Annotated in this window: 52 protein-coding genes and 2 pseudogenes (2 of these 54 cut by a window edge); 24 read left to right on the top strand and 30 right to left on the bottom strand. The window is 74.8% G+C overall.

Annotated elements, in window-relative coordinates; translation table 11 throughout:
• Positions 1-1,750, top strand: the 3' portion of a protein-coding gene (locus tag H1D33_RS10415; protein ID WP_181568262.1) for a beta-propeller domain-containing protein. 200 nt of this gene lie to the left of the window's left edge; only the last 1,750 of its 1,950 coding nucleotides appear in the window; its start codon lies beyond the left edge, outside the window; it ends in the stop codon at positions 1,748-1,750.
• Between the two features lie 78 nt (positions 1,751-1,828).
• Here H1D33_RS10415 and H1D33_RS10410 read toward each other — a convergent pair whose 3' ends face one another.
• The gene (locus H1D33_RS10410; RefSeq protein ID WP_181568263.1) at positions 1,829-2,863 is read right to left on the bottom strand and encodes a LacI family DNA-binding transcriptional regulator; all 1,035 of its coding nucleotides are present in this window, start codon (positions 2,861-2,863) and stop codon (positions 1,829-1,831) included.
• A gap of 154 nt (positions 2,864-3,017) precedes the next feature.
• Between H1D33_RS10410 and H1D33_RS10405 the strand changes: the two genes are divergently transcribed.
• Positions 3,018-3,968 carry a LamG-like jellyroll fold domain-containing protein gene (locus tag H1D33_RS10405; RefSeq protein WP_181568264.1) on the top strand — a complete coding sequence of 317 codons (951 nt, stop codon included), beginning with the start codon at positions 3,018-3,020 and terminating at the stop codon, positions 3,966-3,968.
• Between the two features lie 26 nt (positions 3,969-3,994).
• Positions 3,995-6,097, top strand: coding sequence for a PQQ-dependent sugar dehydrogenase (locus H1D33_RS10400; RefSeq protein ID WP_246411455.1), 2,103 nt, complete (start codon positions 3,995-3,997; stop codon positions 6,095-6,097).
• Between the two features lie 49 nt (positions 6,098-6,146).
• Here H1D33_RS10400 and H1D33_RS10395 read toward each other — a convergent pair whose 3' ends face one another.
• Positions 6,147-6,821 (bottom strand): response regulator, encoded by a 675-nt coding sequence (locus tag H1D33_RS10395; protein ID WP_181568266.1) that lies wholly within the window; start codon positions 6,819-6,821, stop codon positions 6,147-6,149.
• Positions 6,818-8,449, bottom strand: a complete 1,632-nt coding sequence (locus H1D33_RS10390; RefSeq protein ID WP_181568267.1) for a sensor histidine kinase — start codon at positions 8,447-8,449, stop codon at positions 6,818-6,820. Before H1D33_RS10390 ends, H1D33_RS10395 begins: the two co-directional genes overlap by 4 nt.
• Positions 8,450-8,548: 99 nt before the next feature.
• Here H1D33_RS10390 and H1D33_RS10385 point away from each other — a divergent pair, with 99 nt between their 5' ends.
• The 5 genes from H1D33_RS10385 to H1D33_RS10365 are packed head-to-tail and all read left to right on the top strand — an operon-like array spanning position 8,549 to position 13,250.
• Positions 8,549-9,550, top strand: a complete 1,002-nt coding sequence (locus H1D33_RS10385; RefSeq protein WP_246411457.1) for a Bug family tripartite tricarboxylate transporter substrate binding protein — start codon at positions 8,549-8,551, stop codon at positions 9,548-9,550.
• Complete coding sequence (locus H1D33_RS10380) at positions 9,547-10,170, top strand: tripartite tricarboxylate transporter TctB family protein (RefSeq protein ID WP_181568269.1); 624 nt, start codon at positions 9,547-9,549, stop codon at positions 10,168-10,170. The genes H1D33_RS10385 and H1D33_RS10380 overlap by 4 nt, the downstream gene beginning before the upstream one ends.
• The gene (locus H1D33_RS10375; RefSeq protein WP_181568270.1) at positions 10,171-11,673 is read left to right on the top strand and encodes a tripartite tricarboxylate transporter permease; all 1,503 of its coding nucleotides are present in this window, start codon (positions 10,171-10,173) and stop codon (positions 11,671-11,673) included.
• Positions 11,670-12,062 carry a universal stress protein gene (locus tag H1D33_RS10370; protein ID WP_181568271.1) on the top strand — a complete coding sequence of 131 codons (393 nt, stop codon included), beginning with the start codon at positions 11,670-11,672 and terminating at the stop codon, positions 12,060-12,062. The genes H1D33_RS10375 and H1D33_RS10370 overlap by 4 nt, the downstream gene beginning before the upstream one ends.
• Positions 12,063-13,250, top strand: coding sequence for an MFS transporter (locus tag H1D33_RS10365; protein ID WP_220138677.1), 1,188 nt, complete (start codon positions 12,063-12,065; stop codon positions 13,248-13,250).
• Between the two features lie 57 nt (positions 13,251-13,307).
• Here the strand turns inward: H1D33_RS10365 and H1D33_RS10360 are convergent.
• Positions 13,308-14,398: pseudogene (locus tag H1D33_RS10360) on the bottom strand (cellulose binding domain-containing protein).
• A 296-nt stretch (positions 14,399-14,694) separates the two neighbouring features.
• Here H1D33_RS10360 and H1D33_RS10355 point away from each other — a divergent pair.
• Complete coding sequence (locus H1D33_RS10355) at positions 14,695-15,027, top strand: YciI family protein (RefSeq protein ID WP_181568272.1); 333 nt, start codon at positions 14,695-14,697, stop codon at positions 15,025-15,027.
• On the opposite strand, the gene H1D33_RS10350 is transcribed toward H1D33_RS10355, so the two are convergent.
• Positions 15,024-15,383, bottom strand: coding sequence for a hypothetical protein (locus H1D33_RS10350; RefSeq protein WP_181568273.1), 360 nt, complete (start codon positions 15,381-15,383; stop codon positions 15,024-15,026). The two genes, H1D33_RS10355 and H1D33_RS10350, sit on opposite strands and share 4 nt — an antisense overlap.
• Before the next feature lie 147 nt (positions 15,384-15,530).
• Between H1D33_RS10350 and H1D33_RS10345 the strand changes: the two genes are divergently transcribed.
• Positions 15,531-15,800 carry a GlsB/YeaQ/YmgE family stress response membrane protein gene (locus H1D33_RS10345; protein ID WP_181568274.1) on the top strand — a complete coding sequence of 90 codons (270 nt, stop codon included), beginning with the start codon at positions 15,531-15,533 and terminating at the stop codon, positions 15,798-15,800.
• Positions 15,801-15,828: 28 nt separating this feature from the next.
• On the opposite strand, the gene H1D33_RS10340 is transcribed toward H1D33_RS10345, so the two are convergent.
• Both H1D33_RS10340 and H1D33_RS10335 read right to left on the bottom strand, forming a co-directional pair.
• Positions 15,829-16,401 (bottom strand): GNAT family N-acetyltransferase, encoded by a 573-nt coding sequence (locus tag H1D33_RS10340; RefSeq protein WP_181568275.1) that lies wholly within the window; start codon positions 16,399-16,401, stop codon positions 15,829-15,831.
• 52 nt (positions 16,402-16,453) lie between these two features.
• Positions 16,454-17,620 (bottom strand): SGNH/GDSL hydrolase family protein, encoded by a 1,167-nt coding sequence (locus tag H1D33_RS10335; RefSeq protein ID WP_181568276.1) that lies wholly within the window; start codon positions 17,618-17,620, stop codon positions 16,454-16,456.
• 91 nt (positions 17,621-17,711) lie between these two features.
• On the opposite strand from H1D33_RS10335, the gene H1D33_RS10330 reads away from it, so the two are divergent.
• Positions 17,712-18,518, top strand: coding sequence for a protein phosphatase 2C domain-containing protein (locus H1D33_RS10330; protein WP_246411459.1), 807 nt, complete (start codon positions 17,712-17,714; stop codon positions 18,516-18,518).
• A gap of 8 nt (positions 18,519-18,526) precedes the next feature.
• Here the strand turns inward: H1D33_RS10330 and H1D33_RS10325 are convergent, their stop codons facing one another.
• The 7 genes from H1D33_RS10325 to H1D33_RS10295 are packed head-to-tail and all read right to left on the bottom strand — an operon-like array spanning position 18,527 to position 25,531.
• A complete protein-coding gene (locus H1D33_RS10325) occupies positions 18,527-19,621 on the bottom strand; it encodes a glycerate kinase family protein (RefSeq protein ID WP_181568277.1) in 1,095 nt (364 codons plus the stop codon).
• Entirely contained in the window at positions 19,621-20,460 is an 840-nt protein-coding gene (locus tag H1D33_RS10320; RefSeq protein ID WP_181568278.1) for a sugar phosphate isomerase/epimerase family protein, read from the bottom strand. Before H1D33_RS10320 ends, H1D33_RS10325 begins: the two co-directional genes overlap by 1 nt.
• On the bottom strand, positions 20,457-21,620 hold the full coding sequence (locus tag H1D33_RS10315; RefSeq protein ID WP_181568279.1) for a dihydrodipicolinate synthase family protein: 1,164 nt from the start codon (positions 21,618-21,620) through the stop codon (positions 20,457-20,459). Before H1D33_RS10315 ends, H1D33_RS10320 begins: the two co-directional genes overlap by 4 nt.
• Positions 21,617-22,768, bottom strand: coding sequence for a Gfo/Idh/MocA family protein (locus H1D33_RS10310; RefSeq protein ID WP_181568280.1), 1,152 nt, complete (start codon positions 22,766-22,768; stop codon positions 21,617-21,619). The genes H1D33_RS10315 and H1D33_RS10310 overlap by 4 nt, the downstream gene beginning before the upstream one ends.
• Positions 22,769-22,788: 20 nt before the next feature.
• Positions 22,789-23,610: an ABC transporter ATP-binding protein gene (locus tag H1D33_RS10305; protein WP_181568281.1), complete on the bottom strand. Its 822-nt coding sequence runs from the start codon at positions 23,608-23,610 to the stop codon at positions 22,789-22,791.
• Positions 23,611-23,615: 5 nt separating this feature from the next.
• Positions 23,616-24,635: an ABC transporter substrate-binding protein gene (locus H1D33_RS10300; protein ID WP_181568282.1), complete on the bottom strand. Its 1,020-nt coding sequence runs from the start codon at positions 24,633-24,635 to the stop codon at positions 23,616-23,618.
• 17 nt (positions 24,636-24,652) lie between these two features.
• A complete protein-coding gene (locus tag H1D33_RS10295) occupies positions 24,653-25,531 on the bottom strand; it encodes an ABC transporter permease (RefSeq protein WP_181568283.1) in 879 nt (292 codons plus the stop codon).
• A gap of 172 nt (positions 25,532-25,703) precedes the next feature.
• On the opposite strand from H1D33_RS10295, the gene H1D33_RS10290 reads away from it, so the two are divergent.
• Genes H1D33_RS10290 through H1D33_RS10275 form a run of 4 tightly spaced genes read left to right on the top strand, consistent with a single transcriptional unit; the run spans position 25,704 to position 29,046 of the window.
• Positions 25,704-26,702: a LacI family DNA-binding transcriptional regulator gene (locus tag H1D33_RS10290; RefSeq protein ID WP_246411461.1), complete on the top strand. Its 999-nt coding sequence runs from the start codon at positions 25,704-25,706 to the stop codon at positions 26,700-26,702.
• Positions 26,699-27,856 (top strand): mandelate racemase/muconate lactonizing enzyme family protein, encoded by a 1,158-nt coding sequence (locus tag H1D33_RS10285; protein ID WP_181568285.1) that lies wholly within the window; start codon positions 26,699-26,701, stop codon positions 27,854-27,856. The genes H1D33_RS10290 and H1D33_RS10285 overlap by 4 nt, the downstream gene beginning before the upstream one ends.
• A gap of 21 nt (positions 27,857-27,877) precedes the next feature.
• Positions 27,878-28,492, top strand: a complete 615-nt coding sequence (locus H1D33_RS10280; protein ID WP_181568286.1) for a tyrosine-protein phosphatase — start codon at positions 27,878-27,880, stop codon at positions 28,490-28,492.
• A 44-nt stretch (positions 28,493-28,536) separates the two neighbouring features.
• Positions 28,537-29,046, top strand: coding sequence for a pyridoxamine 5'-phosphate oxidase family protein (locus tag H1D33_RS10275; RefSeq protein ID WP_181568287.1), 510 nt, complete (start codon positions 28,537-28,539; stop codon positions 29,044-29,046).
• Positions 29,047-29,197: 151 nt separating this feature from the next.
• Here the strand turns inward: H1D33_RS10275 and H1D33_RS10270 are convergent, their stop codons facing one another.
• Both H1D33_RS10270 and H1D33_RS10265 read right to left on the bottom strand, forming a co-directional pair.
• Positions 29,198-29,812 carry a class I SAM-dependent methyltransferase gene (locus tag H1D33_RS10270; protein ID WP_181568288.1) on the bottom strand — a complete coding sequence of 205 codons (615 nt, stop codon included), beginning with the start codon at positions 29,810-29,812 and terminating at the stop codon, positions 29,198-29,200.
• A gap of 125 nt (positions 29,813-29,937) precedes the next feature.
• Positions 29,938-30,882, bottom strand: coding sequence for a sugar phosphate isomerase/epimerase family protein (locus H1D33_RS10265; RefSeq protein WP_181568289.1), 945 nt, complete (start codon positions 30,880-30,882; stop codon positions 29,938-29,940).
• 130 nt (positions 30,883-31,012) lie between these two features.
• Between H1D33_RS10265 and H1D33_RS10260 the strand changes: the two genes are divergently transcribed.
• On the top strand, positions 31,013-31,444 hold the full coding sequence (locus H1D33_RS10260) for an NUDIX hydrolase (protein WP_246411463.1): 432 nt from the start codon (positions 31,013-31,015) through the stop codon (positions 31,442-31,444).
• A 181-nt stretch (positions 31,445-31,625) separates the two neighbouring features.
• Here the strand turns inward: H1D33_RS10260 and H1D33_RS10255 are convergent, their stop codons facing one another.
• Together H1D33_RS10255 and H1D33_RS10250 are read right to left on the bottom strand one after the other, a co-directional pair.
• Positions 31,626-32,357: a class I SAM-dependent methyltransferase gene (locus H1D33_RS10255; RefSeq protein ID WP_181568290.1), complete on the bottom strand. Its 732-nt coding sequence runs from the start codon at positions 32,355-32,357 to the stop codon at positions 31,626-31,628.
• Between the two features lie 116 nt (positions 32,358-32,473).
• Complete coding sequence (locus tag H1D33_RS10250) at positions 32,474-34,036, bottom strand: nucleotidyl transferase AbiEii/AbiGii toxin family protein (protein ID WP_181572805.1); 1,563 nt, start codon at positions 34,034-34,036, stop codon at positions 32,474-32,476.
• A 94-nt stretch (positions 34,037-34,130) separates the two neighbouring features.
• Here H1D33_RS10250 and H1D33_RS10245 point away from each other — a divergent pair, with 94 nt between their 5' ends.
• Together H1D33_RS10245 and H1D33_RS10240 are read left to right on the top strand one after the other, a co-directional pair.
• Positions 34,131-34,676, top strand: coding sequence for a YciI family protein (locus tag H1D33_RS10245; protein WP_181568291.1), 546 nt, complete (start codon positions 34,131-34,133; stop codon positions 34,674-34,676).
• Positions 34,677-34,816: 140 nt separating this feature from the next.
• Positions 34,817-35,071 carry a hypothetical protein gene (locus H1D33_RS10240; protein ID WP_181568292.1) on the top strand — a complete coding sequence of 85 codons (255 nt, stop codon included), beginning with the start codon at positions 34,817-34,819 and terminating at the stop codon, positions 35,069-35,071.
• On the opposite strand, the gene H1D33_RS10235 is transcribed toward H1D33_RS10240, so the two are convergent.
• The 7 genes from H1D33_RS10235 to H1D33_RS10205 form a co-directional block, all read right to left on the bottom strand.
• Complete coding sequence (locus tag H1D33_RS10235; RefSeq protein ID WP_181568293.1) at positions 35,053-35,337, bottom strand: hypothetical protein; 285 nt, start codon at positions 35,335-35,337, stop codon at positions 35,053-35,055. The two genes, H1D33_RS10240 and H1D33_RS10235, sit on opposite strands and share 19 nt — an antisense overlap.
• Positions 35,337-36,485, bottom strand: coding sequence for a WXG100 family type VII secretion target (locus tag H1D33_RS10230; RefSeq protein WP_246411465.1), 1,149 nt, complete (start codon positions 36,483-36,485; stop codon positions 35,337-35,339). Before H1D33_RS10230 ends, H1D33_RS10235 begins: the two co-directional genes overlap by 1 nt.
• Positions 36,482-36,802 carry a type VII secretion target gene (locus tag H1D33_RS10225; RefSeq protein WP_181568294.1) on the bottom strand — a complete coding sequence of 107 codons (321 nt, stop codon included), beginning with the start codon at positions 36,800-36,802 and terminating at the stop codon, positions 36,482-36,484. Before H1D33_RS10225 ends, H1D33_RS10230 begins: the two co-directional genes overlap by 4 nt.
• Positions 36,789-37,190: a YbaB/EbfC family nucleoid-associated protein gene (locus H1D33_RS10220; RefSeq protein WP_181568295.1), complete on the bottom strand. Its 402-nt coding sequence runs from the start codon at positions 37,188-37,190 to the stop codon at positions 36,789-36,791. Before H1D33_RS10220 ends, H1D33_RS10225 begins: the two co-directional genes overlap by 14 nt.
• Before the next feature lie 136 nt (positions 37,191-37,326).
• Positions 37,327-37,953, bottom strand: a complete 627-nt coding sequence (locus H1D33_RS10215) for a hypothetical protein (RefSeq protein ID WP_246411467.1) — start codon at positions 37,951-37,953, stop codon at positions 37,327-37,329.
• The gene (locus H1D33_RS10210) at positions 37,950-39,341 is read right to left on the bottom strand and encodes a pyridoxal phosphate-dependent decarboxylase family protein (protein WP_181568296.1); all 1,392 of its coding nucleotides are present in this window, start codon (positions 39,339-39,341) and stop codon (positions 37,950-37,952) included. Before H1D33_RS10210 ends, H1D33_RS10215 begins: the two co-directional genes overlap by 4 nt.
• A 194-nt stretch (positions 39,342-39,535) precedes the next feature.
• A complete protein-coding gene (locus H1D33_RS10205; RefSeq protein ID WP_181568297.1) occupies positions 39,536-41,491 on the bottom strand; it encodes an AfsR/SARP family transcriptional regulator in 1,956 nt (651 codons plus the stop codon).
• Positions 41,492-41,588: 97 nt separating this feature from the next.
• Between H1D33_RS10205 and H1D33_RS10200 the strand changes: the two genes are divergently transcribed.
• Positions 41,589-42,467, top strand: coding sequence for an alpha/beta fold hydrolase (locus tag H1D33_RS10200; protein WP_181568298.1), 879 nt, complete (start codon positions 41,589-41,591; stop codon positions 42,465-42,467).
• Positions 42,468-42,501: 34 nt separating this feature from the next.
• Here H1D33_RS10200 and helR read toward each other — a convergent pair whose 3' ends face one another.
• Together helR and H1D33_RS10190 are read right to left on the bottom strand one after the other, a co-directional pair.
• Positions 42,502-44,703: an RNA polymerase recycling motor ATPase HelR gene (gene helR / locus H1D33_RS10195; RefSeq protein WP_181568299.1), complete on the bottom strand. Its 2,202-nt coding sequence runs from the start codon at positions 44,701-44,703 to the stop codon at positions 42,502-42,504.
• Between the two features lie 890 nt (positions 44,704-45,593).
• Positions 45,594-46,580: pseudogene (locus H1D33_RS10190) on the bottom strand (helix-turn-helix transcriptional regulator); the annotation flags it as partial.
• Between the two features lie 95 nt (positions 46,581-46,675).
• Between H1D33_RS10190 and H1D33_RS10185 the strand changes: the two are divergent.
• Entirely contained in the window at positions 46,676-47,254 is a 579-nt protein-coding gene (locus H1D33_RS10185) for a mycothiol transferase (RefSeq protein ID WP_181568300.1), read from the top strand.
• A gap of 31 nt (positions 47,255-47,285) precedes the next feature.
• Positions 47,286-48,383, top strand: a complete 1,098-nt coding sequence (locus tag H1D33_RS10180) for a winged helix DNA-binding domain-containing protein (protein ID WP_181568301.1) — start codon at positions 47,286-47,288, stop codon at positions 48,381-48,383.
• On the opposite strand, the gene H1D33_RS10175 is transcribed toward H1D33_RS10180, so the two are convergent.
• Entirely contained in the window at positions 48,372-49,595 is a 1,224-nt protein-coding gene (locus H1D33_RS10175; RefSeq protein ID WP_181568302.1) for a MalY/PatB family protein, read from the bottom strand. The genes H1D33_RS10180 and H1D33_RS10175 overlap by 12 nt on opposite strands.
• A 33-nt stretch (positions 49,596-49,628) precedes the next feature.
• On the opposite strand from H1D33_RS10175, the gene H1D33_RS10170 reads away from it, so the two are divergent.
• Both H1D33_RS10170 and H1D33_RS10165 read left to right on the top strand, forming a co-directional pair.
• Positions 49,629-50,213 carry a GNAT family N-acetyltransferase gene (locus H1D33_RS10170; RefSeq protein ID WP_181568303.1) on the top strand — a complete coding sequence of 195 codons (585 nt, stop codon included), beginning with the start codon at positions 49,629-49,631 and terminating at the stop codon, positions 50,211-50,213.
• Between the two features lie 12 nt (positions 50,214-50,225).
• A complete protein-coding gene (locus H1D33_RS10165) occupies positions 50,226-53,171 on the top strand; it encodes an AfsR/SARP family transcriptional regulator (protein ID WP_181568304.1) in 2,946 nt (981 codons plus the stop codon).
• Positions 53,172-53,293: 122 nt separating this feature from the next.
• Here H1D33_RS10165 and H1D33_RS10160 read toward each other — a convergent pair whose 3' ends face one another.
• Both H1D33_RS10160 and H1D33_RS10155 read right to left on the bottom strand, forming a co-directional pair.
• On the bottom strand, positions 53,294-54,115 hold the full coding sequence (locus H1D33_RS10160; RefSeq protein ID WP_181568305.1) for an MOSC domain-containing protein: 822 nt from the start codon (positions 54,113-54,115) through the stop codon (positions 53,294-53,296).
• Positions 54,116-54,117: 2 nt separating this feature from the next.
• Positions 54,118-55,746, bottom strand: coding sequence for an acyl-CoA dehydrogenase family protein (locus tag H1D33_RS10155; RefSeq protein WP_181568306.1), 1,629 nt, complete (start codon positions 55,744-55,746; stop codon positions 54,118-54,120).
• A gap of 165 nt (positions 55,747-55,911) precedes the next feature.
• Between H1D33_RS10155 and H1D33_RS10150 the strand changes: the two genes are divergently transcribed.
• Positions 55,912-55,928, top strand: the 5' portion of a protein-coding gene (locus tag H1D33_RS10150) for an ABC transporter substrate-binding protein (RefSeq protein WP_181568307.1). 1,522 nt of this gene lie beyond the right edge of the window; the window shows 17 of its 1,539 coding nt (coding positions 1-17); the start codon lies at positions 55,912-55,914; its stop codon lies beyond the right edge, outside the window.

Raw genomic sequence — 55,928 nt, 5'->3', positions numbered from 1 at the left:
GTGGGGCCTCGGCGTGGACGGCGACGTGATGCCGTACGCGGCGGCCGAGCGGGCCGGTGGGGCCGCGAAGGACGCGGCGAGCGGCTCGGCGACGGGCTTCTCCGGCACCACCGTGCACGAGGCCGGAGTGGACGAACCGGACCTGGTGAAGACCGACGGCCGGCGGATCGTCACGGTCTCCCGGGGCGTGCTGTCCGTGGTGGACCCGGCGAGCCGCCGGCTGACCGGGCGGCTGGCGCTCGACCCGTCCACCGGACCACGGGGATACGCCGGGGGCGAGTCCACCCTGCTGCTGCACGGCGACCGGGCGCTGGTGCTGCTCCCCGACCGCTGGGTCGCCGGACCGGCGGCGACGAAGCGGCGGGTTGCCCCGGGCGCTCCGCAGGCCCGGCTGGTCCTGGTCGACCTCGCCGGCGCACCGAGGATCGTCGGCGACTACCGGATCGACGGGCGCCTCGTCGACGCCCGGCAGGTCGGTGCGACCACCCGGGTGGTGGTCCGGTCCACGCCCCGGCTGGCCTTCCCGCAACCGGCGAAGGCCACGGACGCGCAGCGGACCGCCGCCAACCGCGCCGTCATCGACAAGGCCACGCTCGACGACTGGCTGCCCCGCTACCAGGTCACCGCGGACGGGCGCACCGTCTCCGGGCGGGTCGGCTGCGACCGGCTCAGCCGACCGGCCGGGTTCTCCGGCGCCTCCCTGGTGACCGTGCTCAGCTTCGACCTCGGCGTGAGCGCCCTCGGTGCCGGCGACCCGGTGACCGTGGCGGCGGACGGGGACACCGTCTACAGCAGCGGCCCGCGCCTCTACCTCACCAACGACCAGCGCTGGCGGTTCCCGGCCCGGACGGCGGGCCGCCTGGACGACACCACCGAGATCTACCAGTTCGACGTCGCGGCGGGCACGCCGCGCTACGTGGCCGCCGGCACCGTGCCGGGCCGGCTGATCAACCAGTACGCGCTGTCCGAGTGGGACGGTCACCTGCGGGTGGCCACCACCACGGGCGACCGGTGGGGTCGCGGCGGCGACTCCGTCTCCGGCGTCCACGTGCTGCGCACCGACGGCGCGCGACTCACCGAGGTCGGTGCGGTCACCGGCCTGGGCAGGGGGGAGCGGATCTACGCGGTGCGGTTCCTCGGACCCACCGGCTACGTGGTGACGTTCCGGCAGACCGACCCGCTCTACCCGGTGGACCTGCGGGACCCGACGCGGCCCCGGGTCACCGGCGAGCTGAAGGTCAACGGCTACTCGTCGTACCTGCACCCGGCCGGGGACGGTCGGCTGCTCGGCGTCGGGCAGGAGGCGACCGACCGGGGGCGGATCCAGGGCCTCCAGCTGTCGCTGTTCGACGTCGCCGACCCGGCCCGGCCGAACCGGATCGCCCGGCACCACGTCGCGCAGGGCTGGTCCGACGCGGAGTTCGACCCGCACGCGTTCCTCTGGTGGGCGCCGGAGCGCCTGGTGGTGCTCCCGGTGATGCGGCCGGGTGTGGTGGCCGACCGGGCCGGCGGCGAGGTCGGCCGGGGCGCGCCGGGCGGCGAGGTGCTGGCGTTGCGCGTGGGCGCCGACGGGTTCACCGTGGCCGGCACGGTCACGCATCCGCCGTCGGTGGCCGACGGCGCGGAGTGGGGCATGCGGATCCGGCGGTCGCTGGTGGTCGACGGGGTGCTCTGGACGGTTTCCGACGCCGGCCTGAAGGCCACCGCCCTGGCCGGGCTGACGACCCTGGCCTGGTTGCCGACGACCTGACCCGCCCGGCCGTGCCGCCGGCCGTGCCGAACCCCCGGCCTGCCGGGGCCCCGGCCGTGCCGAGTCGCCGGCGGCGGGTCAGGGCGCCGGCGCGGGGCCGGTCGAGTCGCGGACGACAAGCGTGTGGCCGGTCGAGCGACGGCGAGGCCGGGTCGCCCGGGGCTTCAGCGCGAGTTGCAGGGCCATCCGCCCCATCTCGGTCATCGGCAGCCGTACGGTGGTCAGGCTCGGCGCCAGGTCGGCGGCGACCGACACGTCGTCGAAGCCGACCACGGAGATCCGCTCCGGCACCGGGATGCGCCGGGAGCGCAGCACGGAGAGCACCCCGATCGCCATCGCGTCGTTGAGCGCCACGATCGCGGTGCTCTCCGGGTACGTGCCGAGGATCCGTTCGGCCGCCACCCGGCCGCCGTCGCGGGTGAAGTCGGAGTGCACCACCGACAGGGCGTCGGGGGAGTGCCCGGCGGCGGCCAGCGCGGCAACCACGCCGGCGAGCCGGTCAGCCACGGTGGTCAGGCCGGGCGTGCCGGCGGCGACCGCGATCCGCCGGTGCCCGAGGCTGAGCAGGTGCGCGCCGAGGGCGCGACCGCCGGCCTCGTTGTCGGGCACCACGGCGTCCACGCCGAGCGCGTGCCGACCGACCACGGCCACCCGGCCGCCGCCGCGCTGGAAGCCGGCCAGCTCGTCGCGGGCCTGCGCCTCGACGGTCGGGTCGTCGTAGCCGGAGCCGGCGATCAGGATGATGCCGACCCGCTGGGCGATCAGGTGCCGCAACTGGCGCAGCTCGTTCTCCGGGTCGCGGCCGGAGTGCGCGATCTGGACGAGCAGGCCCTGCTCGGCGGCGACCTCGATGACGCCGCTGGCGATCTCGGAGAAGTAGGGGTCGTCGATCTGGTGCACGATCAGCCCGACCGTGGAGGTGGCGCCGCCGGCCAGGGTGCGGGCGTACGGGTTGGCGACGTACCCCAGCTCGCGGGAGACCTCCCGGACGTGCCGGGCCAGTTCCTCGCTGACGCCGTCGCGGCCGGCGAGCGCGCGGGAGGCGGTGGCGAGGGAGACGCCGGCGCGCGCGGCGACGTCGGCGAGGCGTAGCCGTGGACCGGGTCGGGGCATCGACGAACTCCTGCTGGGGGCATTGATCCGCGCCGCGCTCTTGCCTGGGGCGTGGGGACAAGCATAGGGTACGAAAGCGCTTACGTAAGCGCTTTCGCAGCTTGGTGATCCACCTTCGACACCACCTCACACCGACGAAGGGAGCACCACCACCATGAGAAGACCCCGACGCGTCGCCGCCGTGGCCGTCGCCGCGCTGGCGACGACGCTGCTCGCCGCGACGAGCCCGGCCGCCGCCGGCCGGCCCGCCTCCGGCGACGTCCACCCCGCCCTGCGGCCACACCTGGTCGCCTCCTACGACTTCGACCACCCGGTGGCGGGTGACCCGGCGCTGGAACGCGACCAGGGTCGATCCGGCACCGAGATCGAGCTGGTCAACGGCGGCGCGGCCATGCGGGTGCCGGACCGCGCCTACCCGGGCAGCGGCCGGGCGTTGCAGACCCGGCAGGTCGCGCCGGACGCCACCGGCAACGACGACTGGAAGGCCGGCACCTGGTCCGCGAGCGGCGTACGCACGCTGCGCCCGTTCGCCGCCACCGGCGGCGCCACCGTGATGGGTTGGTTCAAGCGCGAGATGGACGGCCCCGCGCCCAACTCCACCACCGCCGACCCGACCGACCGCTACAACGCCATCGGGCTGGCCGGCCTGCTCACCGGCGACTCCGACGGGCACGGCGTCCGGGCGCTGCTCGAACTCATCGACGTGAACGGTGAGCTGCGCCTGGTCGCGCTCGGCCGGCGCGTCGACGGCGGCGCCTCGCAGACCTTCGCCGCGAGCGAGGACTGGCGCACGCTGCTGCCCAAGGGGACGTGGGTGCACCTGGCCGCCACGTTCGACTTCACCCGCGGCACGATGGCGCTCTACCGCGACGGCCGGCCGGTCGACGGCTTCTACACCACCGCCGGCGACCCCTGGCAACTGAGCGGCCCCGGCCCGCACGTCACCAGCGCCACCGACCCGCGCGGCATCAAGATCGGCGGCAGCTTCCCGCAGGACACCCTGGAACGCAACCCGTGCGACTGCCGGATGGACGGCCTGATGTTCCTCGACACCGTCGTGCCGGCCCGCGACGTCGCCGCGCAGTACCGGCTGATGAGCCGATGACCCGCCCCACCGACAAGGAGAACCGCGTGTCCCACCACCGTGGCAGCGCCGGCCGGCTCCGCAGAGCCGTGCTCACCGCCGGCGTCACCGCCGCCACCCTCGTCCTGTCCACCCTGGTCGGCGCGCCCGCGCGGGCGGCCGGCGCGGTCTACGACCCGATCCCGGAGACCCCCACCCAGTCCCGCACCGGGCTGGTGCTCCAGGAGTACGCCGACTTCCCGCAGTCCACCCCGAACCCGGTCCCGGTCGACAACCGGCTGGTCCGCAAGGCGCGGATCAACACGATCAGCGAGCTGCCGGACCGCTCCGGCCGCCGCGCGGTGCCCGACCTCAACGGCAACCTCTACCTGGTCCGCGACGGCGTGCCGCACGTCTACCTGGACGTGGCCGCCACCTTCGCGCCGCAGTTCTTCTCCGGCCGCGGTCTCGGCCAGGGCTTCGGCTACGTCGCGTTCCACCCGGAGTTCGGGCGCAACGGTCGCTTCTACACCATCCACACCGAGCAGGCGACACTCGCCACCCGGACGCCCGACTACGCCCAGCCGAACACCATCTACCAGGCCGTCATCACCGAGTGGACGGCCACCGACCCGGCCGCCGACACGTTCGCCGGTACCCACCGTGAGCTGCTGCGCATCGGCTTCGCCGGCCAGATCCACGGCGTCCAGGAGATCAACTTCAACCCGACCGCGACGCCGCGCGACCGCGACTACGGGATGCTCTATCTTGCCGTCGGCGACGGCGGCCAGGGCTACCGCAACGGCGACCCGCAGAACATGGGCCTGCCGCACGGCAAGCTGCTGCGCATCGACCCGCGGGGGACGAACGCCCCCAACGGCCGCTACGGCATCCCCGCCGACAATCCGTTCGTCTCGCGGGCCGGGGCGCTCGGCGAGATCTACGCGGTCGGCTTCCGCGACCCGCACCGGTTCTCCTGGGACCGGGCCACCGGCCGGATGTACCTCGGTCACATCGGCGAGCACGCGGTCGAGTCGATCTACGAGGTGCGCGCCGGCGACAACTTCGGCTGGAGCGAGCGCGAGGGCAACTGGGTCTTCGACAAGACCGCCACCAACCCGTGCGACAAGCTCTACCCGCTGCCCGCCGACGACGCGAGGTACGGCTACACCTATCCGGTCGCCGCGTACGACCACGACCCGGCCGCGGACTGGAACTGCACGTCGGACGTCGGGGTCGCGGTGGCCGGCGGTTTCGTCTACCGCGGTCGCGCGCTGCCGGCACTGACCGGCAAGTACCTCTTCGGCGACCTGGTCGACGGCAGCGTCCTCTACACCGAGGCCGACGAGATGCGGCGTGGTCGCGGGCTCGCCGAGATCCACCGCCTCGCGCTCTACACCCCCGCCGGTGACCTGGTCCGCATGCGGGACCTCTCCGCGCCCGGCGCGCCGGGCGACCCGAACCGCGTCGACCTGCGTTTCGGCACCGACGCGGCCGGGGAGATCTACCTGGTGGCCAAGGCCAACGGCAAGATCTGGAAGGTGGTCGGCACCAGGACGGTGGCGGACGGCGACGTCGGCCGTACCCGGGTGACCAACACCGGGGGCGCGCGGAACTGGGCGCCGGTGACGCCGTCGAAGTGGCGCTTCGAGGGCAACCAGGTCGTCCTCGCCGAGGCCGGCGAGGCCCGTCCGGGCCCGCGGCGTCCCTTCGAGTACGCGGTGCTGACCAAGGGCCCGGCCTGGACGTCGGTCCGGATCGACGCGAAGGTACGCCTGGACACCCCGGTCGAGGTGACCAACCGCGACGTGATCGTCGTGTTCGGCTGGCAGTCGGACACGCAGTACTACTACGCGCACCTGTCCACCGACAACACGATCTATCCGCACAACGGCATCTTCAAGGTCGACAACGCCGACCGGGAGCGCATCGACCACCAGTGGAACGGTCGCTCCCGGGGCGCCAACCCGGCGGTCACGGACGCGAAGTGGCACGACGTGCGGGTGGTGCACCTGCCCGCCACCGGCGAGATCGCCGTCTACGTCGACGGGCACAAGGATCCGCTGATGACCGCGAAGGACACCACGTTCACCTCGGGGCGGGTGGGCTTCGGCTCGTTCGACAACGTCGGTCGTACCCGGAACTTCACGGTGACCGGCACGCCGTCCTGATCGACGCCCACGGTGGGGGCGGTGGCCGGACGGCCACCGCCCCCACCGGTCAGGGCAACCAGGCGTAGCGGCGCTCCGGGCGGCCGGCGGCGCCGTAGCGCAGCGTCACCTCGGCCCGGCCGCTGCCGGAGAAGTGCTCCAGGTAGCGGCGGGCGCTGACCCGCGAGATACCGACCCGGTCGGCGCACTCGCTCGCCGACAGCGTCCCGTCGTGCCCGCGCAGCGCGCGTTCCACCAGCTCGGCGGTCTCCGCGCTCAGGCCGCGCGGCAGCGTGGGGACGGCGGCGACGGCGCCGCCGCGGGAGAGCACCCGGTCGACGTCGGCCTGGTCGGTGACGACCGCCGCGCGCAGCGCGGTCCGGCGGGCGGCGTACTGCTCCAGCCGGATCCGCAGCTCGTCGAAGCCGAACGGTTTGAGCAGGTAGTTGACCGCGCCGTAGCGGACCGCCCGGCGCACCGCCTCGGCCTCCCGGGCGGCGCTGATCACCAGCACGTCGCAGTCGTGCCGGGCGGCGCGGATCCGGGTGACCACGTCGAGGCCGAACATGTCGGGCAGGTAGAGGTCGAGCAGGACCAGGCCGGGGCGGAGCCGGTCGATCTCGGCCACCGCCTCCTCGCCGGTGCTGGCGGTGCCGACCACCCGGAAGCCGGGGATCCGCTCGACGAAGCCGCGGTGGATCCGGGCCACCATGAAGTCGTCGTCGACCACGAGCACGTCGATCATCGGGCCCCCTGCGGCGCGGTCGGGAACGTCGACATCCGGGCGGTGAACATGGCGCCCTCGTCGGTGTTGGTCACCGCCACCTCGCCGGCCCGCCGGTGACACACCAGCCGGGTCAGCGCCAGGCCGATGCCGCGTTCCCCGCCCTCGGCGGCCTTCGTGGTGAAGCCGTGGGTGAACACCTCGGTGGCCAGTTCGGGCGCGACGCCGGGACCGCTGTCACGGACCACGATCTCCACCGAGGCGGTGTCCTGGCGCAGTTCCACCTCGACCCAGGCCGGGCCGGTGGCGGCGTCCCCGGCCACCGCCTCGACCGCGTTGTCCACCAGGTTGCCCAGCACGGTGCCCACGTCGGCGGCGACCTCCGGCGGCAGCCGGTCCAGCCCGGTGCGCTCGGAGACGCGCAGCTCCACCCGCCGTTCGGCGGCGGCCGCCGACTTGGCCATCAGCAGCGCCGCGACCGCGGTGTCGTGGATGCGGCTGGTGACGGTCAGGTCCAGCGAGGCGCGGTGCCGGCTGAGCGTGTCCACGTAGCGGACCACCTCGTCGTGCTCGCCGATCTGGATCAGCCCGGAGATGGTGTGCAACTGGTTGGCGAACTCGTGGGTCTGCGCGCGCAGCAGCTCGGTGGTGCTGCGGAACGAGCCCAGCTCCTGCTCCAGCCGGGCCAGCTCGGTGCGGTCGCGCAGGGTGGTGACCGAACCGAGCCGACGCCCGTCCTTGGTGACCGGGGTCCGGTTCATCACCAGCACCCGGCCGCCCCGGACCACCACCTGGTCCGGCGCGACGCCGCCGCCGGCCCCGGCCAGCACGTCCCGGAGCCGGCCGTTGATCCGCAGCTCGGCGAGGCTGTGGCCGAGGCAGTGCTCGGGCAGGTCGAGCAGGCGTCGGCCGACCGCGTTGACCAGGGTGATCCGGTGTTGCGGGTCCAGCGCGATCACCCCCTCGGCGATGCCGTGCAGCAGCGCCTCCCGGTGCTCGGCCAGGCCGGCGATCTCACGCGGCTCCAACCCCAGGGTCTGCCGTTTGATCCGACGCGCCAGCAGCCAGGACCCGAGCACGCCGAGCGCACTGGCGATGCCCAGGTAGGTGAACAGGTACGACGAGGCCCCGACCAGCCGCTGCCACCAGCTCGGCGACGCCTCGCCGATGACCACGACGCCGAGGTGCCGGCCCAGGTTCTCCTCCCGGGCGCCGAGCACCGGCACCTGGGCGACCAGCTCCCGCGAGCTGCCCAGCTCCAGCTCGCCGAACCAGCTCCGGCCCCGCGTCACCCGCGGGTCGCCGAGCACCAGCGGGCCGCCCACCAGCGTCGGGTCGGTCGAGCTGACCACCCGGCCCCGGGCGTCGGCGACGGTCACCGAGGTGACGCCGGACTGGGTGAGCGTGTTCTGCACCAGCGGGGCGATCGCCTCGCCCGGCGCGGGCCGGTTGAGCCGGTCGCGCAGCAGCGCGTTGCCGGCGAGCTGCTCGCCGAGGGCGGCGACCCGGCGGCCCTCGACCCGGTTGAACGTCGCCGCCGACTGGGCCAGGGACACGGCGGCGACCGCCACCAGCACCACCAGGATGATGGCGAGCTGGAGGATCAGGAGCTGCCCGGCGAGCGTACGCCGGGGCGTGACCGTGACCACAAAGACCTCAACTTCCGCTGGTGACACAACGCAGACGGGCGACCCGACCGGGAGCCATCATCTTGCCGCCGGACTCATTCGAAACGGAAGAGAAACATGATGGCAACCAGGAAAAGTGTGCTGGTCATGGGCGTCGCGATGGCGACGGCTCTCGCGCTGGGCGGGTGCGGCGCCACCGCCGGGCAGGACGAGCCCGGCGAGGACGGCAAGCCGGTCGCCGGCCTGCGGATCATGGTGCCGAACAGCCCCGGCGGCGGGTACGACACCACGGCGCGGACCGCGGCCAAGGTGATGGAGGACGCCAAGATCGCCACCGGCGTGCAGGTGTTCAACCTGCCCGGCGCGGGTGGCACGGTGGGCCTGCAACGGACCGTGAACGAGAAGGGCAACGGCAAGCTCGCCATGCAGATGGGGCTGGGCGTGGTCGGGGCCTCCTACACCTCGAAGTCGGCGGCGACGCTGATCCAGACCACGCCGCTGGCCAAGATGATCGAGGAGGCCGGCGCCGTGGTGGTGCCGAAGGACTCGCCGTACAAGACGATCAACGATCTGGTGGCGGCGTGGAAGGCCGACCCGAAGAAGATCGCGGTCGGCGGCGGCTCGTCACCCGGCGGCCCGGACCACCTGCTGCCGATGCAGCTCGCCAAGACCGTCGGCATCGACCCGCGCCAGGTCAACTACGTCTCCTACGACGGCGGCGGCGAGCTGCTGCCGGCGGTGCTCGGCGGCAAGGTTACCTTCGGCGCGAGCGGCTTCGGTGAGTTCCTCGACCAGGTGGAGGCCGGTCAGCTCCGCGTCCTCGCGGTCACCAGCGAGGCGCCGATCGAGGCGCTCAAGGACGTGCCCACGCTGAAGTCCGCCGGCATCGACCTGGTGTTCACCAACTGGCGGGGGATCGTCGCCCCGCCCGGGATCAGCGACGCCGACAAGAAGGTCTGGATCGACGCGCTGACCCGGATGCACGAGTCCGCCGAGTGGAAGGCCGAGCTGGCCAAGCGCGGCTGGACCGACGCGTTCGTCACCGGCGACGAGTTCGGCGCGTTCCTCACCGCGCAGGACACCTCGGTGGCCGAGCTGCTCAAGCAGCTCGGACTGGCATGACCGGCACGTCGACACGACCGGACCGGGACGGCGAGCCGCCGTCCCGGCCCCCGGGCGTACCCGAGATCCCGGCGCAACCCGGCCCGACGCCCGCCGCCGAACCGGCCGACGGCGCCGAACCGGCCGACGGCGCGGCCCGGCCGGACCGCGCGCAGTACGCGGTGTGCGCGTTCCTCGCCGTGCTCGGCGCGCTGGTGCTGGTGGACGCCGCCCGGATCGGCCGGGCGCTCAACGCCGCCGACCCGGTCGGGCCGAAACCGGTGCCGATGCTGCTCGGCGCGCTGCTGCTGGTGGTCGCGGCGATCTACGCGGTGGACGTCCATCGGGGCGGCGCCGGTGAGCCGGAGGGCGGCGAGGACGTCGACCTGAGCAGCCCGATCGACTGGCGCACCGTGCTGCTGCTGATCGCGGCGTTCGTGGTGAACGCGGTGCTGATCGAGCCGCTGGGCTGGGTGATCAGCGGCGCGCTGCTGTTCTGGGGCTCCGCGTTCGCGCTGGGCAACCGGCACCACGTGCGCAACCTGGTGATCGCGGTCGCGCTGTCGCTGACCACCTTCTACGCCTTCGCCATCGGGCTCGGCGTCAACCTGCCCGCCGGCGTGCTGCAAGGGATCCTCTAGATGGACAGCCTCTCCGCCCTGCTCGACGGGTTCGGCCACGTGCTGACCCCGACGAACCTGCTGATCGCGCTGCTCGGCGTCACCATCGGCACCGCCGTCGGCGTCCTGCCCGGCATCGGTCCGGCGATGACCGTGGCGCTGCTGCTGCCGGTCACCTACGGCATGGAGCCGGCCCAGGCGCTGATCCTGTTCGCCGGGATCTTCTACGGCGGCATGTACGGCGGCTCCACCACCTCGATCCTGCTGAACACCCCCGGCGAGTCGTCGTCGGTGGTCACCGCGATCGAGGGCAACAGGATGGCCAAGGCGGGCCGGGCCGCGCAGGCGCTGGCCACCGCCGCGATCGGCTCGTTCGTCGCCGGCACCATCGCGACGTTGCTGCTGGTGCTGGTCGCGCCGCCGGTGGTGGCGTTCGCGGTGAGCCTGGGCGCGCCGGACTACTTCGCGGTGATGCTGCTGGCGTTCGTGGCGGTCACCGCGGTGCTGGGCGCCTCCCGGATCCGGGGCTTCGCCTCGCTGCTCATCGGCCTGGTGATCGGTGTGATCGGCATCGACCAGACCGGCCAGCAGCGGCTCACCCTCGGCCTGCCGCAGCTCGCCGACGGCATCGACGTGGTCGTCGTCGCGGTCGGCATCTTCGCCGTCGGCGAGGCGCTGTGGATCGCCGCGCACCTGCGGCGACGCGCCGGCGAGGTGATCCCGGTCGGCCAGCCGTGGATGGGCCGGGAGGACTGGCGGCGGTCCTGGAAGCCGTGGCTGCGCGGCACCGCGCTCGGCTTCCCGTTCGGCGCGGTCCCGGCCGGCGGCGCCGAGATCCCCACCTTCCTGTCGTACGTCACGGAGAAGAAGCTGACCCGGCATCCGGAGGAGTTCGGCCGGGGCGCGATCGAGGGCGTCGCCGGGCCGGAGGCGGCAAACAACGCCTCCGCCGCCGGCACGCTGGTGCCGATGCTCGCGCTGGGACTGCCCACCAACGCCACCGCCGCGGTGATGCTGGCCGGCTTCCAGCAGTACGGCATCCAGCCCGGCCCGCTGCTGTTCACCCGCGAGTCGGCGCTGGTGTGGACGCTGATCGCCAGCCTGTTCGTGGGCAACCTGATGCTGCTCGTGCTCAACCTGCCGCTCGCGCCGGCCTGGGCGCGGCTGCTGCGGATTCCCCGCCCCTACCTCTACGCCGGCATCGTCTTCTTCGCCTCGATGGGCGCGTACGCGGTCAACGCCCAGCCGTTCGACCTGTTCCTGCTGCTCACCCTCGGCCTGCTCGGGTTCGGCATGCGCCGCTTCGGGCTGCCGATCCTGCCGCTGGTGGTCGGCGTGATCCTCGGCCCGCGCGCCGAGTTGCAGGGCCGCCGGGCGTTGCAGCTCTCCGGTGGCGAGCTGCACGGCCTGGTCGGCGGCTGGGTGTCCTGGCTGGTGTACGCCGTGATCGCGGTGGTGCTCGCCTGGCCGTTGCTGGCGCGGTTCGTGGTGCGACCCCTGCGGGAAGGGTCGGTGACGGCATGACGATCCTGGTGGGCTACGTTCCCTCGCCGCCGGGCGAGGCGGCGCTGCGGGCGGCGGTCGAGCAGGCCCGGCTGCGCGACGAGGGGGTGTTGGTGCTGAACACCTCCCGCGGCGACGCGTACGTCGATCCGCGGCTGGCCGGTGAGCCGGACCTGGACCGGGTGGTCCGGGAACTGGTCGCCGCCGGGGTGCCGCACGAGGTCCGGCAACTGGTGCGCGGCCGGGACGCGGCCGAGGAGATCGTCGACCTGGCGACCGCCGAGGACGTGTCGATGGTGGTGATCGGCATCCGGCACCGCACCCCGGTCGGGAAACTGATCATGGGCTCGACCGCGCAGGAGATCCTGCTCCGGGTGCCGTGCCCGGTCCTCGCGGTGAAAGCCGACTGAGTGGCGCACACCGCGTCGCCCGGCCCCGGGCGCGCCCAGACCGCGCTCCTGCTCACGCACACCGTCGTCGTGCAGGCGGTCACCTTCATGCTGCGTCCGGCCGCCGCGTACCGGGCGCTGGAGCTGGAGGTGCCCGGCGCCTGGCTGGGCGTGCTCGGGGCCAGCTTCGCCGTGGTGCCGCTGCTGCTGGCGGTGCCGTCCGGGCAGGCGGTGGACCGGTTCGGCGAGCGGCGCGTCACGCTTGTCGGCTCGGCGCTGCTGGCCGCCGCCGGCCTCGGTTTCGTGCTGCTCGCCGGCTCCGTGCTCGGGTTGGTGCTGGCCAGCATGGCGCTCGGCACCGCGCACCTGTGCGCGGTGGTGGCGCAGCAGGCCCTGGTCGCCAACCGCACCCCGCCGGACCGCTACGACGCCGCGTTCGGTTACTACACGTTCGCCGCCTCGCTCGGGCAGGCGCTCGGGCCCGGCCTGATCGTCCTGTTCGGCGGGGGTCGCACCATCCCGGACACCCGGGCCATCTTCGTCGGCGCCGCCGTGGTGGCGGTGCCGCTGCTGGCCGTCGCGGCGTACCTCCGCCCGTCCGGGCACCACCGGGCGGCGACCGCCGACCGGGCGGCCGGCGGGGTGGGTGCGCTGCTGCGCCGGCCCGGGATGGTGCGCGCGCTCACGGTGAGCTGCGTCGTGCTGGCGGCGGTCGACATCACCCTGGTCTACCTGCCGGCGCTGGGCGCCGAGCGGGGCATCGCGGCCGGCTCGATCGGCCTCCTGCTCACGGTACGCGCGCTCGCGTCGATGACGTCCCGGCTGCTGCTCGGCCGGCTCGTCGCCGCGGTCGGCCGCCGCGCGCTGCTGGTCGGCACCGTCGCGCTGGCCGCCGTCGGCCTCGGGCTGCTGCTGCCGCCCCTGCCGTTCCCGGCGCTGCTCGTGGTGGTCGCGGTGGCCGGGCTCGGCCTGGGCGCGGGCCAGCCGCTGACCATGTCGTTCCTGGCCGAGGTGGCCCCGGCCGGGCTGCGCGGGCGCGCCATGTCGCTGCGGCTCACCGGTAACCGCCTCGGTCAGGTGCTCATCCCCAGCGCCGCCGGCGTGCTCGCCGCCGGTGCCGGCGCGGCGGGCGTGCTGGCCTGCACCGCCGCCGGTCTCGCGGGGGCCGCGCTCGCCGCCACCCGCCTGCACCGCCCGTCGCCCGGATGAGCGGCCGGCGCGCCACGGCGGTGACGCGCCGGCCGTCCACCCGAGCGGCGGGTGCGATCAGGCGATCGCGCAGGGGGCGCCGTTCAGGCTGAACGACGCGGGCCGGCCGGTGTTGCCGGTGTGGGTGGCCTGGAAGCCGATGTCGATCGAGCCGCCCGCGCCGATGGTCCCGTTGTAGGAGACGTTGCGCGCGGTCACCGCCCCGCTGGTCGGCGCGTAGGTGGCGTTCCAGCCGCTGGTGATCGTCTGCCCGCCCGGCAGGGTGAACGCCAGGGCCCAGCCGTTGACGGTCGAGCCGCCGGTGTTGGTGATCGTGACGGCGGTGGTGAGACCGGTGCTCCAGGCGTTGACCGTGTAGGCGACCCGACATCCGCCGGCCGGCGGGGGAGTCGTCGGCGGGGAGTGGTCGGCGGGGTGGTGGTGGGCGGCGCGCTGGTGGGTGGGGTGCCGTCGCTGATGCTGCCCGGCACCGATCGCAGCGCGTTGTACCAGGTCGCGGCCATCTTGTTGTAGCCGCCGGCGTTGGGATGCACCCCGTCGGCCAGGTCGCTCGGCGTGAGTGCCGCGTACATGTCCACCAGGTGCACCCGGCGCCCGGCGTCGGCCCGGCTCTTCACGATGTCGGGGATCGCCGCGTTGTACGCGCGGACCTGACTGTCCGCACCGGACTTGGGGACGATCGTCGAGACGAAGAGCTCGGTGCTGGGTGCCGTCGTGGTGATGCGGTCGACCAGGGCGGCCAGTCGGGCCGGCGCCCCGCTGGTGTCGCCGTACATGTCGTTGGTGCCGATGTGCAGCAGCACGGTGCGGGGGTTCGTCGCCCGCAGCCAGTTGACCACGTTGGCGTCGATCTGGGCGATGGTCCACCCGGAGTGGCCTTCGTGGTCGTGGTCGCCGAGGCTGCTCGGACCGTTGAACTGCGAGCCGACGAAGTCGATGCGGTAGTTGTCCGCCGCCAACCTGCGCCACAGCTCGATCCGGTAACCACCGGGGACGTTGAAGCCGTCCGTGATGGAGTCGCCGAGTGGCATCACCCGTACGCCGCCGTTGGACTCGGCGCTCGCCGGGCCGGTGGCCAGGGTCGCCGCGGCGACGAGGACCGCCATGGCGGCGGTCGCGGCGCTCACCAGTCGAAATCTTCGGATCATCGGTGCCTCCGGTTCGTGGGCCACGCGTCGCCACGGCCACCTCGGCACGCGACACGGTGGGGGAGAGAGGGGTGACCGACCGGGACCCGGACACCGGTGGTGACGAAGGCCTGCCCTCGGCGTTCGCCGGCCCCACGCTACGGACGCTTCGATATCGTTGTCAATCGATGGCTCGGGCGGCGGTGACGAGGAAGGCGCCCGCCGGGGTGCGCGCCGTCGGCGGCTGACGCGCGGCGCGGCGGCCCGGCGCGTGGTAGGCAGGTCGAAGGCCGCGCACGCGACGAGAGGACCGACCCATGCCGACGTTCATCACCATCGGGTACGGCGACCAGGAGGGCTACGACCGCACCGACCCCGCGGTACGCGACGCGGCCCACGCGCACGACGAACGGTTGCGGGCGGCCGGCGTGCGGATGGGCGTCGCCGGCCCGCCGGCGCAGGTGCGCAACCACGACGGCGCGGGCGCCGAGGTGCGGGCGGGGGCGTTCCTGACCTCGGCGCTGCCGGTCGGCGGGTTCGCCGTCATCGAGGCCGCGTCGATGGAGGAGGCGATCGCGCTGGTGTCCGGCACCCCGTGCGCCGTCGCCGGCGGCGTGGTCGAGGTGTGGCCGCTGCGGGACACCCCCTAACCGAGCCGGCGCAGTGCCGCGTCGACGGTGTCCTCGGGCGTGCTGTTGAACGCGATGGCCGCGTCGGGGGCGTGCCGGTGCACCAGGTTGACCACCTGCTCGAAGAACTCCAGCAACGGCTCGTGCTTGCGGATGCCGCCGCCGACCACCACGCAGGCGTACCGCCGGCGGGTCAGCGCCGCCGCGATCTCCGCCTCGGCGGCCGCGTCGGTCGCCGTCAGGCACAGGTCGGCCTCGATCCCGTGCTCGGCGAAGCGGGCGTGGCCGCGCGCGATGGCGGCCACCACCGGTGCCGGGTCCCAGCCGGGGATCCGGGCCGGGTCGAGGCCGATGACCAACACCGGTCCGTCTGCCATGCGTCCTCCTCGGGTGCGCCGGGATGCCCCGTCCATCACACCCCGCCGGCGGCCGTCGGGCCAGCCCGCCGCCGAGGGGTTTCGCGTTTCGTTGCCTTGGGCAATCAGCCGGGCGACGACAACCCACCCCCTGGAAGGGCGACCACCATGCACGTCGGCGGCATCATCTCCGGCATCATCATCGGTCTGATCATCGGCGCCCTGGGCCGCCTGGTCGTGCCGGGCAAGCAGAACATCCCGATCTGGCTCACCCTCGTCATCGGCGTGGTGGCGGCCCTGCTGGGCACGGCCGTCGCCGGCGCGCTGGACGTGGCCGACACCAACGGCATCGACTGGATCGAGCTGCTGATCCAGGTGGTCTTCGCCGCCATCGGCGTGGCCATCGTCGCCGGCACGTACGGCCGACGACGGATCTGACTCCACCCCGATCGTGCGCGACGACCCGTCACAGCGGTGACGGGTCGTCGCGCAGCCGGCTGTAGAGCCACCCGTCGCGCCAGGCGCCGGCCCGGAACTCGCAGGCCCGCACGACTCCCTCCAGGCGGAAACCGGCCTTCTCCAGCGAGCGTTGCTCCGCGGTGTTCTCGGCGTGGGTGCCGGCCTGGATGCGCTGCGCCGGGGTGTGGCTGAACAGGTAGTCGCAGAGCAGCGCCTGGGCCCGCCAGCCGATGCCCCGGCCGCGCCACTCCGGCAGCAGCACGATGCCGATCTCCCAGTAGGGCGCGCGCCCGCCGTACTGGCCCTGGAGATAGCTGAGGAAGCCGGCCGGACCGCTCTGCGCCGGCTCGACCTGCACGATCAGGCCGCCGGTGCGCTCGCCGAGATAGCCGTCCTCGGCGAAGCGGCGGGCCGGCGCGGCGGCGTCCCGGAAGCCGGCCCAGTCGAGCCCGACCAGGCCCGGCTCGACCGCGAACCGGCGCAGCATCGCCAGGTCGTCCTCGGCGACCGGGCGCAGCCGGACGGTCGAGTCGGGCGCCTCGTGCACGATGCCCGCCACCGGCGGGTGGGAGCTGTCCATCCGCCGTACCGTACTGACGGCTTGCGTCGCCCGCTGCCCCGCGCCAGCGGGCTCAGGCGGCGAACGGGCCGCCCGGGCCGAACGCCAGCGCGGCGAACCGCTCGCCGATGCGGCGGTCCGCCACCGGGTCGGGGTGCAGTTGGTCGGGCAGCGGCAGCTCGGCGAAGTCGGCCTCGCCGTAGAGCGACAGCCCGTCCAGGTGGTGCAGGTTCGGGTCCTCGGCGGCCCGTTCCGCCACGATCCGGGCCAGCTCGGCGCGGATGACCCGCAGGGTGAGCTTGCCGGCGGCCTGCTCGGCCGGGTCGCCGGTGGCGACGAACCGCAGCGTGCCGGTGCTGAAGTCGGCCGCGCCGGGTCCGGGGGTGTCCTCCTGGATCGGGCACAGGATCGACGACACCACCAGCAGCGGGGTCTCCGGATGCCCGTCGCGCACGGTGTCGAGGAAGCCGTGCACCGCCGGCGTGAACGCGCGCAGTCGCATCGCGTCGCTGTTCACCAGGTTGATGCCGATCTTCATGCTGATCAGGTCGGCCGGCGTGTCCCGCATGGCCCGCGCGGTGAACGGGTCGAGCAGCGCGCTGCCGCTGAACCCGAGGTTGACCAGATCCACCCCGGCGAGCCCGGCGGCGACCGCCGGCCAGGTGCCGGTGGGGCTCTCCGCGTCCGAGCCGTGGCTGATCGAGCTGCCGTGGTGCAGCCACACCCGCCGGCCGCGGTCGCCGACCGGCTCGACCGGCGCGTCGGTGCGCAGCGCCACCAGCTCGGTGATCTCCCGCTGCGGCAGCCAGATCTCCACCTCCTTGTCGGCGGCGGGCAGGTCGGCGAAGCGCACCGCGGCGACCGGGCCCGGCTCGACGGTCGTGGTGCCGGTGGTCAGGTCGATGGCGAGCACCTTGCCGCCGCCGGCGGTCGCCTGCCCGGCGAGCCGCCCGTCGACCAGCAGGTCGTAGCGGCCGTCCGGACGCGGCGGCGCGCCCTGGTAGACCATCTTGGTGGCGAGCACGTCCAGCTCCACGGTGGTGGCGCGGGTGCGGAACACCAGCCGTACGCCCGACGGCATCGCCTCCGCCATCGCCACCTGCGGGTCGGCGTTCTGCGCCCGGGCCCGCGCCGGCAGCCGGTGCGGCAGCACCCCCTGCGCGGTACGTTCCAGGTCGAGCGCGCCGCGCAGCAGGTCGGCGGTGATCGGGGTGGTGATGGCGGGGCGAGGGGCGGTCATGATCCGATTGTCCCGGGCCGCCGACCGACCGGCAAACTGATTTGTCCGACAGGCCGGATTCTTCCGATGGGCCGGCGGAGGGGACGGAAGCGTGCGGGTCGAGTTGGCCAGCAGCCCCGGCCGGGACGGGCGGCCGAACGAGGACTTCGCCGGCGCCGTGCCCGGCGCCGCCGTCCTGCTGGACGGCGCCGGCATCCCCGGCACGGAGGCGGTCTGCCGGCACGGCGTGGCGTGGTACGCGCACCGCCTGGGCGGCGCCCTGCTCGGCCGGCTGTCCGGCGACGACGGACGCGACCTCGCGGCGATCCTCGCCGAGGGGATCGCCGAGGTGACCGCCGCCCACCGCGACACCTGCCGCCCCGCCGATCCCGCCGCCCCGCAGGCCACCGTGGCGATGGTCCGCGTCACCGGCGGCCGGCTGGAGTTCCTGCTGCTCGCCGACTCGTTCCTGCTCCTCGACCGGGCCGGGGCCGCCCCGAAGGTGGTCACCGACGTCCGGGAGATCACCGCCCGGCGGGCCTGCGCCGCGCCGCTGGACGGCGTGCCGCCCGGCACACCCGAGTACGACCGGGTGCACGCCCGCTGCGTCGAGGCGCTGCGGGCACGCCGGAACCAGCCGGGTGGCTACTGGCTCGCCAGGGACGACCCGCGCGCGGCGACCGAGGCGGTGACCGGCGAGCTTCCCGTCCGGGGGGTGAGCGCCGTCGCGTTGCTGAGCAACGGCGCGGCCCGGCTGGTCGACCCGTACGGCCTCGCCGACTGGGCCGCCGTGCGGGACGTCCTGCGCGCCGAGGGACCGGCCGGCGTCGTGCGTCGCGTCCGGCGGGCCGAGGCGGCCGGCGCGTCCGGGACGCCTGACGACGCGACGGTGGTGCGCTGCACCGACCTGCCGGGCTGAGCGGGCGGTCAGCCCGCCGAGGCGGCGCGGGCGAGCCGGTCGCCGGCCGCGCGCAGCCACCGGCCCGGTTCGGCCAGCGCCGACTCCACCGACCCGGCCAACTCCACCAGCGACACCGCCGCCGACACCGCGTCCGGCGGCGTCGCGCCGAGCTGACCGGCGACCACCTGCACGGGTACGCGGGCGGCGGCGGCCGTGTCGAGCAGCGCGCCCACCACCTTGCCGCGCAGCGACGTGTCGTCGAACCGGCCCTCGCCGGTGAGCACCAGATCGGCCCCGGCCAGCGCGTCGGGGAGCCCGGCCAGCTCGGCGACCGCCGCCGCGCCGGGCACGATCCGCGCGCCCCAGAGCGCGGCCAGCCCGTACCCGGTGCCACCGGCCGCGCCCGCGCCCGGCTGGTCCGGGTCGCCGCCGGCCAGCGTGGCGAAGCGGAGCAGCGCCGCGTCCAGCGCCGCCACGTCGTCCGGGCCGGCGCCCTTCTGCGGCCCGAATACGGCGGCGGCGCCCCCCGGGCCGGCCAGCGGCGCGGTCACGTCGACCAGCAGCCGCACCCCGCCGGGTGGGGCGGGTCGCAGCCCGGCGCGGTCGAGGTCGGCCAGGTCGGCCAGCGCCGCGCCGCCGAGCGGCAGGTCCCGGCCCCGACGGTCGCGCAGCCGCAGCCCGAGGGCACGCAGCGCGCCGGTGCCGCCGTCGGTGCTCGCCGACCCGCCGAGCCCGACGACGAGCGCGGTGGCCCCGGCGTCGAGCGCGGCGGCGGCGACCACGCCCAGGCCGTAGGTGTGCGCGTGCCGGGGGTCCGGCGCGTCCAGCAGCGGCAGGCCGCTGGCGCGGGCCAGCTCCAGCACCGCCGTGCCCTCGGGCAGCAGCAGCCAGCCGGCGTCGACCGGCCGGCCGTCCGGCCCGGGCACGGTGGTGGCGTGCCACCCCGCGTCGGGCCGGGCGGCGGCGAAGGCGTCCAGCGTGCCCTCGCCGCCGTCGGCCAGCGGGAGCAGGCGTACGTCGTCGCCGGGCCGGCGCGCCGACCAGCCGTCGGCGAGGGCGCGGGCCGCGTCGTGGGCGGCCAGCGAGCCCTTGAACGAGTCCGGCGCGACGACCACCCGCATCAGTCGGCCAGCACCAGCTCGACGTAGCGCGCGGCCATGGTGGCGAGCACCCGGTCCGGGTCGGTCGCCCACACCTCGGCGTTGAAGATCTCCACCTCGGTGTCGCCGACGTATCCGGCCGCTTCCACGGCCCGGCGCAGCGGCGGGAAGTCGATGTGCCCGTCGCCCATCATGCCCCGCCCGAGCAGCACGTCGGCCGGGAGCGGGGTGAGGAAGTCGCAGACCTGGAAGCTGGCGATCCGCGCCCCGGCGCGGGCGATCTGCCGCCACACGTCCGGGTCCCACCAGACGTGGAACGTGTCCACCACGACGCCGACCTGCTCGGTCGGGAACGCCTCGGCCAGGTCGAGCGCCTGCCCGAGCGTGGACAGCACCGCCCGGTCGGCGCAGTACATCGGGTGCAGCGGCTCCAGCGCCAGGCGCACGCCGCGCTCGCCCGCGTACGGGGCCAGTTCGGCGAGCGCGTCGGCGACCCGTTGCCGCGCGCCGGGCAGGTCGCGGGAGCCGGGCGGCAGGCCGCCGACCACCAGAACCAGGCAGTCGGTGCCGAGCCCGGCGGCCTCGTCGATGGCCCGCCGGTTGTCGGCCAGCGCCTCCAGCCGCGCGTGCTCGCCGTCGGCGGTGAGGAACCCGCCCCGGCACAGCGACGACACCCGCAGCCCGGCGTCGGCGACGAGCTTCGCCGCCGCCGGTACGCCGATCTCGGCGACCGGTTCGCGCCACAGCCCGATCGCCGGGATGCCGGCGCGGACGCACCCGTCGACCGCCTCCCGCACCGACCAGCGTTGGGTGGTGCGCTGGTTGAGCGACAGCTTCGCCAGCCGCGGGTCGGCGGTCATCCGGTCACCCCCGTCACGGTCAGGTAGGCGCGCATCCGCGCGGCGGCCAGCTCCGGGTCGAGCAGCAGCCCGGCGGCGTCGGCCAGCCGGAACGCCTCGACCAGGTGCGGGACGCTGCGCCCGCCGTGCAGGCCGCCGACCATGGTGAAACCGGGTTGCCGACCGCCCAGCCAGGACAGGAACGCGATGCCGGTCTTGTAGAAGCGGGTGGGCGGCGCGAAGACGTGCCGCGACAGCGGCACGGTCGGGTCGAGGATCGCCCGGAACCCGGCGGGGTCGCCGGCGTCGAGCCGTTGCAGGGCGGCCGACGCGGCCGGCGCGATGGCCGCGAACGCGCCGAGCAGCGCGTGGCTGGACCGGGTGCCGTCGCCGGCGATCAGCTCGGGGTAGTGGTAGTCGTCGCCGGTGTAGACCTTGACGGACGGCGGCAGCAGCTCGCGCAGCCGCACCTCCCGGTCGGCGTCGAGCAGCGACACCTTCACCCCGTCGATCACGTCGGCGTGCGCGTGCACCAGCGCGACGAACGTCTTGGTGGCGTCGTCCAGGTCGGTCGAGCCCCAGTAGCCGGCGAGGGCCGGGTCGAACATGTCGCCGAGCCAGTGCAGCACCACCGGCGCGCCGGCCCCGCGCAGCACCCGCTCGTAGACGCGCCGGTAGTCGTCGGGTCCGGCGGCGAGCGCGGCGAGCTGCCGGCTGGCCATCACCACCGCGACCGCGCCGCACTCCTGCACGAACGCGACCTGCTCGGCGTACGCGGCGGCGACCTCGTCGAGCGTGTCGGGCACGCCGGTGAGCTGGTCGGTGGCCGCCCCGGCGACGATGCGCCCGCCGCAGGCGGCGGCCTCGGCGGCGCTGCGCCGGATCAGCTCGCGGGTCGCCGCCCAGTCCAGCCCCATGCCGCGCTGCGCGGTGTCCATCGCCTCGGCCACGCCGAGCCCCCAGGACCACAGGTCGCGCCGCACCGCGAGCGTGGCGTCCCAGTCCAGCCGTGCCGGCTCACCCGGCGCGTTGTCGGCGTGCGGGTCGGCGACCACGTGCGCCGCCGCGTACGCGATCCGGCTGGCCGCCGGCGCGGCCGGCCGCTGCCAGCCGGCCGGCTCGCGCAGCGTCAGCGTCTCGACGCCGCCGCCCGCGACCGGCAGGGTGATCCGCGTGCTCACCTGTCGATCTCCTCGATCTCGACCCGGCGGCCCTCGCGGGCGGAGCGCAGGCCGGCCTCGGCGAGCTGCACGCCGCGCGCGCCGGCCAGGAAGTCCCACGGGAACGGCTCGCCGTCGACGACGTGCCGCAGGAACGCCTCCCACTGCACCTTGAACCCGTTGTCGTAGTCGGCGTTGTCCGGCACGGTCTGCCACTGCGCCCGGAACGGCTCGGTGACCGGCAGGTCCGGGTTCCACACCGGCATCGGGGTGGCGCCGCGGTGCTGGATGCGGCAGTCGCGCAGCCCGGCGACCGCGCTGCCGTGGGTGCCGTCGACTTGGAACTCCACCAGCTCGTCCCGGTACACCCGGACCGCCCAGGAGGAGTTGATCTGGGCGATGACGCCGCCGGCCAGCTCGAAGATCCCGTACGCGGCGTCGTCGGCGGTGGCCGGGTAGGTGACGCCGTTCTCGTCGACGCGTTCGGGGACGTGCGTGGCGGTGACCGCGGTGACGGCGGTGACCCGGCCGAAGATCTGCTCCAGCACGTAGTGCCAGTGCGGGAACATGTCGACGGTGATGCCGCCGCCGTCCTCGGCGCGGTAGTTCCAGCTCGGCCGCTGCGCGTCCTGCCAGTCGCCCTCGAACACCCAGTAGCCGAACTCGCCGCGCACCGACAGGATCCGGCCGAAGAACCCGCCGTCGACCAGCCGCTTGAGCTTGCGCAGGCCGGGCAGGAACAGCTTGTCCTGCACCACGCCGTTCTTGACGCCCCGGGCGGCGGCGAGGCGGGCCAGCTCCAGCGACCCGTCCAGCCCCTCGGCGAGCGGCTTCTCGGTGTAGACGTGCCGCCCCGCGTCGATCGCCGCGCGGATCGCCTTCTCCCGCTGGGCGGTGACCTGCGCGTCGAAGTAGATCTGGTGGGCGTCGTCGGCGAGCGCCGCCTCCAGGTCGGTGGTGTACGAGGTCAGCCCGTGCCGGGCGGCGATCGCGGCGAGCCGGGCCTCGTTGCGGCCCACCAGGGTCAGCTCCGGCCAGATGCGACTGCCGTCGCGGGCGGGCAGTCCGCCCTGCTCGCGGATCGCGAGCAGGGACCGGACGAGATGCTGCCGGTAGCCCATCCGTCCGGTCACGCCGTTGAGGATGATCCCGATAGACGTGCGCTCCACGTGTGTGTCCTTCCCAGTGCTCAGTCGGCGGACGTCGTCGCGCCCAGCAGGTCGCGGATGCGTCCCGTGGCGCGGGCGAAGACCGGGTCGGACATGGTCCGGCCGTAGTCCCGCTCCGCGGGCAGGTCGACGTCGATGACCTCGGCGACGGTGCCGGGTCGAGGGGTCATGACGATCACCCGGTCGGCGAGGTAGACGGCCTCGGCGATGGAGTGGGTGACGAGCAGGACGGTGGTGCCGGTCTCCCGCCAGATGCGCCGCAGCTCGACGTTCATCTGCTCCCGGGTGAGCGCGTCGAGCGCCCCGAACGGCTCGTCCATCAACAGCACCGGGGGCCGGTGCAGCAGCGCGCGGCACAGCGCCACGCGCTGCTGCATCCCACCGGACAGCTCGTTCGGGTACGCGTCCTCGAAGCCGGTCAGCCCGGTCATCGCGATCAGCTCGTCGGCCCGGGCCCGGGCCTGCGCCCTGGGCAGCCGCCGCATCTCCGCTTGGAGCAGGATGTTGCGCCGGGCGCTGCGCCACTCCAGCAGCGCGGCGCGCTGGAAGACGTACCCGATGTCGCGACGTGGCCCCCGGACGTCCTCGCCGTCCAGGCGGACCTGGCCGGACGACGGGCGCAGCAGCCCGGACACCAGCTTGAGCAGCGTCGACTTGCCGCAGCCGGAGGCGCCGACGATGGCGACGAACTCGCCGGGGGCGATCCGCAACGTCACGTCGCGCAGCGCGGTGACGTCCTTCTTCTTCGTGCGGAACCGCACCGCCACCTGGTCGATCTCGACCGCGGCGCCGGTCGCGGCGGCGTCCGTGGCGGGGGAGGTGGTGGCGTCGCCGACCGTCATCGCGCTCATCCCTTCGGGGCGAAGCTCGCGTCCCAGTAGGACGTGGGCGACTCCGCCTTGGTGATCACGCCGGCGTCGGCGAAGACGGAGATGGTCCTCTGCCAGTCGGCCTCGTCGTTGACGCCCGGGGCCATGGACTTCGTGGCGTCGGTGTGCAGCAGTTGCAGGGTGGCGGCGAACTGGTCGGCGAGCACCTTCGCCGAGGGCAGTTGCTGGGACGCGCCGGCCATCGCCTCGACCGCGGCGGCCGGGTCGGCCTGGGCCGCCGTCCACGCCTCGCTGCTGGCGGTGACCATCCGCTTGACCAGGTCCTGCTTGTTCTTGATGGTGTCGGTCGAGGCGATCAGCCCGTTGCTGTAGAAGTTGAGGCCGTGCTCGGCGAACTTCAGGTACGACACCTGCTTGCCGGCCTTCTCCTGCATGGTGGGGCCCTGGTCGCTGGCGAAGCCGAGCAGCGCGTCGGTCTTGCCCGACATGACCGCGGCCATCTTGCCGGCCGGGTCGGTGTTCTGCAGCGTCACGTCACCGGCGGCGAGCCCGTTGGCCTTGAGGAACGCCGGGAACGTCTTGCTCAGCGCGTCGCCGGCGGTGGAGGCGATGGTCTTGCCCTTGAGGTCGGCCGGGGCGTTGATGTTCTTGTCGCTGAAGAACTGCACCGACGACGGGGTGGTCTGCAGGAAGACGCCGACGCTCTTGACGTCCATGCCCTGGCCGACCGCGGAGAGCAGCGCCGGGGTGTCGGCCCAGCCGAAGTCGGTCTGCCCGGCGGCGGTGGCCTGCACGGTCTTCTGCGAGCCCTGCCCGGCGTTGATGGTGAGGTCGATGCCGTGCTTGGCGAAGATGTCCTTCTTCTGGCCCAGGTAGAACGGGGCGTGCTCGCCGTACGGGTACCAGTTGAGCGTCAGGGTGACCTTGTCCTTGCCGTCGGCGGACTTGGCCTGCTCGCCCCCGCCCGACGAGCCGCAGGCGGTGACGGAGACGAGGAACGCCGGCAGCAGCGCGGCGGTGAGGAAACGCTTCTTCATCTGCGGATGACTCCGTTTCACATCGTGGTGGTGGTGGCGTCGGTGCGGCGGCTGGCGTGCCACGGCAGCAGGAGATGTTCGAGCAGTTCGACGACGACGAACAGGACGACGCCGAGCAGCGACATGACGACCAGCCCGGCGAACAGCGTCGGGGTGTCGAGGTTGCCGTTGGCCTGCAGGATCACGTAACCGAGGCCCTCGTTGGCGCCGACGAACTCGCCCACCACGGCGCCGGTGACGGCCATCGTGGCGGCGACCTTCAGGCCGGCGAACAGGTGCGGCAGGGCGGCCGGGAAGCGGATCTTGCGGAACGTCTGCGCCGGCCCGGCGCCCATGGTGGCGGAGAGTTGCAGCATCTCCGGGTCGATCGACTTCAGCCCGGTGACGGTGGAGATGACGATCGGGAAGAACGCCATCAGGACCGCGACGACCACCTTCGGCGACAGCCCGAAGCCGAGCCAGACGACGAACAGCGGCGCGATCGCGATCTTCGGGATGACCTGGGCGAACAGCAGCAGCGGGTAGAGGCTCTTCTCGACCGTGGGGGAGTAGACCATCACCACCGCCGACAGCACGCCGACGGCGATCGCGATGACGAAGCCGAGCACGGTCTCGTAGGTGGTGATCCAGGTGTGGTGGGCGAAGTAGCCGGGTTGGGCCCGCACCACGTCCAGCGTGGCCGACGGCGACGGGACCAGGTAGGGCTTGACCAGCTCGGCGGCGGTGACCACCCACCAGAGCACGAGGATGGCCGCGAGGACCGCGGCCGGCCGCCAGGTGCGCCCGGCGAACCGGAGCACGGCGGCGCCGGGCCGGCCCGAGCGGCGGGCGGCCGGCGTGGGGCGTCCGGGCGGGCTGGTCCGTCCGGGCTGCTCGATGGTGCTCTGCGCGGCCATGACCCTCCGTTCTCCGGGGCCGACAACCCCGGTGAGGTCGGGGAATCGGCCGTGAATGCGCTTTCAGTAAGCGCTTTCAGGATGCTACGGTAACCACGCAGAAACAAGCCGGTCAAGACGTTCCGCAGGGGGAAAATCGATGCAGCCACGGACGCACGTGACCCTGGAAGACGTGGCCAGAGCCGCCGACGTCTCGCTGGCCACGGCCTCCCGCGCGCTCAACGGCATGCGCGTCACCCCGCAGTTGCGCGACCGCGTCCTGGCCGCCGCCGCCCAGCTCGCCTACACCCCGAACGCGCACGCCCGGGCGCTCGCCGGCGCCTCCCACCGCACCGTCGGCGTCATCTGCCACGACGTCACCGACCCCTACTTCGCCGCCATCGCCGGCGGGGTCATGCGCATCGCCGGCGCCAACGACCTGCTGGTCATGCTCGCCAGCACGTTCCGCGACCCGGAACGCGAGATCGCGTACGTGTCGATGCTGCGCGCCGAGCGCGCGCCGGCCATCCTGCTCATCGGCTCCGGCTTCGAGGACGCCCGCTGGGAACGGGCCATGGAGGCCGAGCTGAAGCCCTACCTCGACGGCGGCGGCCGGGTCGCCGTGGTCAGCCGGCACCGCAGCCTCAAGGTCGACAGCGTGCTGCCGGAGAACCGGGCCGGCGCCGCCGCCATGGCCCGCGCCCTGCTGGAGTTGGGCCACCGCCGCTTCGCGGTGCTCTCCGGCCCGCACGCCCTCACCACCGTCATCGACCGCCTCGGCGGCTTCCGCGACGAACTCGCCGCCGCCGGCGTCACGCTCGACCCGGCCCACGTGGTGGAGGGGCCGTTCACCCGCGACGGCGGCTACCAGGCGATGACCGAACTGCTCGACCGGGGCCTCGACGCCACCTGCGTGTTCGCCCTGACCGACGTGATGGCCATCGGCGCGTACGCGGCGCTGCGCGACCGCGGGCTCAGCGTGCCCGGCGACGTCTCCGTCGCCGGCTTCGACGACATCCCGATCGTCCGCGACCTCACCCCGCCGCTGACCACGGTGGCGCTGCCGCTGCGCGAACTCGGCGAGAAGGTGATGGAGCTGGCGTTGACCGAGAACACCACCCGCCGGCGACGGATCGTGCGGATGACCGGCGAGGTCGTGGTGCGCGCCAGCACCGCCAAGGTGGGCGTGTGAACGCGCTCGCCGGCCTGACCGTCGACCGCGTCGAGACGTACCCGGTCGCGCTGCCCACGATCCGCTCGTTCGGCGTCTCCGGCGGCGCGGTCGCCGTCGCCGGCACCCCGAGCATCCGGGTGCTGGTCAAGGTCAGCGCGGACGGCGTCACCGGCTGGGGCGAGGCCACCCCGATCCCGGCCTGGACCGACGAGACCGCCGAGTCCATCGTCACCACCGTCGACCGCTACCTCGCCCCGGCGATCCTCGGCCGCCCCGCCTGGGACCTCGACGGCGTCACCACCGCGTTCGACCGGGCGATCAACCGGGGCTTCACCATCGGCGCGCCGCTGGCCAAGGCCGCCGTCGACATCGCCCTGCACGACCTGCTCGGCCGCGCCCTGGGTGTCTCCGTCGGCGTGCTCTGGGGGCAGCGCCGCCGGGACACCGTCGACCTGGGCTGGATCGTCGCCGGGCAGAGCGCCGCCGAGGTGGCCGACGCGGTCGCCGAGGGACGCGCGCTCGGCTACCAGGCGTTCAAGGTCAAGGTCGGCCTGCACGCCGAGGCCGAGGACGCCGCCGTGGTCCGCGCGGTGCGCGACGCCGCCCCCGACGCCGCGCTCTGGGTCGACGCCAACCAGGCGTACACCGTGGACGCCGCGCTGCGGATGGCCCGCCGCCTGGCCGACCTCGACGTCACCGCGTTCGAGCAGCCGCTACCGGCCAACGACGTCGCCGGGCTGCGCCGGCTGCGCGCCGCGTCGCCGGTGCCGGTGGCGCTCGACGAGAGCCTGCGCCACCCCAGCGACCTGGCCACCTTCGTCAAGCTCGACGCCGTCGACGTGGCCATCGCCAAGGTGCAGCGCAGCGGCGGGCTGACCCTGTCGAGGCGCTTGTGCGCGCTCGCCGAGGACGCCGGGGTGCGGCTGATGGGCTCCGGGCTCACCGACTCCGACCTCGGCCTGGCCGCCTCGCTGCACCTGTTCGCCGCGTTCGGCGTCGACACCCCGGTCGACCTCAACGGCCGGCAGTTCCTCACCTCCTCCTACGCCACCGGCGAGACGGTGCGGGTGCGCGACGGGGTCGCCGCCGTGCCCACCGGTCCGGGCCTCGGCGTCGACGTGGACGAGTCGGTGGTCCGCGAGCTGGCCGTGGACGTGCTCGCGCGCGGCTGACACCCGGCGTACCCTCGGTCCGTGCCCCGCCTGGCCTGGCCCGACCTGCGCAACGCCCGCGACGTGGGCGGCGCCCCGACCGCCGCCGGCGGCCGGATCCGCGAGCGGGCGCTGGTCCGCACCGACAACCACCGCCGCCTCGGCGCCGCCGGACTCGCCGCCCTCAAGGGGTACGGGGTGAGCCGCGTGCTCGACCTGCGGTGGCGGTCGGAGGCGGCGGCGGACCCGAGTCCGCTCGCCGCCGACGCGTCCTACCGACTCGTCCCGGCCTGCTTCGACCCGACCGGCGACGAGGACATCCCGCCGGACAGCTACCGGCTGCTGGTCGACGCCAGCCGGGAGCGCTTGGCCGCCGCGTTCACCGCGATCGCGGACGCGCCGCCGGGCGCGGTGGTGGTGCACTGCCACGCCGGCCGGGACCGCACCGGCGTGCTGGTGGCGCTCGCGTTGCACGCCGCCGGGGTGCCGGTGGACGCGATCGCCGCCGACTACGCGCTGACCGAGAACGCGTCGCCCCTGGTGATCACCAACACCTGGGACCACCTGCACGCGCGCTACGGTGGCGTCACCGACTACCTGCTCGGCTCCGGTGTGACACCCGCGCACCTGTCCGCCGTCCGCGCCCGGCTCACCTGAGCGCGACCGGCCCGATAAGGTGCCGCCATGATCGAGGACGCCACGTGCCGTTGACCAACCCGTGGCTGGCCGGGCCGACACCGACGCGGAAACTCGACCGGGAGCGCCTCGAGGAACGCATCCACAACCTGCTGTCCTCGCAGAACATGTGCGTCCTCGCCACCGCCGGCCCGGACGGGCCGCTGGCCACGCCGGTGCGCTACTACCCGCTCGACTTCACGCTGATGTTCACCGCCGCGCCGCGCTCGCCGAAGATGCGCAACATCGCCGCCGACCCGCGGGTGTCCGTCGGCGTCTTCGCGCCGCTGGTCGGGCTGGCCAGCAGCCGCGGCGCGCAGGTGTTCGGCGCCGCCCGGGTGCTCTCCCCGGACCACCCGGAGCACGCCCACCACTGGTCGGCGTTCCGCTGGCAGAACGAGCACGCCGAGCGCGGCCGGCCGCTGTCCGAACCGCCCGAGGAGACACTCGTGCTCGTCGAGGCACAGCGCATCGTCTACACCGAGCACTGGTTGCGCCGCGACGGCTACGCTCCGCGCCAGCACTGGCGCCGCTGACCCGCCCCGCCGCCTCCGCCCGCCGCTCCGCTTCGTCGATCTTGGACTTGTGGTGCCATGGTTTGCGGGTGTGCGCGGCTTTTGTGAGGTGCCACACCTCCTAGATCGACGAAGCCGGGGCGGGAACGGGCGGGGCGCTGGGTGGGCCGGGTCAGACCGAGGAGCGCGTGGCGCGCAGGAGGTGGCCGGGGAGGTGGAGGTCGCCGGTGTCGACCCGGGCCAGCACGTCGATCGGCTCGACCGTGGTGTGCGTCCAGGTCGGCTCGGGGAACGCCGACCGCAGGGCGTCGGCGTCCAGTCCCCAGCCTTCGCCCGCCTGCGGCGACACGGCCAGCACGAACACGGCGCCGCCGGGCGCGGTGAGGCGCGGCAGCAGCGCCAGGTAGTCGCCGACCGCCGCCCCGCGCCGGTCCAGCGTGTGCAGCAAGCCGGAGTCGAACACCGAGTCGTACGGCGTAGGCGACACCGGCAGGCGGGTGGCGTCGTGCACCTCGAAGCGCACCGGCAGGCCCGCCGCGGCGGCCTTGGCCCGGGCCGATGTGATCGCCACCGGGGACAGGTCGACGCCGGTCACATCGTGGCCGAGGCGGGCCAGCGCGAGGGCCAGCTCGCCGGTGCCGCAGCCGACGTCGAGCGCGCGTGGGCCGCGTACCCCGGTGTCGAGCACCGCGGCGAGCGCCGGCTGCGGGGCGTCGATCTCCCACGGCGGGCGGTTGGTGTCGCGGTAGAGGCGGTCGTAGTGGACGACGTCCGGCTCGTCGGTCATCGCGTACCCCCGTCGGTCGGTGCGGGACCTCGACCCGAGCGTGCCACCTCCGGCGGCGACCCGCCGCCCCACCACGCCCGACGCCCGGGGCCGGCGGCGAGCCGGTCCCGGGCGTCGAGGCGTCGTCAGTAGGTCAGCCGGCGCAGGTAGCGGTAGCCGACCGCGGCGGTCTGCTGCGGGGTCACGTCCGGGGTGTCGTTCTCCACGATGTACTCCAGCACCTGGTGCCGGCGGAAGATCCGGGCGAAGTCGATCATCCCGGTGCCCAGGTCGGCCATGTCGCCGGTGACCGGGTCGCGGTCCTTGACGTGGTACTGCAGCACCCGCTGCGGGGCGCAGCGGATGACGTCCAGCGCGAAGCCCTCCGGGTCGTCGACGCCCTCACCGGAGTTGATGCCACCGGTGACCGCCCAGTAGAGGTCGATCTCCAGATGCACCAGGCGCGGGTCCAACTCCTCGGTGAGCACGTCCCACGGACGCCGGCCGTTGCCGAAGTCGATGGTGAACTCGTGCGCGTGGTTGTGGTAGCCGTACCGCAGGCCGGCCTTGCGCGCGGCGGCGGCCTCCACGTTCATCTGCTCCGCCCAGCGCTTCCAGTCGTCCTCGCGGTCGGAGTTCAGGTAGGGCACCACCATGAACCGCTGGCCCAGCGTCCGGGCGTTGGCGATCTTCTGCTCCAGGCCGGCGGCGTCGGCGGCGATCCCGTCGTGGCTGGAGGTGGCCTTGATGCCGATGCCGTCGAGGAACCGGCGCAGTTGCGCGGCGGTGCGGCCGAAGTAGCCCAGCGCCAGCTCCACCCGGGGATAGCCGATCCGGGCCAGGTGGGTGAGCGTCGCGTCGTAGCCGGGGGAGCCGTTGAGCGCGTCGCGCACGGTCCAGAGCTGGAGGCTGATCAGCTCCTTCGGCACGTGCCGCCGGCCGTGGTGGTGCCCGCCGCCGGCCTGGGCCGCGGTCGCGCCCGACCCGGCGGCCAGGCCGACACCGGCAAGCGCCGCCAGGGAGCCACGCAGCAGGTTACGTCGGTCGAGCGATCGCCGCAGCGCGCCGTCCCCGTCGAATCCGTAGCACATGACGGTTCTCCTCTCGGCCGGTATGCGCTCGACGCTACAAAAGACATGTCGATGTGTCCATGGCTTTCGTAGTCTCCGTCTCGACTTTCGTCTCGCTGAGGCGAAAGGCGCGGTGTGGCATGCTCGGGCCGTGGCCTTCTACGACGTAGCCCTCGTCCTGCTCGTCGACCGGACCGGCGCGATCCTCATGCAGCACCGCGACGGCAACGCGCCCGTCTCACCCCACCAGTGGAGCCTGCCCGGCGGCAGCATCGAACCCGGCGAGACGCCCGAACAGGCCGCCCGCCGCGAACTGCGCGAGGAGACCGGCCTGACCGCCGGCGAGCTGCGCCTGTTCTGGAGCGGCCCGCGCCCGTACGAGGAGGGCTTCCCGCACACCGTCACCGTCCACATCTTCCGGGGCGAGACCGACGCGCGGCAGGAGGACGTGGTGCTCGGCGAGGGGCAGGCCATGGTCTTCGTCCCCCGCGACGAGGTGCTCGACCGGGAGTTGGCGGTCAGCGCGGCGAAGGTGCTGCCGATGCACCTGGCCGAGACCCGGCCCGCCGCCGAGCCGACCTGACGGATGCGGTCCGGCCGGGTGCCGGCCGCGCCCCCTGCGCTCCGCTCCGACGTCGTCGTGCCGGTGAACCTCCCACCAGGCGCTGGTTCGGCCCGGAGCCACCGGCACCCCGGTTCCGCGTCGCTGTCGAGCTGATGCCGGCAACGACTCAGCCGTCGCGCCGGCGGGACCGGCCCACGTCTCAACGCAGGACGAGCAGGTCCAGCACGTCCACGACCGGCCCGACGTCCCGCCGCGCCGCCTCGCGGAGACGGGCGACGCCGGCGGCGTACTCGTCGTCGCTGATCAGCTGGAGCGGGGTGTGCGCCTCCCGGCGCAGCCTGACCGCCGCCTCCCGCAGCGACGGCGCGGTGACCTGCGGAACCGGCTCGACCACGGCGGTGGCGAAACCGGCGGCGGCGAACGCCGCCCCGACGTCGGCGACCGACGGGTACGAGTCGAGCACGCGGACCGCCTCCGGAAAGTGGCGGAACAACGTGATCCCCTCGTGCCGGCCGGCGAACGCCGACCGGATCAGCACCGGGCCGCCCGGCCGTACCACCCGGCGCAGCTCCCGCGCCACGGCGCCCAGGTCCGGCAGGTGGTGCACGACGGTGGAGAGCCACCCGCCGTCCACGCCGCCGTCGCGCAGCGGGATGCCCACGGCCTCGCCCGCGACGACGGGCCGGAACCCGCACCGGGCGCGCATGGCCGCCGACGGCTCCACCGCGACGACCTCGACGCCGGGAAACCAGGCGGTGAACGTCTCCGCCCAGCTCCCGGTGCCGGCGCCCAGGTCGAGCAGCCGCATGCCCGGCCTCGGGGCCAGGTGGTTCGTGACGGCCTGCCGCCAGGCGGCGAGGCCGTCGTCGGTGAGGTGACGCGTCGCCGCGAAGGCCTCCGCGTCGGTGTCGTCGTACGCGATGCGCGCCATGCCGTCGAGCCAACGCCCCATCGGTGTGCCGGGGCAAGCGCTGTGACGAACCGCGCATCCCGCCGACGCTCACCACCCCGGCCGTCCCTCGTGGAGCGCGGCTGTCCCGTCGAGCGTCAGGCCCAGGCGCGGTCGAGGGCCAGGGCGAGCCGTTTCAACCACTGCTCGGCGGTGCCGGCGACGCCCGGGCACTCGTCGGTGAAGTTGGTCCAGTCGACGTCCCAGCTCAGGACGGTCTCGGCGGTGAAGGCGTCTGCCTCGACTCCCAGCTCCGCTCGCATCAGCCGGCGGACCAGAGCCAGCTCGACGCTGGTGTGCTCGGCGAGCAGGACGGCGTCGTAGAGGTCCTTGCCCTGGGGATAGCCGTCGGTGGCCAGCCACATCAGCTTCCGGGCCAGCGCCAGAGCGGCGGGCGCGACCAACACCGGCGCGTCCACGCCGGGAAGCGTCAGCGTCTCCGGTGGGAGTGGGAGCTGTTCGCCGAAGACGACGTCGATCTGTACGTGACCCTCGGGCGCGCCGGACGCGGTGAACGGGACGACGAGGCGGCGGCCGTCGGCGCGCTCGTAGGTCCAGATGGCCGACTCGACGATCCGGTCCGCCTCCAAGCCTGCTCCCGCAGCCGCCCCGATGGCGGCCCTGACGGCGTCGAGCAGCTCACGGGCGTCGCCGCTGTCGCTGGTGACGGTGTGCGGGACCACGACGAAGTCGAGGTCCCCGGGTTCGCGGGCGCCCTCGCCGACCTGAGCCGCCATGGCGACGCTGCCCCGAAGGACCAGATGCCGGCCCCAGTCAGTCCCGGCGGCAGCCGCCAGGACGTGACTCATCGCCACACGTCGGGCGGTGCTCCACCGGCGGCCGGTGGCGGCGTCGAGAAACTCGGGCTCACCGGCCCGGTACGCGTTCGGATACTGCTTGAGCGCCGGATCGAACGCCGCCCGCTGGTGGACGGGCGCGTCGGCGGGCAGCGGCTGGTAGGTCGGCGGGTAGTCCGGGGAGGCTGCCGGTGCCGACCTCATGGTGTTCTCGCGCTCCGCCAACCACGTGCTCACCTGATCCGAGGGTGCGTCCAGCCAGCCCTGGTCGACGCGCGGGTCGCTGTCGGAGACGACGTACTCCTGCTCCACCGCCGTGGTGTCGTAGCCCGCGGTCCGGAGGGTGTCGACGAGAGCGTCGAGGCGCTGCCGGGCGGTGGCCAGCCCGACCCGGTGGCAGCGCTGGTTGACGAACCGCTCCTGCGTACCGTCCTGCCGTTCCCGGCGGGCGTTGCGGGACAGCCGGGCGCCGTGCGGCGCTACCAGGTCGGAGAGCGCGACCAGATCCGCCACCGTCGTGCCGGCCAGCAGCAGCTTGACGTGATGCTCGAAGTACCGGCCGTTCGGCTCGGCCGCCGCCTGCTCGTCCGACTGCGGCACCCCGACACACCACGGCGCCGCCTCGATCTTCGTGCGGCAGGCGTGGATGCCGGCCGTGCCCAGCTCGCGCAGCCAGTGCTGCGCCACGGCCTGCTGTTCGGTGAGCGTGCCGCGCCCGGCCAGCGTGAGCATCGGTTGGGTGGCGTACATGCCGCGGTCGAGCACGATGTGTACGAACTTGACCCCGTGTCGGGCGGCGAAGGCGGCCAACTCCTCCGCCTGGTGGGCGTAGGCGGTGAGGTGAATCTCGAAGTCCCCCGACATGTCCGGCACCGGTGGAGTGTAGGACATGATCACCAGTGGGGACGCGGGTGTTTTCACCTCGAACGCCGTTGATCCGGCGCTCAGACTGGGTGGCATGAAGTTCCTGTGCTACCACCGTGATCGGCCCGGCTCGATGACGCTTCGCGACGAGTTGCTCGAAGCGCACTGGTCCTACATGGATCGGTACGCGACGGAGATGATCGCCCGTGGGCCGACCCTCGCCGAGGACGGCACCGCCACCGGCAGCCTGCACATCCTCGACCTGCCCGATCCCGCCGCCGCCCGCACGTTCGCCTTCGACGAGCCCAACTACCAGGCCGGCGTGTACCGCGACGTCCTGGTGCGCCGGTGGCGCAACACGTTGGGGCGCACCATGTGGGAGTTCCCGGGAGGCCGGGCCGGCGGCAACCGGTACCTGGTGCTGGGCCTCGGTGCCGGCGAGCCCGCAGACCTCGCCGTGCCGGCCGACCCGGACGAGCTGATCGCGTACGGGCCCCTGCTGTCCGACGACGGCTCGACCTGGCTGGGCACCGCGGCGTTGGTACGGGCGGATGGCCCGGACCGGGCGCGTACGATCCTGACCCCGGACCGGTACGCCGTCATCGAGGTGCACGACTGGCGGTTCGGCGGCCGGGTATGAGCGAGAATACGGGCCGCCTCTGAGTTGACTCGGCTGCCGGATCGCCGGCAGCCACCCGTCCGGATTGCCGACGACCTCTTCATCACCGGCGCCCGCAACTGCGCATGCTCCTGCCGAACAGCGGACCATCGTCCGGTGGCGTGAGGGGTGGTCTCGGTCTCCTGCTGCTCGTGCTGCCGTGTGCCGAACCTGGCGGCATCACCGTTCCGGCCGAGGACGACCAGAACGTACGCCACCGGGTCTTCTGCGCCGCGCCGATGGCGAACGGCCTGCGCTGCTTTCTCGGCGCCGACCACGACGGACCCTGCGCCCGCCGCCTCCTGCCCGCCGGTGAGCGCTTCGGGTCGGGGCTGCCCGTCGACCAGAAGTTACGGGACTATGTCACCAGGCGATAGTTGGGGATTCCCCTGTTGCGCTCCTCTGCCGGTGCGTCGAGGGAGCGCGCAGTCACGCCGGCCGGGACCGGTGCCCGGGACAGGTGAATGCCCTCTAGACATGTGTCACACCAGAACGAGACGTAGCCGTAGTCCGCTCCGGTGGGACCGGTGAACACTATGCGCAGCGTTCGGTGGCCGCAGTTCGGGCATTGCAGGTTCGACGCGGCCGGCAAGGTGCGGTAGACGACCTCGTACGCGTCGAGCCAACCTTCGAACGTCGCCATCAATCCGCTCCTTCCGGCCTGACTGGTTGACTCTGCCACCACTCATCTTCGCGGGCATAGGCGCGATCCTCGAAGGCGTCCGCCTCCTCGCGCGTCTTGGGATACGGGCGTCCCTCACGAAGCTCCGAGACGTGAAAACGCTCATGTTCGAGGGTTCGCGCCAGATCCTCCTCGCTTCGGAATGCGTCTCGGCACAGCATGACGGACTGATCGGCCCTGGTGATCCCGCACAACCCGGACATCCGATTGTTGACCGTGATCTGGATGTCGGAGACATCGACGCCGTACTTGGTGGCGATGCGCTGCACCGCCTCCAGGTTCATCGGCATCCGAGGGCCGCGCCCCTTACCGCGCACGCGACTGAGATCGTCAGATGGTCCAGGTTCCGCATGGCGCAACCGGCTCAGGGCCTGCTTCAGTTTCTCGATCAGGTCGCCGAGCCGCCGCACCTCCGGCATCAGCCGCCGCAGGCTCGCCAACAACCCCCGCAACAACCGGGCGATCCGCGCTCCCCACGACGCCACCGTCGTGGTGACCTGCTCCACGACCAGCGGCGTCGCCAGCCCGGCGCTGGCGACCAGCTCCGCCGCGTACACGATCAGGCGGGAGACGCAGGCGGCGATGGCGTCGCGGACCAGCAGCCGGACGGCGGCGACGAGGCCGGCGGCGCCCTCGGTGATCGCGGCCATCGCCTCGGCGCCCTGCGCCAGGCCGGTGACGGCCTGCTGCTGCTCGTCGGCCCAGCGCCGGTATCCGGTGCCGGCGGCGCCGGTCCAGCCGGCGACCTCGGTGCGGACCGCCCGGGCCAGGTCGGCGGCGTCCTCGCGCAGCGACGCGGCCACGTTGCGCCAGGTCTGCGCGTGCGCGGTGATCTCGGCGGGGTCGCCGGCGAGCCAGTCGAGGGCCTCGCTGAGCGGTTTGACGTGTTCGATCAGCCAGGCGATGCCGTACTGCAGGAGGGCGCTGACCGGGTCGGACACGATCGCGAGCGCGTCCAGGCCGGCGCTGACCACGCCCAGGGTGCCGTCGATCCAGTTGCCGGTGCGCACGCCCTGGGCGATGAGTTCGATGTCCTCGCAGATCCAGATGCCCGCCCACGCGCTGGGCCCGGTGTCCGCCGCGCCGGCGACCAGGGGGTTGGTGCTCAACGCCGGTTCCGCGCCTGGTCGAGCAGGTGTGCGGCGTGGGTGTCGGAGGCGCGGTAGCGCTCGGCGCTGGTGCGTACCTTGCCGGCGGTGTCCCGGACCGACGTGGACGCCGCGGTGACGCCGTCGACCAGGGTGCGCTGGAGGCCGTCGAGCAGCACCGGCATGATCTGGCAGAGCTGCCCGTATGCGTCGGCGCCGAGCCGGACGTGCTGGCCGGCCTGGCGGGCGGTGTCGATGCTGTCGGCGCAGCGGTCGAGGTGGGCAGCGTGGGCGGTCAGGTCGTCCGGGTCGACCTGGAGGATCTCACCGCCGGGCATCCGGCGGACCCTGGTCGGGGTCGAGTCGTCGCCGATGGGACTCGACGATCGCGCGCGCGGCCGGGTCGTCCGCGCCGAGCGTCTCGGCGGTCGCCTCGGTGAGCCGGCGCAGCAGGTCGGCGCGCGCGGCGCGGGTGGTGGCCACGACCTGACGGGCGGTGTGGGCGGCGGAGTGCCGGCGGGTGCGTTCGTCGAGGCGCAGGTCGGCCAGCAGCCCGGCGGCATCGACGGTCACCTCGACCAGGCCGTCGTCACTGCGGGCGGCGCCGGTGAGCGCCTGCGTGCGCGCGGACAGTGCCTGCGCCCGGGCGGCCTGCTCGGCGAGGCCCGATTCCCACTCGTCGAGCCGGCGTCCCGCCGCGTCCAGCGCGGCCTCGTCCGCCCACATGGCCACCCTCCCCAGGGGACACTTGTGACGGTGACGATACCAATCGGTCGCACTCGGTGTATGTCCCGTACCTCCGTCGAGCCCGGACGGCGGGGAGATCACCAGCCGCGCGGTGCTCGGCGAGGAGGAGTACGGGTCAACCCTGGAGGCGCTGTGCCCAGTAGACCTGGTCGTCCGGTCCCTGGTAGACCAGCGCCAGTAGCAGGTCGGGGAGCGTCACCGGCGCGCTGGCGATCGGGAGGTCCCGGAACTGCCTCTCCAGGTGCGGGAAGAGCGCCACGAAGGTCACCGGTGAGGCCCCGGCGTCCACGATCGCGAGCCGGCTTCCCCCGCTGTACCACTCGTGTTCACCGACCTGGACGCCGCCGGCACCGCGCAACCAGGGGTAGCGGTCGGCGATCCTCCGGTCCGTCCCGGCGCTGCCCATGCCGACGCTCTCCTGCGGCGCGGCCACCGCGAACACCGGCGGTTTGAGGTAGGTGCGCTTGTCGACGAGGAAGAGCGAGAAGTGTCCGCCGTTCAGCGGAACCGGCGGCGGCTGCCACGACACCCGGCCCAGCACCAGTTGGTCACCGTTCGACACCACCGGCGCCTGGTAGGCCGAGCCGAGCGCGGCCTGCGCCTCGTCGTAGGTGACGAACTCCAGCGACGAACGGAGGTGGAGCGCCTCCGGGTCGTAGGGCGGGCGCTGGTGCCACCAACGCCACCCGCCGACCGCCGCCACCAACGCCACCGCTGCGAGAGCCGCCCGTCGCCAGGTCACGCCCCTGAGTGAATCATGCCGTCGCCCGCGAGCCGGATGATCGCCGCCACCGACCGGTCCACGTCCGCCTCCGTGGTGGTCGCGTTCGACACCGAGATCCGCATCAGCCGCCGTCCCCGCCACGTCGTGCCGCCCACCCAGCACGTCCCGTCGGCCTGCGTCGCGGCCACCACCCGGTCGGTGGCCGCGTCGTCGCCGAAGCCGACCAGCACCTGGTTGAGCACCACGTCGTTGACCACCTCGAACCCCGCCGAGGCCAGCCCGTCGGCGAACCGGCGGGCGAGCGCGCAGCAGCGCTCGACGAGCGCGGCCACCCCGTCGCGGCCCAGCTCCCGCAGCCCGGCCCAGGCCGCGAAGCCACGGGCGCGGCGCGAGGACTCCGCGGTCAGGTCCGCGCCCGCCGGCGCCCCGCCGGAACCCACGAGGTACGCGGCCGCGTAGGACATGGCCGCCGCGTGCACGTCCGGCCGGGCGCAGAACGCGAACGCGGTGTCGTACGGCAGGTTCAGCCACTTGTGACCGTCGCAGGCCCACGAGTCGGCGGCCTCGACGCCGTCCACCAGGTGCCGGGTGGTCGGGCTGGCGGCCGCCCACAGCCCGAACGCGCCGTCCACGTGCACCCAGCCGCCGTGCCGGTGCACCAGGTCGCACGTCGTCCGCAGTTCGTCGAACGCGCCGGTGTTCACGTTGCCGGCCTGCAGGCAGACGATTGTCGGGCCGGGGTCGCGCTCGCGCAGCGCGGCGGCCAGCGCGTCGTGGTCGACGGCGCCCTGCGGGCCGGTGGGCACCTCCCGCAGCGCGTCGGTGCCGAGACCGAGCAGGCGTAGTGACCGGTCCACGGTGGCGTGCCGTTCGGCGCCGGCGAGCACCCGCACCGGCGGCGCGCCGAGCAGCCCGCGCCGTTCCACGTCCCAGCCGGCGTCGGCGAGCACCTGGTGCCGGGCGGCGGCGAGTCCGGCGGTGTTGGCCGCCTGGCCGCCGGTGACGAACCCGACCGACGCGGTCGCCGGGATGCCGAGCAGCTCCTTGAGCCAGGTGCCGGCGGCCGTCTCGGCGGCCACCGCGGCCGGGGAGGTGACCGCGTTGAACGCGATCTGGTCCCACCCGGCGGCGAGCATGTCGGCGGCGGTGGCGGCGGGGGACGCGCCGCCCACCACGAAGCCGAAGTAGCGGGGCCCGGCGGTGGCGACCAGCCCCGGCTCGGCGGCGGCCACCAGCTCCGCCAGCACCCGCTCGGGCGGGGTGGGCGCGGCCGGCAACGCGACGGCGAACGCCTCGTTCAGCGCGTGCTGGTCGACAGGCGTCCCGACCGGCCGTTCCGGCAGCGACCCCCGGTAGTCGGCCGCATGATCGGCGGCCTGCCGGAACAGCTTCCGCAGCTCGTCCATCGCCGCACCCTACCGGCGGTTGCGGGACCGGACGCGCCGGTGCGGGCCGGGATGGACTCGGAGTGAGTGCGGAGTGACCCGCGTGACCGCTGGCTCACCCGTGAACTCCTGCGTTTGTGTGGACTGATCGGACCGTCGGTGGCTTTCCCGCCGACACGCGGGCGCGGCGGCGCGGCGGTTCGGGGACGAGGCCGTCACCCGGGCGCTTCCCCGAGGACGGCGGTGAGCCGGTCGAGGTGCGTCGCCACCGGGCCGGCGGTGAGCATCCCGCTGCCGGCGCCGGCCAGCTCGTGCGCCGCCGGCGCGAGCGCGGCCCGGGCCCGGCGCGCCGCGCCCCGGTCGCCCAGCGCCACGGCGGCCCGGCCGGTGAGCGTCCACAACGCCTCCAGCAGCAGGTCGCGTGGCGGCGTCGGGGTCCGCCGCAGCGCGTCGGCGGCGTCCGCGCGGCGGTCGGCGGCGAGCAGCACCAGCGGACGTGCCCAGGGCGCGTACGGGCCCCAGTCGGTGTCGTCGGCGACGTCGGCCGGGAGGTCGTGCCACACCCGCAGGCAGAGCAGCGCCAGCGGGAGCAGGCCCCGCTCGACCCCGGGCATGCCGGAGCCGGCCAGCCCGGTCGCGGCGGTCCGGTAGGCGGCCTCCGCCACCGGGTACGGCGCGCCGGTCGCTGCCGTGCGCATGGCGCGGTACCAGGTGGTGAACACGCCGACGAGCGGGGACTCGTGCCGGGCGGCGAGGCGGTCCGCGGCGTCGGCGTGCGCGTCGGCGGCGGCGAAGTCGGCCAGCGCGCCACGGGCCTGCACCCGGATCAGCCGGCCGAGGATCTCCACCGGGGCCAGGCCGTGCCGGGTGGCCAGCGCGACCAGCTCCGCGCCCACCGCGTCCCGTTCGGCGGCCAGGCCGGCGCGCGTGAACGTCTGCATGAACACACCGTTGAGCGCCTGGGCCAGCAGCGCCGGGTCGGCCAGCCGCCGGGCGATCGCCTCGGCCTGCCGGGCCGCCTCGGGCCCGCGCGTCGAGGGCCGGCCGCGGGACTCGACCGCCACGGTGGCGAGCAGGCGGGCCCGGGTCGCCTCCGGCGCGTCCGGGCCCAGCCGGGACAGCGCCCGTTCCGCCGCCGCCACCACCCGCGCCGCCTGCTCCGGGTCGTCGGCGCGGGTCCAGATCGCCGGCACGTCGTACCCGCCGATCACCCGCGCGGTGAGGTCCGGGTCGCCGAACTGCTCGGCCGCGTCGATGGCGGCCACCCGCTGCTCGCGGGCCGCTTCCAGGCCGCCGGGTCCGGTCACCGCCAGGCTGCGCAGCAGCCCGACCGTGGACTCCAGCCGGGCCCGCGCTCCGGGCACCACGCTGCGCTCGTACGCGGCGGCGGCCTCCGCCCACACCCGGGCCGGGCCGGCCGGCTCCGGGTCGGCCTGGCGCCTCAGGTCGGTCTCCAACCGGCGCAGCCGCGGTCCGGGATCCAGGCCGAGCTGGTCGCGCAGCCGGTCGCGGGCCCGGCGCAGCACGGCCAGCGCGTCGGCCTGCCGCCCGGCGCGGTAGAGGGCCAGCGCCAGCAGCCGCCACCCGTCCTCCCGCCACGGGTGGTCCGCCACGTGGGCGTCGAGATCGGGTACGGCGTCCGCCGCCCGCCCGAGCGCGAGCAGCGCCTCGGCGCGCCGTTCGGTCGCGGTCAGCCGCAGCTCGTCGAGGCGGGCGCGTTCGGCGCGTGCCCACGGGTGGTCGAAGTCGGCGTATCCAGGACCGCGCCACAGGCCCAGGGCCGTGTCGAGATCGTCGAGCGCGGCCCGGGGGAGCGTGTCGGCGGCGCCGGTGACCAGGTCGGCGAAGCGCCAGGCGTCGACCGTGTCGGCGGCGGCGCGCAGCGCGTACCCCGGTCCGTCGGTGACGAGCAGTCGGGCCGGCTGCCGGGGCGCGCGGCCCGGCTCCAGGCGGCGGCGCAGCGCCGCCACGAACGTGCGGACCGCGCCCACCGCGCCGCCCGGCGGGTCCTCCCACAGGTCCTCGACGAGGTGGTCGACCGGCACCACCCGGCCCCGGGCCACGATCAACCGGGCCAGCACGGCGCGGTGCCGGGGACCTCTCAGGTCGATCGGCGCGCCGGCATCGTCCCAGGCCGTCACCGGACCGAGCACACCGAAGCTGACCTGCACCGACCCCTCCTCGACCCGGGCCACCGTACCGTGCTCATCGGGTGCTCATCCGGCGCCGCCACGCTGGGCCGGTACGACGACGAGGAGAGGCACCGAAATGACCATCGGCATCACCGGATTCGACTACCAGCGTGTCACCGTCGCCGACGGCGTGGCGCTGAACGTGGCGGTGGGCGGTTCCGGCCGCCCGGTCGTGCTGCTGCACGGCTTCCCGCAGACCCACCTGATGTGGCGGCACGTCGCCGCCGACCTGGCCGCCGACCACACCGTGATCTGCCCGGACCTGCGCGGGTACGGGGCCAGCGACAAGCCGCCCGCGCGCGACGAGGACACGTACGCGAAGCGGACCATGGCCGCGGACGTGGTGGCGCTGGCTCGGGCGCTCGGCCACGAGCGGTTCGCGCTGGCCGGGCACGACCGGGGCGCGCTGGTCGCGGTACGCGCCGGTCTGGACCACCCGGACGTGGTCACCCACCTGGCGTCGCTGGACGTGCTGCCCACCCTCGACATGTGGGACGTGCTGCACGGGGCGTCCGCGGCGGTGGCGTTCCACCTGTACCTGATGGCGCAGCCGCCCGGCCTGCCCGAGCAGATGATCTCCGCCAGCGCGGACGCGTTCTTCGGCCACTTCCTCGACGCCTGGGGCGCCGACCCGGCGGCCCTGCCGGCGGACGTGCGCGCCGAGTACCTGCGCGCCTCCCGGGAGGCGGTCGACTCGATCGTCGCCGACTACCGGGCCTCGGCCGGCGTCGACGTGGCGCACGACCGGGCGGACCGGGACGCGGGCCGGCGGCTGCGCATGCCGGTGACCGTGGTCCAGCAGGACTGGGGCGCGGCGCTCGGCTACGACGCCGACGCGCTGTGGCGGGCCTGGGCGCCCGACCTGGAGCACCGCACCACCACCGCCGGGCACTTCATGGCCGAGGAGGCGCCGGCCGAGATCAGCGCGGCGTTGCGGGCGTTGCTGGCGCGCTAGCGTCCGCGCGTCGCGGGTTCGGCCCGCCGCGCGGCTACCGGGCGCCGGGCGGCTGAGTCCCGCCGACGGGGGCGTCCACGCCGCCACCGCCGGCGAGGACCACCAGCTGCCCGGTGGCCCGGGTCATCGCGACGTAGCGGTCCACCGCCCCGGCGATCCCGTCGCCGAACGCCTCCGGCTCGACCAGCACCACCAGGTCGAACTCCAACCCCTTGGCCAGCTCCGGGGTCAGCGACCGGACCCGGGCCGACGCCGGGAACGCGGGCTCGCCGATGACGCAGGCGACGCCCTCGGCGTGCGCGGCGAGCCAGTCGCGCACCACCTCGTCCAGCTCCGCGCGGCTGCCGTGGCGCACCGGCAGGCCCCCGGTGCGGATGGACGTCGGCACGTTGGCGTCCGGCAGCACGGCCCGGATGACCGGCTCGGCCTCCGCCATCACCTGCGCCGGGGTGCGGTAGTTGACGGTCAGCGAGGCCAGCTCGATCCGGTCCAACCCGATCCGTTCCAGCCGCTGCCGCCACGACTCGGCGAACCCGTGCCGGGCCTGGGCCCGGTCGCCGACCACGGTGAAGCTGCACGACGGGCAGCGCAGCAGCAGCATCTGCCACTCGGCGTCGGTCAGCTCCTGCGCCTCGTCCACCACGACGTGCGCGAACGGCCCGGCCAGCAGGTCCGGGTCGGCGACGGCCAGCCCGCTGGCGTCCACCAGGCTGGTCCGCATGTCCTCGCCGCGCAGCATGGTCATCAGCCCCTCGCCGTCGTCGTAGGCGTGCGTCGCGACCAGCGCGTCCACCACGGCGTCCATCCGTTCCCGCTGCGCGGCGAGGGCCGCGTCGTTGCGCCGCCGCCGCCGGGACGCCTCCGGATCGCCGACCCGCTGCCGCGCCGCGTCCAGCAGCGGCAGGTCGGCTACCGTCCAGGCCCGGGCGTCGGCGCGCCGCAGCGTCCGGATGTCGTCCACGCTCAGCCACGGGGCACAGCGGTGCAGGTAGGCCGGCACCGACCACAGGTCCGCGACCACGTCCGCCGGGTCGAGCAGCGGCCAGGCCCGGCCGAACGCCGCGACCAGCTCCCGGTTGCCGGCCAGCGACCGGCGGACCGCGTGCTCCGGCGCGTCGCCGTCGTAGCGTCGCAGCAGGATGGTGAGCAGTTCGTCCCAGACGTCGTCGCGGGCCTCGTTGTGCGCGGCGCCGGGCCCGGCCGCCGCGAACGCGTCCGCCCAGTCGCCGGCGGTCAGCCGCAGCGCGGCGTCGTCGAGCGCGACCGTCAGCCCGGTGGTGGGCGGCTCCTCGTAGAACCGCACCGCAGCCTCGACCGCGCCGACCAGCTCCGCGGACGCCTTCAGCCGGGCCACCTCCGGGTCCGTCTCGGCGGTCGCCGCCGCGCCCTCGGGGACGAGGTCGCGCAGCGTGCAGATCTGCACCTCCTCCTCGCCGAGGCTGGGCAGGACGTCGGAGACGTAGTTCAGGTAGGGCTGGTGCGGCCCGACGACCAGCACCCCGCCCCGGCGCTCGCCGAGGCGCGGGTCGGCGTGCAGCAGGTACGCGGTGCGGTGCAGCGCGACGACCGTCTTGCCGGTGCCCGGCCCGCCGTCGACCACCAGCGTGCCCCGTGAGCCGGCCCGGATGATGGCGTCCTGGTCGGCCTGGATGGTGCCGAGCACGTCGCGCATCCGGGCCGAGCGGGTGCCGGCGAGGCTGGCGACGAACGCGGACTGGTCGTCGAGGGCGGCGTGCCCGGCCAGCCCGTCGACAGTGAACACCTCGTCCCAGTAGTCGGTGATCCGTCCCTCGGTCCACCGGTAGCGGCGGCGGCTCGCCAGGCCCATCGGGTTGGCGTGGGTGGCGCCGAAGAACGGCTCGGCGGCGGGGGAGCGCCAGTCCAGCAGCAGCCGGCCGCCCGCGCCGTCGGTGAGGCCCAGCCGTCCCACGTACACCGGCTCGGCGCCGTCCGCGGCGACCATCCGGCCGAGGCAGAGGTCCAGGCCGTAACGGCGCAGGGTACGCAGGCGCGCGCTCAACCGGCGGACCTCCTGGTCCCGGTCGACGGCCTGCCGGCCCTTGCCGGCCGCGCCGCGGCGCTCGGTGTCGAGCCGCTCGGACAGGTCGGCGATCGACCGTCGCAGGCTCTCCGCGATGACCGCGAAGTGCCGCTCGTCGTCGGCGACGAGGGCGGGACCGGCCTTCGCCGAGAGACGTTCGGGGAGAACGAAGACGCTGGTGACGGACGGATTCACGGGCTTGGCTCCGATCTGCGGACAGGCGGGGGCCTCCGCTCTTCCTCGCCCGGGTCGCCTCGGCGCTCGTGGACTGGCGACGCTGGCTGGAGGAGGTGGCCGAGCGGTTCGACCGGTTGCTGCCGGCGCTGCGGGCCGCGGCACTCGGCGGGCCGGAGCAGGCCGTCGCGGCCTGGGAGGTGGCGTTCGCCGAGTTGCTGACCGCCGGGTCGGCCTGGGCCGAGGACCCGGACTGCTGGCAGGGGTCGTGCCACCGGATGCTCGTCTGGCTGCTCACCGCCGTCGGGCTTCCGGAGGACCGCGCCGCGGCGCTCGCCGGCGAGGCGTTGGCGCCGTGGTCGACACGATGGGTCTACCTGTCCGCCGCGGATGTCGCCGACGTCGCCGAGCGCCTCGCCCGCCGGGTGGCCGGTTCGCAGGCTCGCGACCCGGCCGCCGAGGACGAGAGCTGGCCCGACACCTGGCCGCACGCCTGGCCGTCCCGGCGCTCCCACACCCGCCCACCCCCACCCCCACCCCCACCCCCACCCCCACACCCGTGACCCCCGCCTCCCGCCTCCCGCCTCCCGCGTCCCGCCTCCCGCGTCCCGCCTCCCGCGTCCCGCCTCCCGCGTCCCGCCTCCCGCGTCCCGCGTCCCGCCTCCCGCCTCCCGCCGATCTTGCACTTGCTGCCCGGGCGCAAGGGACTTTCCCGGCATATCGTGGGCCGAAAGTGCATGATCGCTGGGGCTGGGGCTGGGGCTGGGGCTGGGGCTGGGGCTGGGGCTGGGGCTGGGGCTGGGGCTGGGGCTGGGGCTGGGGCCGGGGCCGGGGCCGGGGCCGGGGCCGGGGCCGGGGCCGGGGCCGGGGCCGGGGCCGGGGCCGGGGTCAGGGTCAGGGTCAGGGTCAGGGTCAGGGCCGGGGTGGGCGGCTGCGGTGTAGCGGCGGGCCAGGTGGGCGAAGGCGGTTCGCAGCTCGGGTGGGCCGACCACCGCGATGTCGGCGTCGTAGCGGCCGAGCACGGCGGCCAGGCCCGGCCAGGACCAGGCGCCCAGCACCAGGCGGCAGCGGTCCGGGCCGAGTTCCTCGATGACGCCGTCGCGGGTCCACGCGGAGACCGTCCGGGCCGGCAGGTCGAGGATCACCTCACCCCGGCACGGCCAGTCGCCCGGGCCGGTGGTCCCCTGGAAGCGGTCGGCGACGAAGGCGGCCACGTCCCCGCCGGGCAGCTCGCGCGGCGTGAACCGGGGGCCGGTGGGGGTGCGCGGGCTGATCCGGTCGACCCGGAACGTGCGCCAGTCGGCGCGGTCCAGGTCCCAGGCCACGAGATACCAGCGTCCACCCCAGGTGACCAGGTGGTGCGGCTGCGTCCGGCGCGGCGGGGCGCCGTCGGCCGGGGCGGCGTCCGGCGCGGGCGGGTAGTCGAACCGCAGCTCCTCGCGGGCGTGCACGGCGGCGCTGAGCGCCATCAGCAGGGCCGGCTCGACGCGCGGTTTCGTCGGTGACCCGGCCCGCTCCACGGCGACGACCCGCAGCGCGTCGACGCGGTGGCGCAGCCGCGCCGGCATCACCTGCCGCACCGTGGTCAGCGCGCGTGCGGCGGCCTCCTCGATGCCGGTGACGGTGGTGGCGGCGGTCTGCAGCGCCACCGTGAGCGCGACCGCCTGCTCGTCGTCGAAGAGCAGCGGCGGCAGCGCCGAGCCGGCGCCCAACCGGTAGCCCCCGTCCGGACCTTTGGTGCTCACGATCGGATAGCCCAGCTCGCGCAGCCGGTCGACGTCGCGTCGGACGGTACGCGGGCTGACCCCGAGCCGGTCGGCGAGCACCGCGCCCGGCCAGTCGCGGCGCGCCTGCAACAGCGACAGCAGCGAGAGCAGCCGCGCGGAGGTGGTCGTCATGCCGCGCATTCTGCCCGGAGAAGCGGACAGAAAATGACCGCTACGGCTGCGAGCGTGTCCCCGTACCGATCCGCAGCCGGAAGGAACCGACGACCATGACCGTCCCCACCGCTAACGCCGCCGCCCTCGACGCCGAACGTGCCGCCCTGCTCACCGCGCTCGCCGGCGCCCGGGCCGCGCTGACCGCCACCGTGCGCGACCTCACCGACGCCCAGGCCGGCGAGTGTCCCACCGTCAGCGCGCTCTGCCTGGGCGGCGTGCTCAAGCACGTGGCCTCCGGCGAGGAGGCCTGGTTGCGGTTCGTGGTCGAGGGTCCGGCGGTGATGACCTTCACGCTCCCCGACGGCGTCACCTGGGAGCAGTTCATGTCCGGCACCGCACGCGAGCTGCCACAGTGGGCGATCGACCGGGAACGGACCTTCCAGATGCTGCCCGAGGACACGCTGCCCGCCATCCTCGACCGGTACGCCCGGGTGGCTGCCCGCACCGAGGAGATCGTGGCCGGCGTCGACGACCTGTCGGCGCGACACCAGGTGCCGGACGTGCCCTGGCAGGAGCCCGGCACGACGCTGAGCGTGCGTGAGGTGCTGATGCACGTGCTCTCCGAGACCCGCCAGCACACCGGGCACGCGGAGATCCTGCGCGAGACGCTGGACCGGCGGGCCGCCGCGTGAACCGGCCGGCGGAACGGACGGAGCAGCCTGGATGACCGTGCTCGACGACCGGGCCCTCAACCGGGCCACCCTGGCCCGTCAGCTCCTGCTCGACCGCGCCGCCCTGCCGGCCGACGACGCCGTGGCGCACCTGTGCGGGCTGCAGGCGCAGGAGCCGCAGGAGCCGTACGTCGGGCTCTGGTCGCGGTTGCGCGACGCCGACCCGGCCGCGGTGTCCGACCTGCTGGCGCGGCGACGGCTGGTGCGTACCCACCTGATGCGCCGCACCGTGCACCTGCTCACCGCGGACGACGTGCTGGCCTGGCGCTCTCGCCACGACGGCATGCTGCGCCAGCGGGTGCTCGGCGTGTACCGCGGCGAGTTCGACGGGGTGGACCTCGACGACCTCGCCGCCGCCGTCCGGGCGGTGCTGGCCGACGGCGAGCCCCGCACCACGGCCGAGGTGGTGCGGGCGCTCGCCGCCCGCTGGTCCGCGCCGGACCGGCGGGCGCTGGGCGAGATGGCGATCGCCCTGGTCCCGACCGCGCAGGCGCCGCCGCGCGGGCTGTGGCGGACCGGCGGCGGCGTCCGCGTGGTGGCGCTCGCGCACTGGCTGGGCCGGGACGTCGACCCGCCCGACCCGGACGGCGGCGACCGGGTCGGGCGGGAGCTGGTCCGGCGCTACCTGGCCGCGTACGGCCCGGCGACCTCGTCGGACCTGCGTGCCTGGTGTGGGCTGGCCGGACTGCCCGCGGCGGTGGCCGCGGTCCGTGACGAGCTGGTGACGTTCCACGATGTACGGGGGCGGGTGCTGCTCGACCTGCCCGACGCGCCGCGCCCGGACCCCGGCACCCCCGCCCCGGTGCGGTTCCTACCCGCCTTCGACAACGCCGTGCTCGGCTACCACGACCGTGGTCGCATCATCGACGACGCCCACCGCGGCCTCTCCGTCGCCGGGGCCCGGATGGTGCTGGTGGACGGTCGGGTGGCGGCGACCTGGACCGTGGAGGCCGGCACCGTCGCCGTCACCCCGCTGCGCCCGCTGGGCCGCGTCGAGCGCGCCGACGTCGGCCGGGAGGGCCGGGCGCTGGCGTCGTTCCTGTCCGACGGGGACAGCGACCGGGTACGCGTCGCCGGGTCACCCGGGTGACCGGCGGCGGACCGCCCGGCCCATCCGGGTCACCGCATCGGTCAGCACGGCCGGCGAGGTGGCGAAGTTGAGCCGGACGAAACCGGCGCCGCCCGCGCCGAAGACGTGCCCGGAGCTGAGCGCCACCCGCGCGTCGTCCAGGAACATCCGCGCCGGGCCGGCCAGGTCGCTGGCCACCCCCGGCCCGTCCGCCGGCGCCTCGGTGGGCACGCCCAGGCGGGTGCAGTCCAACCAGGCCAGGAACGTCCCCTCGGGACGGTGCCAGGACACCTCGGGCAGGTGCTCGGCCAGCAGCGCCCCGAGCAGCGCGCGGTTGGCGTCGAGCCCGTCGAGCAGCAGGTCCAGCCAGGGCCCGCCGTCGCGGAACGCGGCGGTGTGCGCGAGCACCCCGAGGTGGCTGGGACCGTGGCTGACCTCCTCCGGCATCCGGGCCAGGTCGGCGGCGGCCGCCGGCCCGGCGACCGCCAGCGCCGCCTTGAGACCCGCCAGGTTCCACGCCTTGGACGCCGAGAGCAGGGCGAACGCGTCGTCGGCGCCGGGCACCGTGAGGTACGGGGTGAACCGCGCGCCGGCCAGCGCCAGCGGGGAGTGGATCTCGTCGGAGACCACCCGGACGCCGTGCCGGGCGGCCAGCTCGGCGACCGCCGCCAGCTCGTCGTCGCGGTGCACCACCCCGGTCGGGTTGTGCGGGTTGCAGAGCAGGAACGCCGGCCGCCCGCCGTACGCGCGGGCCCGGCGGAACGCCTCGTCCAGCGCGGCGGGGTCCAGCCGCAGGTCCGGCCCGAGCGGAGCCTCCACCACCCGCCGGTCGGCGTGCGTGACGAACGCGTAGAACGGCGGGTAGACGGGAGGACAGACCACCACCGCGTCACCCGGGTCGGTGACCAGCCGCAGCACCTCGACCACGCCCATCATCACGTCGGGCACCAGCGCGCTGCGGCCGACCGGGAAGTCGGCCCAGCCCCAGCGCCGGGCGGCGAACCCGCCGACCGCCTCCGCGTACCCGGTCCCGTGCGGGTAGCCGGTGTCACCCAGGTCGACCGCGCGGCGCAGCGCGTCGGCCACCGGCGGGGCCAGCGGCACGTCCTGCTCCGCCACCCACAGCGGCAGCACGTCCGGCGGGTGCAGGCGCCACTTGACACTGGTGCGCAGGCGGAGCTGCTCGAGCGTGAGCCGGGTGAGCGGATTGCGGTCGTCGGCGGGAACGCCCATGGGGTCCACCCTAGGCCGACCTACCATCGCGGGATGGCTCACCCGACCTACCCGCTGCGCACGGAGCGGCTCCTGCTGCGGCCGGTCATCCTGGACGACCTCGACGACGTGCACGCCTGGCAGCGCCGTCCCGACGTGGTCCGCTGGATGCTCGGCGCGACGGAACGTACCCGGGCGGAGTCCCGCGCGTCGGTGGCCGCGATGGCGACCGAGGACGCGTGGCGCGCGGAGGGCGACTGCCTGACGCTGGCCGTGGTCGTCGGCGACCGGGTGATCGGCGCGGTGGAGCTGGTCTGGCGCAGCCGCGCCGACCGCACCGCCGAACTCGGCTACGTGCTGCACCCGGAGCACGGCGGCCGTGGCCTGGCCACCGAGGCGGCCGCGGCGCTGCTGGACTGGGGCTTCGCGGAGTTCGGGCTGCACCGGGTGGTGGCCCGGTGCCACGCCGGCAACGAGGCGTCCGCCCGGCTGCTCACCCGGCTCGGCCTGCGGCGCGAGGCCCGGCACGTGCGCAGCTACCGGTTCCGCGGCGAGTGGGCCGACCAGCTCGTCTTCGCCGTCCTGGCCGAGGAGTGGCGGGCCCGCGCGCTCGGACCGGACGGTCCCGGGGCGCGTTGATAGATTTCAGGCGTGCCAGCCCCGTCAGATGACCCGTCGACCGGGCCGGCCGACGACGAGCTCTACTTCCGGGTGCTCGGGCCGCTCACCGTCGAGCGCCACGGCGAGCCGGTCGCGGTGGGTGGGCCGCAGCACGCGGTGGCCCTGGCGCTGCTGCTGTGCCACGCCGACCAGCCGGTCCCGGTCGACGGCTTCGTGGCGGAGCTGTGGCGGGACCGGCCCCCACGGTCCTACCGGGTGCAGGTGCAGGGCATCATCTCCGAGCTGCGCCGCCGGCTGGCGCCCGGCGGAAGGGCCGCCGCCCCGATCGTCACCCGGCCGTCGGCCTACCTGCTGCACACCGCGCCGGACGGGCTCGACCTGCGGCAGTTCGCCGACGAGGTGGCCGCCGCGGCGGCCGCGCGGGCGACCGGCGACAACGCGGCGGCGCTCCGACTGCTGGACGTCGCGCTGGGGCGCTGGCGCGGGCCGGCGTTCAGCGGTCTCACCGGCCGGTCGATCGAGGCGACCGCCGCCACGTTGCACGAGGCGCGCCTGGACGCGGCCACCGAGCTGGTCGACGCGCGCATCGCCGACGGGCGGCTCAACGGCCTGGTCGCCGAGCTGGGCGCCCTGATCGGTGAGCGTCCGCTGGACGAGCGGCTCCACCGGCACCTGATGACGGTGCACGACCGGCTCGGCCGGCCGGCCGACGCGCTGGCCGCCTACCGGGACCTGCGCGCTCGACTGGTCCGGGAACTGGGCATCGAGCCGGCCGTGCCGACCCAGGAGCTGCACCGGCGGATCCTGGCCGGCGAGCCCGGCCCGGCCGGCCCGGCGCACGTCGCCGCGGCGCCGGCCAGCGCCCACCGCCAGCTCCCACCGGACATCGCCGACTTCGTCGGCCGGGAGCGGGAACTGCGCACGTTGCGCCGGTGGCTGGCGCGGGACGCGTCGGCCGGCGCGGTGCCGATCGTCGTCGTCGAGGGCATGGCCGGCGTGGGCAAGACCCGGTTCGCGGTGCACGCCGCCCACCGGCTCGCGGCCGCGTACCCGGACGGGCAGTTCTATCTCGACCTGCACGGGTTCAGCGCCGAGTCGGCGCCGGCCGCCCCCGGCGCGGTGCTGGAGTCGTTGCTGCGCCGGCTCGGGGTGCCCGCGCCGGCGATCCCGGAGTCCGTCGACGACCGCGCGGTGCTGCTGCGCGACCGGCTGGCCGACCGGCGGGTGGTGCTGGTGCTGGACGACGCCGCGGACGAGAGCCAGGTGTCGCCGCTGCTGCCCGCCACCGCGGGCTGCCTGGTGATCGTGACCAGTCGGCGCGCCCTGGCCCTGGACGGCGCCTGCGTCGTCACGCTCGACGTGTTCAGCCCGACCGAGGCGCGGGAGTTGCTGACCGGGATGCTCGGCCGGGACCGGGTCACCGCCGAGCCGGCCTCGGTGGAGGAGCTGGCGGGCCGGTGCGGGCACCTGCCGTTGGCCGTCGCGGTCGCCGGCCGGCGGCTGCGCGGACGGCCGGCGTGGCGGGTCGGGCACCTGCTGGCGCGCCTCAGCGACGCCGACCGGGGGCTGGCCGAGTTCGCCGTCGGCGCCCGCGGCGTCGAGGACGTCTTCGCCCTGTCCTACCGCGCGCTGCCGCCCGGCCGGCAGCGGCTGTTCCGGCTGCTCGGCGTCCACCTCGGCGACGACGTGACGGCGGCGTCGACGGCGGCGCTGGTCGGCGGCGACCCGGTGGACACGGAGCGGGACCTGGAGGCGTTGCTCGACGAGCACCTGGTGCAGCAGGTGCGGCCCGGCCGCTACGAGCTGCACGACCTGCTCCGCCGCTACGCCGCCCGGCAGGCGGCGGCGACGCCGGACGAGACCGCCGCGGCCCGGCGCCGGCTCGTCGACTGGTACGTGGCCACGGCAGACCGGGCCACCCGACTGATCCGCCGTTTCCCGCTGCCCCCGGTCGGACGACCGCCGGAGCCCGCGGCGCCCGCGCCCGGTTTCGGGGACGAGGAGGCGGCGCTGCGCTGGCTCGACGCGGAGTTCGTGAACCTGCGGGCGGTGATCCACGGCGCGGCGGACCTGCCGTCGTGGCGCAACGCGGTGGTGCTGGCGCACCTGCTCCAGCCCTACCTGGTGCGCCGGGGGCAGGTCGACGACGCGCTGGTGACGCTGCGCGCCGCCGCGGCGGCGGCCCGACACCTCGACGACCCGGTCGCCGAGGCGCACACGCTGACCACGCTGGGTCAGGCCTACGAGACCGCCGGCCGGACGGACCAGGCGCTGGAGTGCCTGCACGACGCGTTGGACCGCCACGTCCGGCTCGACCAGCCCGGCGGTGAGGCGGCCACCCGCCACCACCTCGCCATGGTGTTCCGCCGGCTCGGCCGGCACGAGGACGCGATCGGCGAGTACCGGCGGGCCGTCACGCTGTTCCGCGCGCTGCGCGACGGCCAGTGGGAGGCGTCGGCGTTGAGCGGCCTCAGCGTCGACCTGCACCTCGCCGGCCGGGACGAGGAGGCACTGGCGCAGGCGCTGCGGGCGCTGTCGCTGCAACGTGTCGTCGGCGGCCCCGGCCTGGGGAGCGTGGAGAACAACGTCGGCCTGCTGCACGCCCGGCTGGGCCGGCACGCCGAGGCCATCCCGTACGCCTTGCGGGCGCTGGCGTTCCAGCGCCGCACCGGGAGCCGGCCCGGTCAGGCCAACGCGTTGGCGAACCTGGCGTTCAGCTACGCCCGCACCGGCCGGCCCGCCGACGCGGTGCGGGCCGCCACGGAGGCGGTGGAACTCGCCGACGGTCTCGGCCCGGACCTGCGGGCGAACGCGTTGAACACGCTGGGGGAGGCGTACCGGTTCGCCGGTGACCACCGGTCGGCGCTGCGCTGCCACCGCGAGGCGCTCGACATCGCCACCCGGATCGGGGATGCGGAGGAGCAGGCCCGGGCGCGGGCCGGGATCGACCCCGCGACGATGCCCGCGAGCGCTTAGCGGATTCTTAGCGCCGGTCGATAGCGTCCTGGTCGAACGGGGGTGACCAGGCGAGGCGTCCTGGTCAGCCAGTCGAGGGAGTCGGCCGGCGACGGCGCGTCGAGGGGGCCGCGCCGCCCCGGTCAGCTCGCGACGACCGGGTCACCGACCCGGATCTCGCCGGTCGCCAGCGGGATCAGCCGTACGCCGAACCAGGTCTTGCCGTCCCGCCGCCGGTGCCGCGCGAGCGTGCGGATCGGCTCCCGGCCGGAGGTGAGCGTCACCGGGTCGACCAGCGTGAGCGAGCAGCGGTCGCAGCGTTCGGCGACCCGGAAGTCCACCGCGCCGATCCGCACCCGGGTCCAGTCGTCCTCGGCGAACGGCGCGACCGGCCCGTCGAGCACGACGGTCGGGCGGAACCGGGCCATCGGCAGCGGGTCCGGCGCCGGCTCGCCCCGCTCCAGCGCGCCCTCCACGATCCAGTCGCGCAGCCGGCGCAGCGACGGCAGCGTGGCGGCCAGCAGCGGGCCGGCGTCGGAGAGGTTCAGCGGGTCGCCGGGCCGGCCGCCGTGCGCCGCCGAGACCGGCCGGCGTCGCGGGTCGTCCAGCCAGCCCAGCCGCACCGGCTGCGCCAGCCGGTCGCCGAGCCAGTCGTGCGCCTCGCCGGCGGCCAGCCGCAGCGTGTCCAACCGGGACAGCGCGGTGGCGACGGGCGGCCCGTCGACCGGCTCGGCGACCGTCAGGGACCCGCCGTCGCGGTCGCTGAGCGTGATCGAACCCGGTCCGGGCGTGGCGGTCAGGCCGAGCATCCGGGGCGCGGTGCGGGCGGTCAGCACCTCGCCGTCGGGCCGCAGGAGCAGCCAGCGCCGGTCGTGGCGCAGCCCCCACGGCTCGACCGTGGCGTGGTCGACGTCGACGCCGCCGAGGGACTTCACCGGGTGGACGTGCGTGGAGACGAGGCGCACGCTCAGCCGACCTTCGGGGTGGCCCGGTCGATGATCGCGGCCAGGTCGACCCCGCCGGGCAGCGTCCCGTACGCCTGGCCGTGGTCGCCGCCGAGGCGGGACGCGCAGAACGCGTCGGCGACGGCCGGGTGGCCGTGGCGGACCAGCAGCGCGCCCTGCAGCACCAGCGCGAGCCGCTCCACCACGCGCCGGGCCCGCAACTCCAGGGCGGTGTGGTCGGCCAGTTCGTCGCGCACCCGCCGGACCGCGTCGTCGAGACGCCGGTCCGCGCCGGCCGCGGCGGCCACCTCCGCCTCGTACGCGGCCAGCACCTGCGGCTCGCGGGTGAGCGCGCGCAGCACGTCCAGCGCGGCGACGTTGCCGGAGCCCTCCCAGATCGAGTTGAGCGGCGACTCGCGGAACAGCCGGGGCATGCCTGATTCCTCGACGTAGCCGTTGCCGCCCAGGCACTCCAGGGCCTCGGCGGCGTGCCCCGGCCAGCGCTTGCACACCCAGTACTTGCCGACCGCGAGGGCGAGCCGCTTGAACGCGGTCTCCCCGTCGTCGCCGCGCGCCGAGCGGTCGGTCGCGCCGGCCAGCCGCGTCATCAGCACGGTGGCCGCCTCGGACTCGACCGCCAGGTCGGCTAGGACGTTGCGCATCAGCGGCTGGTCGGCCAGGTAGCGGCCGAAGGCCCGCCGGTGGGTGGTGTGGTGCACGGCCGTGGTGACGCCCTGACGCATGCCGGCCGCCGCGCCGATCACGCAGTCCAGCCGGGTCAGGTTGACCATGTCGATGATGGTGCGCACGCCCCGGCCCTCGTCGCCGACCCGCCACGCCACCGCGTGCTCGTACTCGATCTCGGCGGAGGCATTGGAGCGGTTGCCGAGCTTGTCCTTCAGCCGCATCAGCCGCATCGGGTTGCGGGCGCCGTCGGGCAGCACGCGGGGGACCAGGAAGCAGGTGAGCCCGCCGGGCGCCTGGGCGAGCGTGAGGAACAGGTCGCACATCGGCGCGGAGGTGAACCACTTGTGCCCGAGCAGGCGGTAGCTGCCGTCGGCGTGCGGCGTGGCGGTGGTGGTGTTGGCGCGCACGTCCGAGCCGCCCTGCTTCTCGGTCATCGACATGCCGGCCAGCAGGCCGCGCTTACCGGTGGGCGGGCGCAGCCCGAAGTCGTACTCGGTGCTGGTGAGCAGCGGTTCGTAGCGCGCGGCCAGTTCGGGACTGTGCCGCAGCGCCGGCACCGCCGCGTAGGTCATCGAGATCGGGCAGCCGTGCCCGGCGTCGGGCCGCCAGACGTAGAAGCCGGCGGCGCGGGCGACGTGCGCGCCGGGCCGGTCGTCGGCCCACGGCGCGGCGTGCAGGCCGTGCCCGACCGCGGTACGCATCAGCTCGTGCCAGGACGGGTGGAACTCCACCTCGTCGACGCGGTGGCCGTGGCGGTCGTGGGTGCGCAGCACCGGCGGGTGCTCGTTGGCCAGCCGGCCGTGCTCGGTCGCCGCCTCACCGCCGGCCAGCCGGCCCAGCTCGTGCAGCCCGGCGGCGGCCCAGCCGGCGCCCTCGCGGGCCAGGCCGTCGAGCAGCGCCGGATCGTCGGCGGTGTCGTGCCCGACCAGCGGGGGAACCTGGTTGACGACCTCGTGTGTGCTCACGGCGGCCCTCCCAGCACGCGGCGGCGGAAGGTGGATTGAACCACCGTTCAGCCCGGGCCGGCAACCGCGCGACCAGTCGATTCGGCTCGATTCGTTTGACATCATCCTGCTCGGCGACAAGAGTGGCCGAAACTTTCTTTTGTTCGGAATGCGGCAGGGGGGCCAATGTCCAGGAACAAGCT

This window comes from Micromonospora ferruginea (assembly GCF_013694245.2).
Taxonomy (GTDB): Bacteria; Actinomycetota; Actinomycetes; order Mycobacteriales; family Micromonosporaceae; genus Micromonospora; species Micromonospora robiginosa.
This window is presented reverse-complemented; position numbering and strand designations above follow the sequence as displayed.

Excerpts from the sequence above, each read along its gene's own strand:
- H1D33_RS10295 (WP_181568283.1), bottom strand. The coding sequence starts at position 25,531 with ATGGCCGCGCAGAGCACCATCGAGCAGCCCGGACGGACCAGCCCGCCC.
- H1D33_RS10250 (WP_181572805.1), bottom strand. The coding sequence starts at position 34,036 with ATGTCGGGGGACTTCGAGATTCACCTCACCGCCTACGCCCACCAGGCG.
- H1D33_RS10175 (WP_181568302.1), bottom strand. The coding sequence starts at position 49,595 with ATGGGCGTTCCCGCCGACGACCGCAATCCGCTCACCCGGCTCACGCTC.
- H1D33_RS10350 (WP_181568273.1), bottom strand. The coding sequence starts at position 15,383 with ATGGCAGACGGACCGGTGTTGGTCATCGGCCTCGACCCGGCCCGGATC.
- H1D33_RS10245 (WP_181568291.1), top strand. The coding sequence starts at position 34,131 with ATGAAGTTCCTGTGCTACCACCGTGATCGGCCCGGCTCGATGACGCTT.
- H1D33_RS10325 (WP_181568277.1), bottom strand. The coding sequence starts at position 19,621 with ATGCGGGTGGTCGTCGCGCCGGACTCGTTCAAGGGCTCGCTGGCCGCC.
- H1D33_RS10335 (WP_181568276.1), bottom strand. The coding sequence starts at position 17,620 with ATGACCGCCCCTCGCCCCGCCATCACCACCCCGATCACCGCCGACCTG.
- H1D33_RS10300 (WP_181568282.1), bottom strand. The coding sequence starts at position 24,635 with ATGAAGAAGCGTTTCCTCACCGCCGCGCTGCTGCCGGCGTTCCTCGTC.
- H1D33_RS10255 (WP_181568290.1), bottom strand. The coding sequence starts at position 32,357 with ATGGCGCGCATCGCGTACGACGACACCGACGCGGAGGCCTTCGCGGCG.
- H1D33_RS10380 (WP_181568269.1), top strand. The coding sequence starts at position 9,547 with ATGACCGGCACGTCGACACGACCGGACCGGGACGGCGAGCCGCCGTCC.
- H1D33_RS10185 (WP_181568300.1), top strand. The coding sequence starts at position 46,676 with ATGACCGTCCCCACCGCTAACGCCGCCGCCCTCGACGCCGAACGTGCC.
- H1D33_RS10180 (WP_181568301.1), top strand. The coding sequence starts at position 47,286 with ATGACCGTGCTCGACGACCGGGCCCTCAACCGGGCCACCCTGGCCCGT.
- H1D33_RS10340 (WP_181568275.1), bottom strand. The coding sequence starts at position 16,401 with ATGGACAGCTCCCACCCGCCGGTGGCGGGCATCGTGCACGAGGCGCCC.
- H1D33_RS10370 (WP_181568271.1), top strand. The coding sequence starts at position 11,670 with ATGACGATCCTGGTGGGCTACGTTCCCTCGCCGCCGGGCGAGGCGGCG.
- H1D33_RS10320 (WP_181568278.1), bottom strand. The coding sequence starts at position 20,460 with ATGACCGCCGACCCGCGGCTGGCGAAGCTGTCGCTCAACCAGCGCACC.
- H1D33_RS10405 (WP_181568264.1), top strand. The coding sequence starts at position 3,018 with ATGAGAAGACCCCGACGCGTCGCCGCCGTGGCCGTCGCCGCGCTGGCG.
- H1D33_RS10235 (WP_181568293.1), bottom strand. The coding sequence starts at position 35,337 with ATGGCGACGTTCGAAGGTTGGCTCGACGCGTACGAGGTCGTCTACCGC.
- H1D33_RS10200 (WP_181568298.1), top strand. The coding sequence starts at position 41,589 with ATGACCATCGGCATCACCGGATTCGACTACCAGCGTGTCACCGTCGCC.
- H1D33_RS10225 (WP_181568294.1), bottom strand. The coding sequence starts at position 36,802 with ATGCCCGGCGGTGAGATCCTCCAGGTCGACCCGGACGACCTGACCGCC.
- H1D33_RS10270 (WP_181568288.1), bottom strand. The coding sequence starts at position 29,812 with ATGACCGACGAGCCGGACGTCGTCCACTACGACCGCCTCTACCGCGAC.
- H1D33_RS10220 (WP_181568295.1), bottom strand. The coding sequence starts at position 37,190 with ATGTGGGCGGACGAGGCCGCGCTGGACGCGGCGGGACGCCGGCTCGAC.
- H1D33_RS10305 (WP_181568281.1), bottom strand. The coding sequence starts at position 23,610 with ATGACGGTCGGCGACGCCACCACCTCCCCCGCCACGGACGCCGCCGCG.
- H1D33_RS10265 (WP_181568289.1), bottom strand. The coding sequence starts at position 30,882 with ATGTGCTACGGATTCGACGGGGACGGCGCGCTGCGGCGATCGCTCGAC.
- H1D33_RS10355 (WP_181568272.1), top strand. The coding sequence starts at position 14,695 with ATGCCGACGTTCATCACCATCGGGTACGGCGACCAGGAGGGCTACGAC.
- H1D33_RS10410 (WP_181568263.1), bottom strand. The coding sequence starts at position 2,863 with ATGCCCCGACCCGGTCCACGGCTACGCCTCGCCGACGTCGCCGCGCGC.
- H1D33_RS10210 (WP_181568296.1), bottom strand. The coding sequence starts at position 39,341 with ATGGACGAGCTGCGGAAGCTGTTCCGGCAGGCCGCCGATCATGCGGCC.
- H1D33_RS10375 (WP_181568270.1), top strand. The coding sequence starts at position 10,171 with ATGGACAGCCTCTCCGCCCTGCTCGACGGGTTCGGCCACGTGCTGACC.
- H1D33_RS10345 (WP_181568274.1), top strand. The coding sequence starts at position 15,531 with ATGCACGTCGGCGGCATCATCTCCGGCATCATCATCGGTCTGATCATC.
- H1D33_RS10395 (WP_181568266.1), bottom strand. The coding sequence starts at position 6,821 with ATGATCGACGTGCTCGTGGTCGACGACGACTTCATGGTGGCCCGGATC.
- H1D33_RS10385 (WP_246411457.1), top strand. The coding sequence starts at position 8,549 with ATGGCAACCAGGAAAAGTGTGCTGGTCATGGGCGTCGCGATGGCGACG.
- H1D33_RS10170 (WP_181568303.1), top strand. The coding sequence starts at position 49,629 with ATGGCTCACCCGACCTACCCGCTGCGCACGGAGCGGCTCCTGCTGCGG.